The organism is Terrabacter sp. Root85 (genome assembly GCF_001429185.1).
Classification (GTDB): domain Bacteria; phylum Actinomycetota; class Actinomycetes; order Actinomycetales; family Dermatophilaceae; genus Terrabacter.
On sequence record NZ_LMIW01000008.1, the window covers coordinates 1176659 to 1232797 of the forward strand.

Sequence of the window (56139 nt, forward strand, 5' to 3'; positions counted from 1 at the left end):
GTCGGGCCACGGATCGCCCGTCGCAACGCTCGCCGCCCTGGTGACACTCGGATACCACCGGGCCGCAGGCAGATCCGGGTTGCACAGGACGAGGTGGTGCATGGCGGCGAGCCAGAGAACGGGCCGAGCCTGCCCGGGCCTGGCCGCGAGCAGCAACGACGCGGCCTCGTCGTCGTGGGCGACGTGTCGGCAGACGGTCGAGTAGAGCGGAAGAGCGGCATACTCCGTCGCGAACTCGGTGAAGCGCCGCTGGATCCTCGCCAGCCGAACGGGGTCCGGTGACGATCGCACCGGGTCAGGCACCGGTGGCACCGTCGACACGCTCACGCACGAGGTCGGCGTGGCCGTTGTGCCGGGCGTACTCACCCATGAGGTGGAGGTAGACGAAGCGCAGCGAGAAGGGGTCGCCCCCGGACTCGACGACGACCGACCGCTCGACCAGCTGCTCGCCCGTCAGGCCCGAGCACTTGGACAGCAGCGTCGAGCGGTGCCAGGCGAGCATCTCGGGCAACATCTGCGCCTCGGGCGCGACGAGGGAGCCACCCGGCCGCTCGACGTCCGGCGCCGTCCAGGGAGTCTCGGGTTCACCGGTCACGTCGACACGCCTCCTGACGCGGAATCGACTGACTGAGAACGTGATTCACGCTCGAGCAGGACGATGACCTCATGGTGCGACGTCTGGGGGAACATGTCGAAGAGACGCGCCTCGCGAGCCCGGTAGGACGGCATGCGAGCCAGGTCACGGGCCAGGCTGTCGACGTTGCAGCTCGAGTAGGTCACGTGCGTGGCGCCGGAGCCCTCGAGCCATCGGGTCAGGTCCGGGCCGATCCCGCGACGCGGCGGGTTGACGACGACCATCGTCCGGTCGGATCCCGGCAGGTCCCGGTCGAGCGCCTCGACGTCCGTGGCGTCGCCGGCACGGAACTCCAGCCGGCCGAGGTCAGGGTGTTCGGCGCGCAACCGGGACGCACTGGTCTCGGCACTGCGCACGGCCTCGGCCGAGACCTCGACGCCGATGACGTGGGAAGCGCCTGCTCGCGCGCAGTGCAGCGCGAATCCGCCCACGCCGCAGTAGAGGTCGAGGACCGTGGTGGGGTCGACGGTGCGCGTCCAGGCCTGCGCCTGGTGGTAGAGGCCGGCGGCGACCGTGGTGTTGGTCTGGAAGAAGCTGTTGGGGCGCAGGTGGAGGACCACGTCGCCGACGGGCATCGCGAGGTCATCGCTCTCGGTCAGGACGATCTCGGTGTCACCTTCGAGGACGGCCTTGTGCTCCGGCTGGAGGTTCACCGTGACGACCGACACCTCAGGCAGCCGGGTCCGGAGCGACGACAGACGAGACTCGAGCAGGGCCAGGTGACGGCGGGACCGCAGGACGAGCCGGAGCATGACGTCCCCGGTGGGGGAGAGGGTGAGGATGAGGTGCTTCAGCTCGCCGCGGCGGGCGGCCACGTCGTACGGCTCCAGGCCGATCTCGTCGACGGCGGACGCGAGCCGGGGGATGAGGCGCTGAAGCGGCGGCTCGTACAGACCGCAGCCACGCAGGTCGACGCCGTTCGCGTCGGCGTCGAGGATCCCGACGGTCACCGCGCCGGTGACGCCACCGACGACGAGCTTGGCCTTGTTGCGGAAGGCCGACTCGGCGCTGGGGAAGGGGTCGAGCCAGGCGACGTCCGGGGCCACGTCGGCGAGGGCGCGTCGGCAGCGCTCGTCCTTGTCGGCGAGCTGGACGGCATACGGCACACCCATGAGGGCACAGGAGCGGCAGCGGCCGGCGTCGAAGTAGTCGCACTGCATCACGAGCAAGGCTACGGCGCAGCAGCATGGTCCAGGACCACGGGTGGAGCGCGGTCTCCGGGGAGGGCCTTCTCCAGCCAAAGTGACATAATGTCGATTATCGGCGTTATGGGAGAAGCAGCGAGAACGCTTCGCCTTGGACCGGCACACCAAAAAGGAAGGAGCGTCGCGCGCTTCCTTCCACTTCCAACGTATAGCGCACCCGGGGTCTTGCGGCAAGACCCCCGTCGTCACCGAGAATCACTGGCCGACACCAGAAACCTCGGGACGGAGCCCACTGCGTGAACCCGCTGACGACCAGCGCCTTCGACCTTCGCGACCACCTGGCACCCAAGGCCGACCCGGCCCTCATCGCCCACGACGACCTCCACTTCGCCGCGATCGCCGAGACCCTCGACGCGACGGTCGCCGAGCTGTCCGACCGTCTCGACGCAGCCCGTCGGGCACCGGCACGCACCGGCCAGGCCGCGCTCGACCGTGACCAGGAGGTCCACCGCCTCACGGCCCGCCTGCGGACGCTGCGCCGCTACGGCATCGACCTCTGCCTCGGTCACATCGTCCCCGAGAACGATTCTCACCCTGTGTACATCGGCCGTCTCGGGCTCTCCGACACCGCCGGACGCCGGCTGCTCCTGGACTGGCGCTCCCCTGCAGCCGAACCGTTCTTCGGCGCCACCCACGGCAACCCCATGGGTCTCGCGAGCCGCCGCCGCTACCGCTGGACCCGGGGACGCGTCAGCGACTACTGGGACGAGGTGTTCACCACCGATGGTCTGCACGGACGCGTGGCCCTCGACGACGAGTCCGCCTTCATCGCCTCGCTCGGCGCGAGCCGCTCGCCGCGCATGCGGGACGTCCTGAGCACCATCGCGGCCGACCAGGACGCCATCATCCGCGCGGGCTCCCGAGGCGCGCACGTCGTCGACGGAGGCCCGGGCACGGGCAAGACGGTCGTCGCGCTCCACCGGACGGCATACCTGCTCTACTCCGACCCGCGCCTCGGCCACCGCCGGGGCGGCGTGCTCTTCGTCGGCCCGCACGAGCCCTACCTCGCCTACGTCTCCGACGTGCTGCCCAGTCTCGGCGAGGAAGGTGTGCAGACGTGCACGCTGCGCGACCTCGTTCCCGAGGGTGACGCGGCGGCCCCCGAGACCGACCCGGAGGTGGCCCGGCTCAAGGCGTCCATGGACCTCGTCCGGGCCATCGAGCCGGCCGTGGCGCTCTACGAGGAGCCGCCGACCCGCGGCATGGAGGTCGTGACGCCGTGGGCGGACGTGTGGCTCTCCCCTGCCGACTGGGCCGAGGCCTGCACCGCCGCTCTCGGCACGCCGCACAACGAGGCCCGCGACGACGTGTGGGAGGCGTTGCTGACGATCCTCGTCGAGCGGCATGACCTCGAGGACCGGATCGACGACGACGGCGCCGACGTCGAGCTCGAGGCCACCCCCGCCATGGTGCGGCGCTCGCTCGAGCAGAACCGGGAGCTGCGCACGCTGTTCGACCGGACGTGGCCGCTCCTCGATGCCGCGGACCTCGTCGGCGACCTCTGGACCGTCCCCGCCTACCTGCGTCGGTGCGCCCCCACCCTGACGGTCGAGCAGGTGCGCCGGCTGCAGCGCGCCGAGCCGGACGCGTGGACGGTGTCGGACCTCCCCCTGCTCGACGCGGCCCGGATGCGGCTCGGCGACCCGGAGGTCTCGAGACGCCGACGACAGCGTGAGGCGGCCCTCGCGGCGGTGCGCGCCGAACGCGCCACGGTCGTCGAGCACCTCATCGCCTCGGACGACTCCGACATGCACGTCATGTCGATGCTGCGAGGTGACGACCTCCGCAGCGCCCTCGACGACAACGACGGGACGACCGTCGACCCCGACCTGCTGGCCGGCCCGTTCGCCCACGTCGTCGTGGACGAGGCCCAGGAGCTGACCGACGCGGAATGGCAGATGCTCCTGTCCCGCTGCCCGTCGCGGAGTCTCACCATCGTCGGCGACCGCGCCCAGGCCCGGCACGGGTTCACGGAGACGTGGCAGGAGCGACTGAGTCGCGTGGGTCTCGACCGGGTCACGCTGTCGTCACTCACCATCAACTACCGCACTCCGGAAGAGGTCATGCTCGAGGCCGAGCCCGTCATCCGTGCCGCGCTCCCGGACGCGAACGTGCCCACCTCGATCCGCGAGAGCGGCCTGCCCGTTCAGCACGGCCTGGCCGCCGACCTCGAGGCGGTGCTCGGGACGTGGCTCGACGCGCACCCCGACGGAACGGCTTGCGTCATCGGCGCCCCCGGCCTCGAGGAGCAGCCTCGGGTCCGGTCGCTCAGCCCGACGCTGTCCAAGGGGCTCGAGTTCGACCTCGTCGTACTGGTCGATCCGGACGCCTTCGGTGACGGCATCGAAGGTGCCGTCGACCGCTACGTCGCCATGACACGCGCCACCCAGCAGCTCGTCGTCCTCACTCAGGGGTGACCTCGCCCGGGTCGGCCCGGCCGCCCGGCTCGAGCACGGCGAGCCACGCGCGCAGCAGCTCCTCCAACCCGGCGCGCTGCCGAGGTTCGAGACCGGCCAGCAGGGACTCGTCGCCGGCCATGACGTCCGCGAAGATGCCGTCGAGCCGGGCGAGTCCCTCCGGGGTGAGCTGCACGTGCACGGTGCGCCGGTCCGGCTCCTCCCGGACGCGCTCGACGAAGCCGAGCACCTCCATGGCCTGGACGCGCTGCGTCGTCGCGCCGGCCGTGACGCGGCAGCGCCGGGACAGCTCGCCCGCGGTGAGCCGGAACGGCGCGCCGCTGCGTCTCAACGTCGCGAGGACGTCGAGGTGGCTCTGCTCGAGGCCGTGGGTGGCCAGCACGTGGGCCCGGTGGTCCATGACGATCGCGGCGAGCCGCACGACCGGCGTGATGATCCCGATCGACGACACGTCCACGTCGGGCCTCTCCCGCTGCCAGGCCTGGATGATCCGCCCCACCTGGTCACCCGACGCGCTTCCCATCCCAATACTTTAGGGCTAAACGAGAGGCCCCGCTCCGATCGACGGTGGGACGATTCCGTGAGGGAAAGGAAGCCGCATGGACCTCTCCACGTTCTATGCCGTCGTCTCGGCCACGTGCTTCACGCTCGTCGGGCTCTGGTGGTCCGCCCTGGACCGCCGGCGTGAGCTGCTCGCCGGGGAGGAGACCCGTCGGCTCGTGGGCGGCGTCTACCTCACCTTCCTGCTCCCCGGCCTCATGGGCCTCTTCGCTCAAGTCGCACCCACCCAGCCCTGGCTCTGGCGCTCGACCTTCGGGCTCGTCGCCCTCGTCGGTGCCTGGTCGACCCTGCGGCTCGTCCGCGCCGACCGCGGCCCCCTCGGGTCGGACGGCTCGGGACTCCGGGGCCCCTTCCGGCGGCACCGCTGGCTGGTCGCAGTGCTCTACGCCGTCATCGTCCTGGTCGCCGCTGCGCCCGAGCTGGGCGGCGCCGTCGGTCTCAGTGGGCTGCAGACGGCCGCCCTCGCCGTCGTCTGCCTCGTCGTGCTCGCCCACGGTCTGGCGTGGGAGCTGCTGACGACGACACCCGACGTCCAGCAGCACCCCCTCCCCTCCCCTGCCACGGACTGAGCAGGGGAGGCGGAAGAGCGGGGGGCTCAGGTGGTCGCCTAGGCCGTGTCGTCGATGACGAAGGACGTCTGGGCCAGCGGGTGACGACCTCCTGACGCCCGCGAGGTCGACCGCCGAGAGGGCGTATGCCGTCCGCTGACCCCGGGCGCCCGACGCTGCGGCGTGTTTCGGCCTCTCCCCCTGCCCGCGTGCCGCCCCGTGTGGGACAGTCCTCGCATGTCCAACGCCGTCGTCAACGCCGCGCGACCGGAGACTCGGGAGCAGCGGGTCTGGTACTGGTACGACTGGGCCAACTCGGCCTACGTCACGACCACTGCGACGGTGCTCATGAGCCCGTACCTCACGTCCGTGGCGGAGCAGGCGGCCTGCCCCGGGCTGCCGGACGGCCAGGACTGCACGACCAACCTCTCGGTGCTCGGCATCCCGGTGGCGCCGGGCTCGCTGTGGTTCTTCACCGTGACCTTCACGACGATCCTGTCGGCGATCGTCCTCATCTTCATCGGCGCCATCGCCGACCGCAGTCCCCGACCGACTCGGCTCTTCGCCGGCTTCGCGTGGGCGGGCGCCCTGGCGGCGAGCCTCATGTTCTTCGTCGCCGGCACGAACTGGCAGCTGGGCGCCGTCCTCGTCGTCGTGGCCGGCATCTGCCTCGGGTCCTCGCTCGTGATCTACGACTCGATCCTGTGCCGCATCGCCAACGAGAACGAGCGCGACCGGGTCTCCTCGAAGGGCTGGGCGTTCGGCTACCTCGGCGGCGGCATCCTGCTCGCGCTCAACTTCGCCCTCGACTTCTTCCACGAGGACCTCGGGCTCGACCGAGCCCTGTCCACACGCATCAGCATCCTGTCCGCGGGTCTCTGGTGGGCCGGCTTCACGATCATCCCGTACCTCGGACTGCGCCACCTGACCGGCACGGTCGAGACCCCCGTCGAGCGTTCGGCCGGCATCGTCCGCGGCAGCATCGCGCAGCTGCGCAGCACCTTCCGCGACCTCGCCAACTACCCGCAGACGAAGCTGTTCCTCGTCGCCTACCTCTTCTTCAACGACGGCATCCAGACGGTCATCGGCAGCTCGAGCGTCTACGGGTCCAAGGAGCTCGGCTTCTCCGAGACGACCGTGCTCGGCGTGTTCCTCTTCGTGCAGTTCGTCGCGTTCCTCGGTGCGCGGCTCTTCGGCCGGGTGGCCGCCTCGATCGGGGCCTGGCGCACGATCCTCTACGGCATCGGCCTCTGGACGGTCGTCGTCGTCTTCGCCTTCCTCCTGCCGTCGAAGTCGCTCGTCATCTTCCTCGCGCTCGCCCTGCTCATCGGCCTCGTGCTCGGCGGCACGCAGGCCCTGTCGCGGTCGCTCTACAGCCAGCTCATCCCCCGCGGCCGCGAGGCGGAGTACTTCAGCCTCTACCAGGCCATGGAGCGCGGCACGAGCTGGTTCGGGACGCTCATCTTCGGCCTCGTCTACCAGTTCACCCTCAGCTACCGCTGGGCGATCATCGCGCTCATCGTCTTCTTCGCGATCGGCGGCGTGCTCCTGTCGAAGGTGCGGATGCGCGAAGGCATCGTGCAGGCCGGCAACCCGGTTCCCGCCGTCATCTGAGAAACGCCTACAATTCGCCGCCCGCCGGGGAACAAGTCAACCGTTCCGCTCGTTCAAGCGTCTGTGAGGGTAAGACACCAGCGAGGTGTCACAAGGGCATACGTCTTGGAGGGGTCCACATGGCCGATCGAGCACTACGCGGTTCCAACCTCGGCGCGAGGAGCATGGAGTCCGACGAGAACGTCGTCCCGAGTGAGCGTCAGCTCACCGTCTACGTCTGCGCCGACGGTCACCGCACCGAGCTCCCGTTCTCGATCGAGGCCGACGTGCCTCCCACGTGGGAGTGCCGCTGCGGACTCGACGCGAAGCTGCAGGGCGGCGGACCCGAGCCGGAGGCCAAGCCGGTCAAGCACCAGCGCACGCACTGGGACATGCTCCTCGAGCGTCGTTCCATCCCCGAGCTGGAGGAGCTCCTCGAGGAGCGCCTGACGCTCCTGCGTGAGTCGCGTGGCGAGAAGCCGCGACGCCGCAAGACCGCCTGACCTCCCCAGAGCGCACCACCGAGGAGCCCGCCCCGTTCGTGGAGGCGGGCTTCTCGCATGCCGCAGGCTCTGAGCCCGGCCACCACGATCGTGGAGGCGGGCTTTTCGCATGCCCGCAGGCTCTGAGCCCGGCTTCTCGCGTGCCGCAGGCCGTATGCCGTCGTCCCCGGTTCGAGATCGTGCCAGCGAGGTGCGTGGCGGGATCACCTCGAACCCGGCGACGCAGAGGGACGAGCGCGCGGGGCTCAGTCCTCGTCGTCGATGATCTCGCCCTCGACGACCTCGTCGCTCGTCGACGAGCGCTGCGGGCCATGGGGTGTCTGCTCCTGCTCCCAGGCGGGCGTCGCGGGCTGTCCGGACACCGTGGGCCCGGCGAACCGCTCGGTCTGGGCGAGCAGGCGGCGTGAGATGACCGCAGCGAGCATGCTGCGCGCGACCGGCCGCGTGAACGGGAGCACGAGGACGAGGCCGAGCACGTCGGTGACGAAACCCGGCAGGACGAGCAGGCTGCCGCCGACGAGCACGACGACGCCGTCGGCGATCTCGCGGGCCGGCATCCGGCCACTGCGCACAGCCTGCTCGAGCGCGCGCCAGGCCCGGCCGCCCTCGCGACGGATCAGCCACGCCCCGAGGAGCGAGGTCGCGACGAGCAGCAGGAACGTCGGCCAGCCGCCGATGGCCTGGCCGACGGCGACGATGACGACGATCTCGATGACCGGCAGGAGCAGCAGCGCGACGACCGCCAGACGTGTCAGGCGCACCCGCCTGACCCGTGACGGTCCGCGAGACGAGCCAGTAGGGCCGGTGGGGCCGCTCACGACCGGTCCCCGACCGGCTCGCGCCCACGCACCCGACCGGCGACGGAGCGCAGCTGGCCCACGCGGTGCTCGATGCCCCACCTCGTGACGCTGGTCAGCGCCTCGCGCACGATGTCCTGGCCCATCTTCGACACGCCGACCTCGCGCTCGACGAACGTGATCGGCACCTCGACGACGGTGAGCCCGGCGCGCACGGCACGCAGCGTCAGGTCGATCTGGAAGCAGTAGCCCTGCGACTCGACGCCCTGAAGCCCCATGGCCCGCAGCGCACTCGCGCGGTAGACGCGGTAGCCCGCCGTCGCGTCGTTGACCGTCATCCCGAGCAGCACCTTGGTGTACAGGTTCGCACCGACCGAGAGCACCTTGCGGCGAGCCGGCCAGTTGCGCACCTCTCCGCCCTTGACCCAGCGGGCACCGATGACGAGGTCTGCCTCGCCGAGCGCGGCCAGCAGCGACGGCAGCTGCTCGGGGAGGTGCGAGCCGTCGGCGTCCATCTCGACGGCGGCGTCGTAGCCGCGCTCGAGGACGATGGCGAAGCCGGCGAGGTAGGCCTTGCCGAGGCCCTCCTTGGCGGCGCGGTGCACGACGTGGACCTGCGGGTCCGCGGACGCGAGGTCGTCGGCGACCTGTCCGGTGCCGTCGGGAGATCCGTCGTCGAGCACGAAGACGTCGGCGGCGGGCACGTTCGCGCGCACCCGCGCGACGATGCCGGGCAGGTTGTCCCGCTCGTTGTACGTCGGGATGAGCACGGCCACTCGGGTCACCGGCTCACGCTGCGTCGTCGTCATCCTCTTCCTTCGTTGTCTCCGGCGCTGCCGGGCGGCCGCTGCGAAGACCCAGGGCGAGCATCGTCAGCAGTGCGGCGGCGGCGACCCACTCGGGGGCCTCCCCCACCCGGGTCGCCAGCGTCGTGGCGTCCCGCAAGGGTAGTGCTCCTCTGACCACCGCCTGTGTGAACAACGACGTCACCTGGTGGGCGGTTCCGTCGGGCGTGATCAGGGCGCTCTGGCCGACCGTCGACACGTGCACGACGGAGCGGCCGAACTCCATGGCTCGCAGTCGGCTGATGGCGAGCTGCTGGGGCGACTCGGCGGTGTAGCCGAAGGTCGCGTTGTTCGTCTGGACCACGAGGACGTTGGCGCCGGTCTGCACGGCGTCGCGCATGATGTCGTCGTAGGCCACCTCGAAGCAGATGGCGAGGCCGGCCCGGATCTGCCGGCCCGAGGCCGTCGTGACGTGGAAGACGCCGGGCGCGGGGCCCTGGACGAAGTCGCGCGTGACGAGGTCGACCTCCGTGCTGAAGTTCCGCCAGAAGGACCGGTTCGGGATGTACTCGGCGAACGGCACCGGGTGGCGCTTGACGTAGCGGTCGGTGTTGCCCTTGCCGGGCTCGAAGAGCAGGGCCACGTTGGAGACGAACCCGACGGGCTCCTCGAGCAGGCCCCCGACGATGAGGGGTCGCTTCAGCGCGTCGACGGTCTCCAGGATGAGGTCCTTGGCGTCGGCGTTGCGCAGGGGGTCGATGTCCGAGGCGTTCTCGGGCCAGACGACGAGGTCCGGGGCCGGGGCGCGCCCGGCGTCGACGTCGTCCTGGGCCTTGAGCGTCGCCGCGACGTGGTTGTCGAGGACCTGGCGGCGCTCGGCGTTGAAGTCGAGACCGGGCCGCGCCACGTTGCCCTGGACGCCGAGGAACTGGGCGGTCGGGCCGTCGGTCGGTAACGGGACCGCCAGCCCCACGAGGCCGAGCGCGAGCGCTCCCACGGCGGGCAGCACGAGGCGACGGGACGGCATACGCGATCGCGGCGTGGTGGTGGCGCCGCTCCCCCGGCGCTCGGCAGCGGCTGACAGCGCGTGCTGGGCGGCGAGCGCGAGGAGGCCACCGCTGAGCGCGATGACGAAACCGACGAACGGCGCGCCCCCGAGTGCCACGAGCCGGCCGAACGGCGAGTCGGCCTGTCCGAAGGCCAGCTTGAGCCAGGGAAAGCCACCGTAGGGGGCGCGGGCCCGGAAGCCCTCGGCCACGACCCACACGAGCGCGAACGCCAACGGGCGGACGCTCCCCCGGCGGCTCAGCCAGCCGTAGAGCCCGCCCGCCACGCCGACGAAGAGGGCCTGCAGCGTCGCGAGGGCGAGCCACGGCAGCGCGCCGACGTAGATGCCCGACCAGCTGAGCGTCGGCACGAAGAAGACGAGCCCTCCGGCGAGACCGAGCAGGAAGCCTCGACGGCCCCCGGAGCCGGCCCAGGCCCACGCCCACAACGCGAGGGCCACCGGTGCGGTCACCCAGACGTCGAAGGTCGGGAACGCGAGGCAGAGCAGTCCGCCGCCGAGCAGGGACACGAGGAGACGCCGCACGGGGTTCACCGTATGCCGTGCGGCCGGGACGTCAGCGCTCAGGGCACGACGACGACGCCACGAGCGGTCGTGGCGACGATCGGCGGGTCGAGCATCTCGGCCGCCGACTCCCCGCGCTCCTGGTTGCCGCGCCCGACGACGCGCACCTCGAAGTCCATCTCCCGGGAGCGGGTGCCGACGCGGACGATCTCGGCCGAGATCTCGATGACGTCGCCGGCCGTGATCCGCGAACGGAACTGGACGTCGCTGTAGGAGGCGAAGAGGCCCTCGTCACCGTCGGTGACGATGCACATCTCGGTGGCCACGTCGCCGAAGGCGGCCATCGAGTAGGCGCCGTCGACGAGGTTGCCGGCGTAGTGGGCGTGACCGTAGGGCACGTAACGGCGGTGCGTGATGCGCAGCCCGACCTTGGCCTTGGTCAGCGTGGCCGGCGTGGTCGTCGCAGTGGCCGGCGTCGTGGGCGCGGTGGCCGAGAGGGGCTCGGGCGCCGTGGGGTCGGTGGTGGTCTCGCTCATGGCTTCTTCCCCTTCCGGAGGCTGATCTCGTGGACCAGGTAGCTGGCGACCTCGCCCGGGGTCGTGCCCCGGCCGAAGATCCGGTCGACGCCCAGGGCCTTCTCGGAGCCGTCCTCGAAGCGCGGGCCGCCGGCGATGAGGATCGGCACCTGCCCCGCCGGGTAGGCCTCGCGGAAGGCCGCGGACATCTGGGTCGTGTTGTGGATGTGGGCGTCCTTCTGGGTGACGACCTGGCTGACGAGGACGGCGTCGGCCTTCTCGGCGCGGGCCCGGGCCACGAGCTCGGGCACGAGCACCTGGGCGCCGAGGTTGACGACCTTGATCTCGCGGTAGTACTCGAGGCCCTTCTCGCCCGCGAAGCCCTTGATGTTGAGGATCGCGTCGATGCCGACGGTGTGGGCGTCGGTGCCGATGCAGGCACCGACGACGACGAGCTTGCGGCGCAGCTGCTTCTTGATCGTCAGGTTGGCGTCCTTGGCGGACAGCAGGGGGTACTCGCGCTCGACGACGTGGACGTCGTCGAGGTTGACGAGGTGCGTCGAGCTGCCGTAGACGACGAAGAAGGTGAAGTCGGGACCCATCGCCTTCGCGTGCACGAGCAGGGCCGGGTCGAGGCCCATCTTCCGGGCGAGCTGGAGCGCGGCGCCCTCGGCCTTCTTGTCGTGCGGCAGCGGCAGGGTGAACGACATCTGCACCATGCCGTCGCCGGTCGTGTCGCCGTAGGGCCGGATGATGTTTCCCTGCGCGGCCGCGGACGCGGCTGCCTGCTCGGGCTGCTGCTTCGCGGCGCTCATCGGCCGGTCTCCTTCGCCGGCGGGGTCCACGCGTCGAGGGCGGTGGTCGCCGGGTTGTCGTAGTCGTCGGCGCGCTCGCTGACCCCGTCGAGCCCCTTGCCCCCCGTCGCCGGTCGCTTCATGAGTCCGAAGGTGCCGTCGGCGATGGCCGCGAGGAGCGGCGCGTCGCCGGCGGCGTCGGTGTCGCTGACGATGCGGTCGAGCAGGTCGACGGCCTCGGAGAGCACCTGGCGCGCGCGGGTCTGGATGTAGCCGTCGCGCGGCGGGTGGAAGTCCTCGGTCAGTCCGCTCGCGGCGTTCATGACGTAGCGGACGTTCTGCAGCGCGAGGTCGCGGTCGGAGAGGAACGGCGTCACGACGGCCTCGGTCATCATGCCGACGAGCAGGATGCCCTGACCGGTCATGGCGCCGACGAGGTTGAAGAAGCCGTCGAGCAGGTAGCCGCGGAAGACGTCGCCCGTCATGTGCTTCGTCGGCGGCATCCACTTCAGCGGTGCGTCGGGGAAGAGCTGTCGGGCGAGCATCGCGTGGGCGAGCTCCATCCGGAAGCTGTCGGGGATCTCGGGGTTGATCTCGAAGGCGTGGCCCAGGCCCAGCTGCCAGTCCTCGAGGCCGGCCTCCTTGGCGAAGCGCTCGTTGAGCAGCTGGCTCACCGTGACCGTGTGGGCGGCCTCGACCGCGTCGGCGGTCGTGAGGTAGTTGTCCTCACCGGTGTTGATGATGATCCCGGCACGGGCGTGGACCTGACGCGAGAAGCGCTGGTCGACGAAGGTGCGGATCGGGTTGATGTCGCGGAAGAGGATGCCGTACATCGAGTCGTTGAGCATCATGTCGAGACGTTCCATGCCGGCGAGGGCCGCGATCTCGGGCATGCACAGGCCCGAGGCGTAGTTCGTCAGCCGGACGTAGCGACCGAGCTCCTTGCTCACGTCGTCGAGCGCAGCACGCATGAGGCGGAAGTTCTCCTGCGTCGCGTACGTCCCGGCGAAACCTTCGCGCGTAGCACCCTCGGGCACGTAGTCGAGCAGCGACTGACCCGTGGAGCGGATGACGGCGATGATGTCGGCGCCCTCACGCGCGGCCGCCTGGGCCTGCGGGATGTCCTCGTAGATGTCGCCGGTCGCGACGATGAGGTAGATCCACGGCTTGGTCTTCGGGTCACCGTGACGCGTGATGAGACGGTCGCGCGTGGCGCGCGAGCGGTCGATGGTGCGCAGACCTGCACCGACCCCCTTCGCGGCGGCGCGGCGGGCCGCCGTGGCCTCGCGCCCGGAGGGCAGGCGGAAGGAGACGTTGCCGCTCGCCGCCTTCTGGGCGAGCGTGGTCAGGTCGGGCGCCTCGCCGCGGAGCAGGGCGTCGTAGACCGGCGTCGTGACGCCGTGCTCGAGGCCGACCTCGTCGCGGACCGCCGTCACGAGGTGGTTGACCCACGGCACGCGCTCGTGGTCCGCGCCGGCCAGACCGGCCAGGCGCAGGGTCGCGCGCTCCACCGACACCGTGGTGTGGCTGCGCGCGATCTTCACGACGGGAGCGGCGGCCTTGCGGGCGAGCGAGCGGGCCCGACGCACGACGGCCGGGTCGAGCTCGAGCATGGCGTTGGGGCGGGTCATGCGTCAGATCCTGCCTTCTCGGTGGCGAGGCGGTCCTCGAAGAGCGCCCGCACGGCCGGGACGTCCCGGAGGAGGCGCAGCGCCGTCTCGGCGTGGCCGGGGACATAGCCGTTGCCGACGAGCATCCGCACGTCGGCGGCGAGGCCCTCGGCCCCGAGGGCGGCCGCGGCGAAGTTCGTGGCCATGCTGAAGAAGATGATGGTGCCGCCCTGCGCGGTCGCGAGGATCGCGGGCTGCTCGCAGCCGGGCACGTCGACGCAGACCACGGTGACGTCGGCCGGTCCCCCGGCGGACTCGACGGCTGCCGCCAGGCCGAGAGGCGACCGCGCGTCGGCGAGGACGACGGCGTCGGCGAGGCCGCTCCCCTCGAGAACCGTGCGCTCGCGCTCGACCGGGACGACGCCGATGGTCCGGGCGGCGCCGGCGGCGCGAGCGGCCGCCAGCGACAGCGAGCCGGACTTGCCGGCCCCGCCGAGGACGGCCACCGTCGGCGCGACGCCGCGGGCGGCATACTCCCCCACGACGCGCTCGACGAGCGCCGGCGCGCCGCACACGTCCATGACCATGAGCGCCAGGTGCGGGTCGAGGTCGGTGGGGAGGGTGGCAGCGATGCTGCGGCCGAAGAGGATCGCGTGGCCTTCGGCAGGCACCTGCTCGGAGAGGCCGTCCCAGCGGGCCAGGCCGTCGGTGATGGCGAGCGGGGTCAGGGACAGCGACACGAGGGTGGCGACGCGGTCGCCGACCGCGAGACCGAGCGTGCTGTCCGGTCCGACCTCCTCGACCGTGCCGATGAGCATCCCGCCCGAGCCGGTCACGGGGTTCTGCATCTTGCCGCGCGTCGCGACGATGTCGAGGACCTCGGCGCGCACGGCTCCCCCGTCGACGGTGCCGTCGGTGCCGTGCTTCTCGGCGAGCTGCCGGTAGGACGCCGCATCGAGGTTGAGCGTCTCGACCGCGATGCGGACCTCGTCGGGCCACAGCTGCGGGCTGGCGTCGAGTCGGCGGGCCGCCTGCGGGAGGGTGATGGCGTCGCCGGTGGGCTCGAGCACACGGTGCAGGCCGACGGGCGACGACACGCGGGCGGCGTCCGTGCGATCCGGGGTGGCCGACGTCGGGTCTGACACGTTCACAAATCCTTCTGTATGTACGGACGGAAACCGAAGATCTTGCGTCAGCATAGGGGCACGTCGGCGGTATCTTCACAATTTCGTGAGCCGGACGTGTTTGAGCGAGACGGCCCCTGACGTTACTGTTCTCGGCATGAGCAAGGTTGAGCAGCCCTACGCGTACCGCCGACGAGAGCTCGTCGAGCCCGACTGGACGCGTTTCCCGGGCTGGGCGAGCATTACCCAGGCCGACTGGGACAGCGCACAGTGGCAGCGGGTCAACTGTGTCAGGAACATCAAGCAGTTGCGAGCCCTCATGGGTGACCTGCTCGACGACCGCTTCTACGACGACCTCGCCGCGGACCAGAGCGAGCGGGCGACGATGTCGATGCTCGTCCCGCCGCAGATGCTCAACACGATGGTCCCGTCGACGGACTCGCCGATGCCGTCGGCCGGGCACGACTTCACCGAGGCCTTCTACGCCGACCCGATCCGCAACTACATGCTGCCGGTCTTCTCCGACCGCCGCACCGACTGGCCGTCGCACCCGCACGCGTCGCGCGACTCGCTGCACGAGCACGACATGTGGGTCGCCGAGGGGCTGACGCACCGCTACCCCACCAAGGTTCTCGCCGAGCTGCTGCCCACGTGCCCGCAGTACTGCGGCCACTGCACCCGCATGGACCTCGTCGGCAACTCGACACCACAGGTCGCCAAGCTGAAGTTCGACCTCAAGCCGGTCGACCGCTACGCCGCGATGCTCGACTACCTCCGCACGTCGCCCGTCGTGCGTGACGTCGTCGTCTCCGGTGGCGACGTCGCCAACATGCCGTGGAAGAACCTCGAGGCGTTCATCGACCAGCTCCTCGACATCGAGAACATCCGCGACATCCGACTCGCGACGAAGGCCCTCATGGGTCTGCCGCAGCACTGGTTCGCCGAGGACGTCGTCGAGGGCGTGGCCCGCGTCTCGGCCAAGGCCCGCTCGCGCGGCGTCTCGCTCGCGATCCACACGCACGTCAACAACGCCCAGTCGCTGACCCCGTCCGTCGCCCGCGCCTCGAAGGCCATGCTCGACGCCGGCGTCCGCGACGTGCGCAACCAGGGTGTGCTGATGCGCGGCGTCAACGACACGACCGAGCAGCTGCTCGACCTGTGCTTCGGCCTCGCCGACGGCGCCCAGATCACGCCGTACTACTTCTACATGTGCGACATGATCCCCTTCGCCGAGCACTGGCGGCTCTCGCTCGCCGAGGCCCAGCACCTCCAGCACTCGATGATGGGCTACCTCCCCGGCTTCTCGACCCCGCGCATCGTCTGTGACGTGCCCTTCGTCGGCAAGCGCTGGGTGCACCAGGTCGAGGAGTACGACACCGAGCGCGGCATCTCCTACTGGCGCAAGAACTACCGCACGTCGATCGAGGGCGACGACACCGAGGCGATGTCGCGCGAGTACGTCTACTACGACCCGATCTACACGCTGCCCGAGGCCGGCCAGCAGTGGTGGCACCAGTCGGTCGACCACGAGTCGGTTCTCGCCGAGGCGACCGAACAGGCTGCGACGAGCCGCGCCGCCGCAGAGTCGCAGCTGCTCGTCTGACACCGCGCACGAGCACGTATGCCGTGTGGCTCGGGACCGTCGCGGTCCCGGGCCACACGTCGTCCCGGGCCCGGGTCCGGACGTAGAACTGCGTTGTCAGCCTGACCCATCGCCACCTAGCGTGGCTCCCGTCCACGTGCATCGACCGAGCGGAGACGAGCGCCCGATGACCAGCAACCTCATCGAGCTCTGCATCGACGCGGACGACCCGGTGCGCCTCGCGGCCTTCTGGGCAGGGCTAGTGGGCCGGGAGACCGATGCCCACGACGTCGTGCTCGCGGGTGAGGAACCGGAAATCACGATCCGGTTCCTGTCGGGGCGTGAGCGCAGGACCGGGCCCAACCAGATCCATCTGCACCTGACCAGCACCACGCCCGAGCAGCAGCAGTCGACGGTCGACCGGGCCCTGCGGCTCGGGGCCCGACACCTCGACGTCGGCCAGACACCGGAGGAAGGGCACATCGTGCTCGCTGACCCGGAGGGCAACGAGCTCTGCGTCATCGAGGCGGGCAACACCTTCCTCGCCGACACCGCGTTCCTCGGGGAGCTCGCCTGCGACGGGACCCGCGAGGTCGGCCTCTTCTGGAGCCTGGCCCTGGACTGGCCGCTCGTCTGGGACCACGACGCGGAGACGGCCATCCAGTCGCCCCGCGGCGGCGCGAAGATCGCCTGGGGAGGGCCGCCCGTGCGTCCGAGGTCGGGGCGCAACGTCATGCACCTCCATGTGAGCCCGACGACACGCGACGACCTCGACGCCGAGGTCGAGCGCCTCCTCTCGCTCGGGGCCACGCGGCTCGACGCCGGCCACGGGGACGCCTGCGGGGTCCCCCTCGCCGACCCCGACGGCAACGAGTTCTGTGTCATGGAGCCCCGCGAGGGCACCCGTAGACTGCGCCGGTGACTTCCCGCTCCCCCGGCACCCGCGTCCGCATGCCTCGCGCCGAGCGGGAGGCGCAGATGCTGGCGGTGGCCGAGCAGGTCTTCTCGGCCCGCGGCATCCAGGCCGCCACGATGGACGAGATCGCCGAGCTCGTCGGCGTCACCAAGCCCCTCATCTACGACTACTTCGGGTCGAAGGAGGGCCTGTTGGCGGCGACGATCGAGCGGGCCCGCGGGCAGCTGCTCGCTGCCCTCATCGACTCGTGGGTGGCCCAGCCGGCCGCACCGGCCCGCGACCGGGTGCGCGGTGTCGTGCACGCGTTCTTCTCCTTCATCGACGAGCACGACCAGGCGTTCGCGCTGCTGCGCACCGAGGGAGCCCTCATCGGCGAGGCCTCGGCGTCCGTCGAACGCATCCGCCAGCAGACCGCCAAGGCGTTCGCCGAGGGCCTGCGGACGCTGCCGGCGTTCGAGGCCCTCGAGTCGCGCCGGGTCACCGTCATGGCCGAGATCCTCATCGGCGGGTGCGAGCGCCTCGCGGTCTGGCGCAGCACCCACCCGGGCACGACGGCCGACGAGGCCACCGACCTCGTCGTCACGACGATCTGGGACGGGCTCGCGTCCGTCGGCGACGCCTGATGGCCAAGCAGCGCGCAGCCGACGGTCCCTCGACCCCGGCCACCGTCGCCCTCGACCGCGCAGGCGTCCCGTACACCCGCCACCCCTACGAGCACGACCCCGCGGCGGCGAGCTACGGCCTCGAGGCGGCGGCCGCGCTCGGCGTCGAGCCCTCTCGCGTCTTCAAGACCCTGCTCGTCGACACCGGCGCGACGCTGGCGGTGGGCATCGTGCCGGTGGACGGCCAGCTCGACCTCAAGGCCGTGGCCGCGGCCATCGGCGTCAAGAGCGTGACGATGGCCGATGCCGCAGCGGCCGAGCGCAGCACCGGCTACGTCGTCGGCGGCATCTCCCCCGTCGGGCAGAGGCGCGCGCTGCCCACGGTCCTCGACGAGACGGCATACGGCTTCGGGACGGTCTACGTCTCCGGCGGCCGACGCGGCTTCGACATCGGCCTGGCGCCCGAGGACCTTGCGTCGGTCACCCGAGCCCGTCGTGCCCGTATCGGTCGCGCATGACGCTGACCCACGTGGCGTCCCGCGACGCGCCGGCGCGAGCGCGCGTGCCGCAGCTGCAGCTCGTCCTCGTCCTCGCGGCGCTGACGATGGTCGGGCCGTTCACGATCGACGCGATCTTCCCGGCGTTCGAGGTGATGACCCACGACCTCGGCGTCGACAAGGTCGCGATGCAGCAGACCGTCAGCGTCTACCTCGTCGCCTTCGCGGTCGCGAGCCTCTTCCACGGGTCACTGTCCGATGCCCTCGGTCGTCGTCCCGTCATCCTCGCGGGCTGCGCGCTGTATGCCGTCACCAGCGCCTTGTGCGCGCTGGCACCGAGCATGCCGCTCCTGCTGGGCGCCCGCGGCGCCCAGGGCCTCGTCGCCGGCGCCGGGATGATCGTCGGGCGCACGGTGGTGCGCGACCTCTTCGACGGCGCGCACGCCCAGCGGTTCATGAGCCACATCTCGATGATCTTCGCCATCGCCCCGGCGCTCGCGCCGATCGTCGGCGGCGCCATCCTCGGCTGGGGGTCGTGGCGCACGATCTTCTGGGTGCTCGCGGCCTACGGAGTGCTCCTCGTCGTGGTGACGCTGACGTCGCTGCCCGAGACGCACCCGGCCGCTGAGCGGGTCCCGTTCCGGCCGCGGCCGTTGCTCACGTCGTTCACGTCCGCCGCGGGCGACGGCGCGGTGCTGCGCCTCAGCGCCGCCATCGCCCTCAACTTCGGCGCCCTCTTCCTCTACATCTCCTCGGCGCCCGCGATCGTCGTCGACCACCTGGGGCTCGGCGAGCGCGACTTCGGCGTGCTCTTCGTCCCGCTCGTCGTCACCATGATGATCGGCTCGTTCCTCACGGGGCGCCTGGCCGGTCGCGTGCGACAGGGGGCCTTCGTCCTCGCCGGCTTCCTCGTTGCCCTCGCCGGCGGCGTGTTCGCGGTCGCCTACCAGGCGCTCGTCGACGTGCCCACGCTGCCGTGGACCGTCGTTCCCGTGGCCGCCGCCTCGCTCGGCGTGTCCCTCGTCTTCCCCATCCTCACGATCGCGCTGCTCGACCTGCGGCCGCGGGAGCGTGGCGCCGTCTCCTCGTTCCAGTCCTTCCTCAGCACGTGCGTCAACGCGCTCGTGGCCGGGGCGGTCTCACCGCTCGTGAGCGGCTCGCTGACGACCCTCGCCGTCGTGGCGGGGTCGATGACGCTCTCCGCGCTCCTGCTCTGGGCCTGGCACCGACGGCGTATGCGTGCCCGAGCCGGCGCTGCCCACGCACCGGTCGACGTCGTGGTGCCGTCACCCGCTCCCGAGCCGATCGAGCAGCTCTGAGGGGTCCCGGCCGACTCGTCGGGCGAGGGCCGGCGCTCGTCGAGGCAGTCGTCAGGGGGTCTCGCGCGGCATGGCCGACGCGCTGCGGGCCTCCCAGGGCGTCGACAGCACGACGGTGGTGCGCGTCGCGACGTTGGCCGCCGAGCGGATGCGCGCGAGGAGGTCCTCGAGGTTGCCCGGCGTGGCGACCCGCACCTTGAGGATGTAGCTCTCGATGCCGGCGACCGAGTGGCAGTCCTCGATCTCGGTGATGTGCCGCAGCCGCTCGGGCACGTCGTCAGGCGCGCTCGGGTCGAAGGGCGTGACCGAGATCAACGCCGTGAGCGGCAGTCCGAGCGACTCCGGCGACACCTGAGCCGTGTAGCCCGTCACGACGCCACGCTCCTCGAGCCGCCGGACGCGCTGGTGCACCGCGGACGTCGACAGGCCAGTGGCCTTGCCGAGGTCCGTGTAGCTCATCCGTCCGTCCGCGAGCAGCAGGCCGACGAGGCGACGGTCGAGATCTTCCATGGCCGAAGGGTAGACCAGGGGTTACCCGGAGGGTGGTCCATTCCTCATGCCGGTACGCCCACCCGGGACGGGGCGGGCGAACCGGCGAGACGAGGGAGGCTCAGGGGAACGACGTGACGGTGCTCGGCACCCCGACGGAGGCCGAGCTGACCGGCGCCCCGGTGTCGTTGACGACGTGGTCGAGCGTCCCCGCGCCCAGCTGGACGGTGAGCAGGGAGTGCAGGCGCACACCCGGGGTGACGGGCACCTCGAAGCCCCGCGTCGCGTGGATCGTCGGGTCGACGTTCGTGAAGATGTAGCTGCCGCCGCCCCACAGCTCGTGGGTGCGCACCGAGTCGGCGACCTTGTAGCCGGCCCACCCGAGGACACCGTCGTGCTGCCACGCCGCCTGGTTCGGCGCGTCGTAGGGCAGCTCGTTCTGGTAGAACACCGTGCGGCCGCGCTCGCCGTTCCACACGGTGTTGTAGGCCCGGAAGTGCTCGGAGAAGAGGCCTGTGGCGGTGACGTCGTCGCCGTTGACGACGACGCCGTTCTCCGCAGGGTTGACGGTCCACCCGACGCCCTGGCCGTGGTCGGCGCGCCAGGCCCAGATGTCGTCGAGCAGGGAGTGGTCGCTGTTGACCTCGAGGCCCACGGTGGCGCGCCCCGCGAAGGGGCCACCGACGCGGAGGAAGACGTCGAGCAGGGTCGTGGGGTTGCCGGCGTCCGACCGGGTCGCCGCGCGCCCGGTGCCGACCCGGACGAGCGCCGGCGAGTTCACCGGGCCGGCGTCGACCATGAGGCCGGCCACGACGACACCGGGCACGTCACCGATGACGAGCGGCACCGCTCCCCCGCGGGCCGTGAGGCTGGCGAGTCCCATGGCGATGACGACGGTGTCGGCGCGGCGCACCGTGATGCTGCGGTCGACGTCGTAGACACCGGGCGTCAGCAGGAGGTGCTTGCCCCGGGCCAGCTGGCTGTTGATCGTCGTCACCGAGTCGGAGGGGCGGGCGACGTAGAAGTCGGAGAGCGGGACCGAGCGCCCCGGGGTCTGGCCGTTCGCCCACGACACCCCGGACGAGTCAGCCGTGGCCGAGGGGACCCGCACCTGCCACGTGCCCGCGTCGTCGACGTAGAGGAAGGGACGCTCGCGGCTGACCGGAGTCGCGTCGAGCGTCGTGTAGGGCGGGCTGGGGTACGACGTCGCCGGCGCACCCTGGACCCCGGAGAAGACCTGGTTCCAGACGCCGTTGGACCAGCCACCGATCTGGCTGTTGCGCACGAGGTACTGCTGCTGCGAGCCGTTGACGACGAAGCCGGTGCGTGAGTCGGCGATGAACCCGCCGCTGGCGAACTGCGGTCCCGCCGTGCAGTAGTCCATGAGTGTCAGGTTGCCGCCGACGATGTTGACCCGGCGCATGGGCGACGCCTGCGAGGCGGCCCAGAAGTTGCCCGAGGACCGGCAGTCCGTGAGGCCCACGACGTTGATCGTCAGGTTGGACAGCGATCGCCAGAAGTTGTCGAGGGCGATGCAGTTGTCGGGCGCCAGGCAGCGGTTGTAGACGTCGACGTGGCCGTTGATGACGACGTCGGTGGGCAGGGCGCCGAGTCCCGCGACCTCGGTGTAGTAGCCGACGCGCACGATGAGCGGGTCGGCGGCCGTGCCGTAGGTGCCGGGCTTGAAGAGCAGCGTGTAGCGCGAGGCGCCCATCTCGTTGTCGACCTGCCGGGCGTAGACGGCGTCGACGCTCGCGCGGATGTCGGCCACCGACATGCTCGGGTCGTAGATGCGCACGTTCGGGCCCAGGTCCGGCCCGGGTGGCGGTGGTGGTGCCGCCGACGCGCTGCCGGGACCCACGAGGGCGACCGCCGCGGCGATCGCGACGAGGACGGCCGAGGCGCGACGCGCCCAGCCTCCGCGGGTGGGTGTGGACAGGGGGCCAGCACTGCGAGACGTCATCGTCGTCGACTCTCCACGATGGGCTGCGCTCCGGGTGGTCGCGCTCTCACGCCATCATCGTGGGCCGACCGGGCGGCGGCAAGGTGCGCTCTCGTCGCGGGCCGGTACCCTCTCGCGTATGCCGTCCCGAGCCCCCAGGATGCTCCTGCTCGACTCCGCGTCGCTCTACTTCCGCGCCTTCTTCGGCGTGCCCGAGGTGATCGGGCCGAGCGGCGTGCCGACCAACGCGGTCCGCGGGCTGCTCGACATGATCGCCTCGCTCGTCGAGCGGGGTCGCCCGACGCACCTCGTCGCGTGCTGGGACAACGACTGGCGCCCGGCGTTCCGGGTCGAGGCCATCCCGTCGTACAAGGCCCACCGGGTCGCCGAGCCCGGGCCCGACGAGCTCGCCGGCGAGACCGTTCCGGAGGCCCTCGGCGTCCAGGTGCCGATCATCGTCGACGCGCTGACGGCGCTCGGCATCGCCCGGGTCGGCGTCGACGGCTACGAGGCCGACGACGTCATCGGCACGCTGGCCACCGCGTTCAGCGGCCGGATGCCCGTCGACATCGTCACCGGCGACCGCGACCTCTTCCAGCTCGTCGACGACACGAACCACGTGCGCGTCGTCTACACGGCCCGCGGCGGTGTGCGCTCCCCCGACCTCGTCGACGAGGCGTTCCTGGCGGAGAAGTACGGCGTGGCCACCGGACCCGCGTACGGCGACATGGCGGTCCTGCGGGGTGACACGAGCGACGGGCTGCCCGGCGTGGCGGGCATCGGCGAGAAGACCGCGGCCAAGCTCATCACGACCTACGGCACCCTCGAGGCCGTCCGGGCCGCCATCGCTGACGGCGACCCCGCCATCAAGGGCGCCCAGCGTGCCCGGCTCGAGGCTGCCAGCGACTACCTCGACGCCGCCCCACGCGTCGTGGCCGTGGCCAAGGACGCCGCCGTTCCCGACATCGACCTTGCCGCACCAACGGCCGTCGCCGACCCTGCCCTGATGTCACGCCTGGCCGTCGAGCACGGCCTGACGTCGTCCTTCGACCGGGTCATCTCCGCCCTCGGGATCGACTGACCCTGAGCACCGGGAACGGACCGTCCGACCGGTCACGGTACGGTCACCTTTCGGTCGGCCCGACGCACGCCTGAGCGTCCGAGGACTACCCGCGGGTCACCACCAGGCCCCGGAAAGGCGCATACTGAAGGGTGCCCACCCATGGAACGCCCGACCGCCGTCGCCACCTCTCCAGCAGCCCGTTCAGGCCGGCCCCTGCGCCGGACATCGAGGAGTTCTCGGTCGGAGACCGGGTCTCACACCTGCGTCACGGACTCGGTGTCGTCGTCTCGTGCAGCCCCGCCACGGTGACCCTGAAGTTCGAGTCCGGCGTGGTCCGCGTCAACAGCCCGTTCGAGCGTGTGACCCGGCTCTGAGCACCACCTGAGCGCGACGCTCACCCCCACGTTCGGCCGCCACACCGGCGTGGCCCTCGGGCCCAGCTCGGGTGATCGGGGCGTGTCGGGGTCCTCGGAGGCGCCCGGCAGGCACGGCACGACTCGAACCCGGCATGACGAAAGGCCGGTCCCCGAGGGGACCGGCCTTCGTCGTGCGGACTGTGGGTCCGACGAGATCAGCGAGCGATCAGAGAGCGCGGACGCGCATCGCCTGCGGGCCCTTCGGGCCCTGCTCGACGTCGAACTCGACGGCCTGGTTCTCCTCGAGGCTGCGGTAGCCGTTGCCCGTGATCTCCGAGTAGTGGACGAAGACGTCGGGACCCTCGGTCGGGGCGATGAAGCCGAAGCCCTTCTCCGAGTTGAACCACTTGACGGTTCCCTGTGCCATGTTTTTCTCCTTTGGGTGGAAGTGAGTCGTTGCTTGTCAGCGACCCCCGGTCGGCAGAGACGCGACCACTTTCCAGAAACCCTGAAGAAACAGTTGCGCTCGCAATGGCGTTCCTTGCGAGCGTGTGAAGACACGAGCACCAAAAACGTCGACCGGTGCCCCAACCATAGCCGACCCGGTGCTCGCGACGACAATCGTCAGGCTGGGCCGCAGGCCCGGTCGACGCACCGGCCGGTCAGTCCAGACGGTCAGCGGCGACGACGCCGCGCAGCACGCCGTCACTCGCGCGACGTGCCGTCGCCGCCAGGTCCGGGTCCGCCGCGTCGGTCAGCTGGCCCAGCAGGTCGATGACCTGCTTGCACCGGCGGACGAAGTCACCGGCGGCGAGGTCGGTGCCCCGCAGCACGTCCTCGAGACGCTGCCCGCTCGCCCACCGGTGCATGGCCCACGCGAGGCCACCGTCCGGCATACCCGTGCGCGGCAGCGCCAGGGCGCCCTCGGCGTCCTCGAGGTCGGACCAGATCCTGATCATCCGGTCGTACGCCTCGCGCACGTCGTCGTTGGGCCAGCGGGGGGTGAGCCCGGTCTCCTCCCGTCGCGGCTCGTGCACGAGCGTCGAGACGATGGCGGCCAGCGACGGTGGGTCGAGACGGCGCCAGACCCCCTCGCGCAGCGACTCGGCGGCGAGCAGGTCCTTCTCGGTGTAGAGCTGGCGCAGGCGGTCGCCGTCAGCGGTGACCGTCTGACCGCCGACGCCGAGGTAGCCCATCTCGACGAGCAGCTCGCAGATGCGGTCGAACGTCTTGGCGACGGAGTTGGTGCGGCCGTCGATCTTGCGCTGGATGCCGTCGGTCTCACGCCGGAGGCGCCACCAGCGCTCAGCCCAACGGGCGTGGTTCTCGCGGTCCGGGCAGCGATGGCACGGGTGCGCCTTCATCTGCCGACGCAGCTCGTCGACGCGGTCGTCCGACGGGTCGACGTCGGCCTGACGGCGACGCGGCGGCGGGTCGTGCGGCATCGTCGCGCGCAGGGTCGCCGCCAGGTCACGACGGGCCTTGGGGTTGCGGGCGTTGAACTGCTTGGGCACGCGCATCGAGCCGAGCGGCTCCAGGGGCGTCGGGACGTCGTGCAGGGTCAGCCGGCGCAGCTGGTGGTCCTCGGTGACGACGGCCGGCGAGGCCGACTCCCCCTTGCCACCGCGGTTGGGCATGACGACGACGGCCAGACCGCTGTGGCGTCCGGCGGGGATGCGCACGATGTCGCCGATCTTCAGCGACTCCAAGGAGATCGCGGCGGCCGTGCGCATCGACGCGGACCGGGCCTTGACCCCCTCCTTCTCGACGTCGCGGATCTCGTTGCGGATCGCGGCGTACTCGGAGAAGTCGCCGAGGTGGCACGTCATCTGCTCGGCGTAGCCGGCGAGGGCCTCCTCGTTCCGGCGCACCGTGCGGACGAAGCCGACGACGGCACGGTCGGCCTGGAACTGCGCGAAGGACGTCTCGAGGATCTCGCGGGCGCTCTCGCGGCCGAACTGACGCACGAGGTTGACGGCCATGTTGTAGGTCGGCCGGAAGCTCGAGCGCAGCGGGTACGTGCGCGTCGACGCGAGGCCCGCGACCGCCGCGGGGTCGAGGCCACGGTTCCAGAGGACGACGGCATGACCCTCGATGTCGATGCCGCGGCGACCGGCGCGCCCGGTGAGCTGGGTGTACTCAGCGGCCGAGATGTCGACGTGGTTCTCGCCGTTGAACTTCACGAGCTTCTCGAGAACGACGGTCCGCGCCGGCATGTTGATGCCCAGGGCCAGGGTCTCCGTCGCGAAGACGGCCCTGACCCGGCCGGCGGTGAAGAGCTCCTCCACGATCTCGCGGAACGTCGGCAGCATGCCGGCGTGGTGGGCGGCGAACCCACGGGAGAGACCGTCGACGAAGTCCCAGTAGCCGAGCACCGACAGGTCCTCCTCGGCCAGGCCCTGGATGCGCTCCTCGACGAGCCGGCGGTTGGCCTCACCCTCGGACTCGGGGATCAGGCGCATGCCACTCGAGAGCAGCTGCCCGACGGCGCCGTCGCAGCCCGCGCGGCTGAAGATGAAGGTGATGGCAGGCAGCAGGCCCTCGCGCTCGAGGCGCTCGATGACCTCGGCGCGGGTGGCCCCGCCACCGGGTCGACCACCGCGGGCGAAGCCTCGGCCACCATCGCCGCCTCCGGGCCCACGGCCTGCGGGTGCGTCAGTGCCGCGCCGACCCCACCCGGCCCAGTCGTCCCGTCCACCGCGGCGGCCGCCCCCGGACCCACCGCGCGCACCCTTGCCACGCGGACGACCCTTGTCGCGACCGCCGCGCGAGCTGACCCAGTGGGAGTCCCACGCCCCACGACCCTCGGTGCCTCGGATGGCGTGCACGAGGTCGGGGTTGACGCTCACCGAGTAGCGCCCCGGTGCGGCCACGAAGTGCTCGTCGTCCTCGCGGCCGTCGCGCTCCTCGACGAAGAGGTCGAAGAGGGTCTGGCCGACCATCATGTGCTGCCACAGCGGCACCGGACGGTGCTCCGAGACGATGACCTCGGTGTCGCCGCGGACCTCCCCGAGCCAGGCCCCGAACTCCTCGGCGTTGCTCACCGTCGCCGACAGCGACACGACGCTGACGTCCGGGGGCAGGTGGATGATGACCTCCTCCCACACCGCCCCGCGGAAACGATCGGCGAGGTAGTGGACCTCGTCCATGACGACCCAGCCCAGCCCGCGCAGGGTCGTCGACCCGGCATACATCATGTTGCGCAGGACCTCGGTCGTCATGACGACGATGGGGGCCTCGCCGTTGATCGAGGCGTCACCGGTCAGCAGGCCGACGCGATCGGCGCCGTGGACGCGCACGAGGTCGGCGTACTTCTGGTTGGACAGCGCCTTGATCGGCGTCGTGTAGAACGCCTTGCGTCCGGTCGCGAGGGCCAGGTGCACGGCGAACTCGCCGACGATCGTCTTGCCGGCACCGGTGGGTGCCGCCACGAGGACGCCACGGCCCTCCTCGACCGCCCGGCAGGCCTCGGTCTGGAAGTCGTCGAGGGGGAAGTCGAGACGGGCGGCGAACTCGGCGAACCTCGGCCACGTGGCGATCACGCGGGCACCTCCATCGGGGTCACGACGTGCAGGGCACCGGGCACGACCTCGGCGTCGATCGGTAGGTCGGCGAACGTCTCGCCATCGGCCTGTGAGTGGATACCGCTCGCCTCCAAGCGAACTCGCCGGGCGCGATGGATCTCGACGGCCGGGTGGGTGGTGTGGGTTCCGGAGTAGACCTTGGGGAAGACCCGGAGGAACGACGGGATCGACAGCGCGTGGACGATCATGACGTCGAAGAGGCCGTCGGTGACGTCGGCATCGGGACACACGCGCATGCCCCCACCGAAGGACGTCGTGTTGGCGACGGCCACGAGCATCGCCCGCGTCTCGAGGCGGTGACCGTCGAGCTCGACGGCATACGGGATCGGTCGGAAGACCGGGAGCTCACGCAGGACCGCGAGGTTGTAGCGCATCTGCCCCCGCGGCCACGTCATGCGCTGGGCGCGGGCGTTGACGACGGCGTCGAACCCGGCGCCGAGGACGCCACCGAACCACGTCTCGCCGGCCACGCCGTGGGTGACCCGACCGAGGTCGATGTCGCGCGTGCGCCCCTCGGTGAGCAGCGCGACCGCCGACCGGGCGTCACGCACCGGCAGGCCGAGGTTGCGGGCGAAGTCGTTGCCCGTGCCGGCCGCCACGACGGCGAGACGCGACGTCGTGCCGGCACAGAGGTTGACGCCGAGATGGACCATGCCGTCGCCCCCGACGACGACCACCGTGTCGACGCCGTCGACGACGGCCTCGCGGGCCCGCGTGCGGGCCTGCTGGTAGTCGCTGCCCGACACGTCGACGACGTCATGACCGGCCTCGTGGAGCAGCCTGCGCGTCTCCTCGCCCAGCTGTCGGCCGACGCCCTTTCCCGAGGTGGGGTTGACGATCAGGGCGACACGCTGGGACACACCCGAACGCTACAGGGCAGAGGCCTGGTCGTCGGGGACGTCCAACCAGTCGGGCTTGTGCTCCTGCTTGCGCCGGTCGAGCAGGAAGGCGATCCCGACGGAGGCGAAGTAGAGCAGCACCATGGGACTGGCGAGGAAGAGCATGGTGTAGGCGTCGGGCGTGGGCGTCATGATCGCCGCGAAGACGAGGATGATCATGACGGCCGGCCGCCAGCCCTTGAGCATCGCCTGCGCCGGTAGGACGCCCACGACGTTGAGCGCCACGAGGAAGACCGGGAGCAGGAACGCACAGCCGAAGGCGACGATGAACTTCAGGACGAAGTTGAGGTACTGCGACCCGTCCTGGAGGTTGTAGGCGCCCTCGGGCGTGAAGCCGAGCAGGACCGCGACGGCCTTGGGCACCATGATGAAGGCGAAGAAGCACCCCGCGAGGAAGAGCGGCACCGCGGCGACGACGAAGAGCCGCGCGATGAGCTTCTCCTTCTTCGTCAGGCCGGGGACGATGAAGCCCCAGATCTGGAAGAGCCACACCGGCGACGCGAGGATGAGCCCGACGAAGAGTGACGTCGTCAGCTGGAGCGCGAAGGCGTCCGTCATGCCGGCGAAGTTGATGTTGACGACGCCCTCGCGACCGACCTGCAGCTCACGCAGGGGCTTGGTCAGGGCGTTGATGACCTGGTCGTAGTAGATCCAGCCGAGGACCCCGCCGATGATGATGGCGATGGCGCTGATGGTGATGCGGTTGCGCAGCTCACGGAGGTGATCGCCGAGCGACATCCGCCCCTCGGGGTCGCGCTGGCGTCGCAGTGACGGCATTCAGGGAGCTCCGTGTGATGGGGTCGGGATCCGACCCACTCAGAACGTCGTGTCGCGACGGATGTCGTCGGCGCCCGACGTCGGCGTCGTCGTCGGGCTCGGGGTCGCGGCACGGAGGCGGTCGGCCTCGGCGCGGGCCTCGGCGGCCCGGCGCTCGGCGTCGGCGAGACGGGCCTCGGTGGCGCGGCGCTCGACATCGGCGTCCACGACGTCACCCGGCACGGTCGTCTGCGATGCGTCGCTCGGGACGGGCTTGCCGTCCTTCTTCAGCTCGTCCACCTCGGACTTGAAGACCCGGGCGGAACGGCCGAGGCTGCGGGCCATGTCGGGGAGCTTCTTCCAGCCGAACAGGGCGATGAGCACGACCGCGATGATGATGAGTTCGGGGGCACCCAGGTTGGGCATGGTTACGTCTCCTCGTCGAAAGCCGGTCCGGATCCGAACCGTCATGGTGCAGCCTCGGTGCTGCAGGTGTCCAGCATACGTGCGCCCGGTGAACCTGGACCGTGCGGCGCCCGTGAGAACGGCCAACTGACCGCTATGTGGGCACCCGTGGTCACCTGATGGACACAGGTTCCCCGGCCTCGACACCGTCGGCGCGTCCGGTGCTCAGCCGTTCGGGCCGTAGGCCGCCAGCGCGGACCGGGCCTCGACGGCGACGGCATCGACGAGCTCGGGCGGCTCGAGCACGCGCGCCTCTCCCCCGAGACGCAGCACGAGCCGACGCACGAGCGCGGGGTCGGCCACCTTGAGCGTGACCCGCAGCGACCCGTCCGGCCCGCGCTCCACGCCCTCGTTGGGGTAGTAGTCGGCGATCCACGCCGCCCACCGGCTGGCCTCGATGACGACGGTGACGTCGTTCTCGCCGGGGACGAAGACGTCGTCGAGGTCGCGCGGACGGGCGTCGGCGGGCGGCGTGCCGTCGAGGTCGAGCACCGACGCGTCCTCGATGCGGTCGAGCCGGAAGAGCCGGACGTCCTCGGCGCGGTGGCAGTAGCCCTCGACGTACCACTGCGCGTCGAGGTTGAGGATCCGCATGATGTCGACGTCACGCTCGGTCGACTCGTCACGCGTCGCGACGTAGTAGCGCAGGTGGACCCGACGACCGCGGGCGAAGGCGCCCTTGAGGGTCGCCATGGCCGTGTGCTGGCTCCCGTCGTCGAGGTCGAGGTCGATGCGGCCCGTGGGCTCGCCGACGGTCGTCGCGGCCGCGGCGCGGATCTTCCCGAGGGTGCGCTCGGCGACGTCGGAGCCGACGAGCGTCGACCCCAGGGCCTGCAGTCCGGCGGTCAGGGTGACGGCCTCGTCACGCGTCAGGCGCATCGGGGCCGCGATGTCGTCGGCGTTGTCGAGGTAGATGTGGCCGCTGTCCCACTGCGCGTCGATGAGCTCGGCATGGCCGTAGCCGGGGGTCCCGCAGACGAAGAGCAGCTCGAGGTCCTCGACGACCTGGTGCTCGTCGACCCCGAACTCCTGCGCCGCCTCGGCGATCGACACGCCCCGGTGCTGGAGGAGCCACGGGACCATGTCGAGCAGCCGACCGAGGCGCTGCGTGGCGGTCTCGGGCACGCGGCGTGCCGCCGTGCGTCGTGTGGCGCTCATGCGTGCTCCCCCGTCCGGACCGGAACGTCGTCGGGCCGGCCACCCTGCCCCGCCGGCACCGTCTGTGCGTCCAGCACGGCCCGGAGCGCGGACCTCACCCCGTCGACGAGCTCGGGCGGCGAGACGGCGACGGCGTGCGTGCCGAGGGCGACGACGTCGCGCTCGGTCGTGCCGCGGCGGTAGGGCACCTCGATCTCGGCCCACCGCTCGTCGACCTCGGTCGTGCGCTGGGCGTACCGGCGCAGGGTGTGGCCCCTCCCGTGCCGCACCCGCACGACAGCGGTGCCCTCGGGCTCGGGCAGCTGCGCCTCGAGGGCCACCTCGGGCACGTGGTCGGACGGGACGGCATACGAACCCGGACGTCCCTTGCGACGGACGGTGCCCTCGAAGCGGCTCAGACGGAAGGCGCGCTCGTCGCCACGGTCGACGTCGAAGCCGGTGAGGTACCAGCGTCCGTGCCAGTTCTTCAGCGCCCACGGCTGAACGTGACGGGTCGTCAGCTCCCCGTCGTTCTTGCGGTAGTCGAAGGTGATCGGCTGCAGGGCCGACACCGCGGCGTGGACGGCCTCGAAGGCCGGCTCCTTGGTGCGGATGCGCGGCTCGGCACCCGCGGCCACGGACTCGTCGATCTCGACGCCCGAGAGGCGCAGCTTGCGCAGGCCCGCGGACGCGGCACCCGAGATGCTCGCCGTCGACCACGCGCGGGCGGCCAGCGCCAGGACGGCGACCTCGTCGGCCTCGAAGCTGATCGCCGGCAGCGTGGTCTCGCTCGCGTCGATGCGGTAGCCGACCTCGTCGTCGAAGAGGACGTCGAGGACCGTCGTCGTGATGGGGATGCCCATCTCGCGCAGCTCGTCCTTGTCCCGCTCGAACATCCGGTCGAAGGCCTCGTCGGAGGTCGCGGCGGCGTAGGCCGGCAGCGACTCGCGGATCTTCTGCTTCGACACCGGTCGCCGCGCGGACTTCAGCGCGAGGATGAGGTTGAGCAGCCGTTCGGTCTTGTCGGCCGAGGCAGACGCAGGGCTCATCGAGACCTTCCTGAAGGGGCGCGGCGCGTGGGGGGCAGTCCGACGCTACCCGAACATGCGATCGAATAGGGTCACCCCATGATCCAGTGGCGCCGGGGTGTCGTGGTCGAGGTGCGGTCCCGCTGGGCGGGCGCGGTCGAGTATGCCGTCCGGCTTCCGCCCGGTGACGTCGTCCGGGCGCTCGGCTACGTCGACGTCGTCGGCGACCTCACCCCCGGGACCGCCGTGCTGCTCAACACGACCGCCCTCGAGCGAGGGCTGGGCACCGGCGGACTGGCCATCGTCGTCGCCGCCCCCGACGCGCTCCCCCGTCCCGTCGCCGACGTCACGGCCGTGCCGGGCCACGTCGTCAAGGCGCGCTACACGCCCTCCCAGACGATGGTCCTCGGCGTCGACGAGCAGGACAGCGAGCACCACGCCGTGCTGGCCGACGCCGACGACGTCGACGGTCTTCCGGTCGTCGTGGCCGACCTCCACTCGGCCCTGCCGGCGGTGCTCGCGGGCGTGCGTGACTCCCAGCCGTCCCTGCGGGTCGCCTACGTCATGACCGACGGTGGCGCGTTGCCCATCGACTTCTCCCGAACCGTGGCCGGCCTGCGCGAGGCCGGCTGGCTCGAGGCGGCGATCACGGTCGGGCAGGCCTTCGGAGGCGACCTCGAGGCGGTGAACGTCCACACCGGCCTGCTGGCCGCGCACCATGTCGTCGGCGCCGACGTCGTCGTCGTGTCGCAGGGGCCGGGCAACCTCGGCACGGGCACGCGGTGGGGCTTCTCCGGCACGTCGTCGGGCGAGGCCGTCAACGCCGCGGGGACCCTCGGCGGCCGCCCTGTCTGCTCCCTGCGGATCTCGGAGGCCGACCCGCGCGAGCGGCACCGCGGGGTCTCGCACCACAGCCTGACGGCATACGGCCGCGTGTCGCTCGTGCCCGGCGACGTGCCCGTGCCCCTGCTACCCGGCGAGGTGGGCGTGCGGGTGCTCGAGCAGGCCCGGGCCCTGTGCGCCTCGAGCCGGGGACGGCTGACGCTCCACGAGGTGGCGACCGACGGGCTCGACGCGGCGCTGCGCGACACACCGGTGCCGCTGCGCACGATGGGGCGCGGATACGACGACGACCGCGCCGGATTTCTCGGCGCGGCCGTCGCGGGGCGGTATGCCGCCGGGCTGGTTCGGCGCGCGTCCCGCCTGGACTGACGAGCGATGCGAGCGCAGCGAGCGAGTCGGGGAGGGAAGGCGTGACGTCAGGCGCGCCGAGCCCGGCGAGCGAAGCGAGCCAGTCCTATCTGACGTCGTCGAGGTCGACGACGAAGATCAGCGTCTCACCGGGCTTGATGGCAGCGCCCGCGCCACGCTCGCCGTAGGCGAGGTGGGCCGGGATCGTCAGCTTGCGCCGACCGCCGACCTTCATGCCCTCGATGCCCTTGTCCCAGCCGGGGATGACCATGCCGACGCCGAGACGGAAGTCGAGGGCGCTGCCGCGGTTCCAGGACGAGTCGAACTCCTCGCCCGTCGAGTGCGCGACGCCGACGTAGTGCGCGCTGACCGTGTCACCGGCCTTCGCCTCGCGGCCGTCACCCTCGATGAGGTCCTCGACGACGAGGTCGGCGGGCGCGTCACCCTCCGGGAAGTCGATCTCGGGCTTCGTGCGGTTCGGGTCGAGTGCCATGCTGCGTGTTCCCTTTCGTCGGTGAACTCGGTCGGTGGTGCGGTGGGTACCGCGGTCAGTACGCGTCGAGGATGTCGACGACGAAGACGAGCGTGTCGGTGCCGGAGATCTTGGGCGCGCTGCCCGCCTTGCCGTACCCGTCCGCCGGCGGGATGACGAGCAGCACGCGGCTACCCACCTTCTTGCCCACGAGCGTCTTGTCCCAACCGGGGATGACGCCGCCGACGCCGATCGGGAAGTCCGCGGCCGCGCCACGCTGCCACGAGGAGTCGAAGACGCTGCCGTCCTTCCAGAGGACGCCGTGGTACTGGGCGCTGATGGTCTGGCCCTTCTGGACCGTCGCGCCGGTGCCCTGGACGAGCGTGGCCTGCTGCGTCGTCGTCGGGGCCGTCGTCTTGGGCACCGTGACGGTGGGCTCCTTGGTCGGGCCGTTCTTGAACTCGACGGTGGGCAGGCCCGCGGGTGCGGCCGTCTGGGTGCCGTCGACCTGCGTCAGGGGCGTGTGGACGTCCTGGATGTCGGCGACGACGACGATGGTGTCGGTGCCCTTGACGCCGAGCTGGTCGTTGCCTGCGGTGCCGAAGCCCTTCTCGGGCGGGATCGTGAAGGCGATGCGGCCGCCCTTGGTGGCACCGACGAGACCCTCGGTGAAGCCGGCGACGATGTCGGTGCGGCCGAGGCGGTAGGCCTCCGCGGACCGGCCGGCGGCGTAGCCGTCGTCGATGAGCTTGCCGCTCGTGCCGTTGTAGATCTGGGCGCGCAGGCGCACGGTGTCGGCCTTGGTCGCGGCCTTGCCGGTGCCCGGGGTCAGCACCTTGTGCTCGACGGCCTTCGAGCTGATCGGCGTCGCACCGAGGGCGACCTTCGGGGCCGTCTTGAGGTCGACGGCGCCGGTGGCGGTGACGCCCTTGAGGGCAGCCGAGGCCGCGACGGTCGTCGTGGCGGAGCCGGAGGAGCCGGACGAGCTGGACCCGCAGGCGGCGAGGGTGGTCAGGCCGAGGGCAGCGATCAGGGCAACGGCCGTGCGAGCGGCCGGACGGTTGGGGCGCACAGGGGAAGACTTTCGGTCGGGGCGGGCGGGCGTGGAGGTCCCGCAGGGCAAATCCCAGCCACTGTAACGCTCACCCTTGTGCGCGCTTCACAGCGCACTGACAGGTCCGCACAGGTCCGGTCGGCACCCGTGGGTCAGAGCGGTCGCTGGATCGTGGGCGACCGGTCGATGGTCTCCATGAGGCGCTCGACCCGCTCGTCCACCGAGCGGAACGGGTCCTTGCACAGCACGGTGCGCTGCGCCTGGTCGTTGAGCTTGAGGTGCACCCAGTCGACCGTGAAGTCCCGGCCGTGGGCCTGCGCGGCACGGATGAAGTCGCCGCGCAGCTTGGCCCGCGTCGTCTGCGGCGGGCGCACCTTCGCCTCGAAGATCTCGACGTCGGAGGAGACGCGGGCCGTCCGCCCGTGGCGCTGGAGCAGGTAGAAGAGGCCGCGTCGCCGGTTGATGTCGTGGTAGGCGAGGTCGATCTGCTGGATCCGCGCGTCGGTGAGCGCGAGCCCGTGCTTGGCGCGGTAGCGCTCGATGAGGCGGTACTTGATGACCCAGTCGATCTCGGTGTCGATCGCGGCGAGGTCACCCGACCCGATGGCGTCGAGGGCCCGGCCCCACAGGTCGATGACCTGCTTCGTGTCGGGGCTGTCCATGCCCTCGCGGTCGACGAACTCGATGGCCTTGTCGAGGTACTCGCGCTGCATGTCGAGGGCCGACAGCTCGCGGCCGTTGGCGAGCCGGACGGTGGCCCGTCCCGTCGGGTCGTGGCTCATCGTCCGGATCGCGCGGATGGGGTTCTCCATGGAGAGATCGCGCATGACGACGCCCGACTCGATCATCCGCAGGACGAGGTCGGCACTGCCCACCTTGAGCAGGTTGGTCGTCTCGGACATGTTGGAGTCGCCGACGATGACGTGCAGGCGGCGGTACTTCTCGGCATCGGCGTGCGGCTCGTCCCGGGTGTTGATGATGGGCCGGCTCCGGGTCGTGGCCGACGACACGCCCTCCCAGATGTGGTCGGCGCGCTGGCTCACGGCGAAGCTCGCCCCGTGCGCGGTGGCGACGACCTTGCCGGCGCCGCACGTGATCTGACGGCTGATGAGGAACGGGATGAACATGTCGGAGACGCGCTGGAAGTCGCCCGACCGGCCGTAGCAGTAGTTCTCGTGGCAGCCGTAGGAGTTGCCGGCGGAGTCGGTGTTGTTCTTGAAGACGAAGATCTCGCCCTCGACGCCGTCGTCACGCAGCCTGCCCTGGGCGTCCTCGACGAGGCCCTCGAGGATGCGCTCCCCCGCCTTGTCCTGGATGACGAGCTCGCGCACCGAGTCGCACTCGGCGGTGGCGTACTCCGGGTGGGACCCCACGTCGAGGTAGAGCCGGGCGCCGTTGCCGAGGAAGACGTTGCTCGACCGGCCCCAGGCGACGACGCGGCGGAAGAGGTAGCGGGCGACCTCGTCCGGAGTCAGCCGACGCTGGCCCTGCGTGGTGCAGGTGACGCCGTACTCGTTCTCGATCCCGAAGATCCGCCGCTCCATGAACCAACTCTAGGCGGCGGGTCCCGCGGCCGTCGGGCACGACCACCCGTCGGCGCGGCTGCTCGCGCCCATCCGGGCGCGAGCAGACCTGCCGAGCCACCCGCCCGAGGCGCCGGCACGACCCTCCCAGGGGGTTCCGACGGGCGCGGGGCCGGTCCGTGTCTCGGTGTCGCGACGATCGTTCCGGCACGGTGTCCCACAGGCCGACGTCTGTGATAGTCAGTCTGGTGTGGCTGTCACAATGGCCGCTGTCCCCTCTTGCCGTACCCCTCCACGATCCCCTGCATTGGACGGAAATGATCGACAGACCGCACTTCAAGTTCTCCCGCCGCGGCTACGAGCCCGAAGAGGTTGACTCCTTCATCGAGTCGCAGAACCGCACCCTGCAGGCGGCCAAGAAGGATGCCGCCGAGCGGAGCGTCGAGCTGACCAAGCTCAACGCCGCCCTCACCGACCTCCGGGGACAGCTGGGTCAGCAGTCGCGGGTCATGGCCGACCTCAAGAAGAACAGCTCGCCCGCCCCGGCCCAGACGTTCGCCGACCTCGGTGAGCGCATCGCCCAGATCCTGGCGCTCGCCGACCAGGAGGCCGGCGAGATGCGCACCCGGGCCAACGGCGAGGCCGACGAGATCCGCGAGCGCGCCAACCGGGCCGCCTCCGAGCTCAAGGCGACGACCGCGACCTACGCCGAGCAGGCTCGCGCCCGCGCCGACGAGGAGGCCGTCCGCATCATCGCGCAGGCCAACCGCGAGGCTCAGGCCATCGTTGCCGAGGCCCAGAGCGTCACCGCGGCCCAGCGGCAGGAGGCCGCGGCGGAGTACGAGTCGCACCGCCTCAAGGCCTCCACCGCGTCCGCCGAGCTCGAGGTCAAGCTCGCTGCGCGCCGTGAGTCGGCCGACGCCGAGTTCGAGGCTCGTCGCCAGCAGCAGGAGGCCGCGCTCAACGAGAGCGAGTCCCGCCTGCGTCAGCTGACCGAGCGTGCCGAGCACGACGCGCACGAGATGCGCGCCAGGGCCGAGCGCCTGCTCGAGAACGCCCAGGCCCAGTCCGACCAGATCGTGTCCGAGGCGCGCGACCACGCCTCACGCCTGCGTGAGGAGTCCGACCGCGAGCTCGCCGCCGCGACGGCCCAGCGCGACAGCATCACCGCGCAGCTCGGCAACGTCCGTCAGATGCTCGCCACCCTCGGCGGCGGTGCCCTCATGGACACGCTCGGCGCCCCGGACAAGCCGGCGCAGCCGCCGCAGGTGGCCGACGTCCAGCAGCCCGTCCCGGCCGTCCAGCAGGCCTCGGATGCCGACGACGAGAGCGCCGAGCAGACCTCCCCCGAGGCTGTCTCGTCCGACGCCGAGAAGGCCGAGCAGGCCGACGAGGACGCTCAGCCCGCGGCCGACGCCGACGCCGAGCAGGGCGACGAGGAGCAGGACGACGCAGCGGGCGAGGGCTCGTCGTACGGCTCGGACCAGTCGTCGTACTACCAGCGCAGCGCCTCGAGCGACCGGGTCGGCGCGCAGCGCCGCTGACGCACCGTCGTGGCCCCAGAGCCGGGGTCACTGCACACCGCGCGACACGAAGGCCGCCCACCATCTCGGTGGGCGGCCTTCGTCGTGTGCACCTCGGTGCGATTGCCGGCTCGTCAGGAAGGCGGTGTCGGGGATCCGGGACCGTCCGCGGGGCTCGCTGAGCTCGCCGAACCACCCTCTCCCGCAACGGTCTCCGTCGACCCCGGACCGGCGGTGACCTCGGCGGCCCCAGGCGCCTCGACGAGCAACCGCGTCAGCAGCGGACCGACGATGCGCCGGAACGAGCGCCGGGGACGGTCGCGGTCGAGCACCGCCACCTCGAGCTGGCCCTCGTCGAGGGCGCGGCGCTCGCCGTTCTCGCCGGCACCGAGCACGTCGACGGCCAGTCGCAGGACCTCGGCCAGGGTCATGCCCGGCCGCCAGCCCGTGCCGAGACGCTCCTCGGCGGCGTCGCTGGCGCCGCCCATCGCCACGAAGCCCTGCTCGTCGGCGACCGACCCGTCGTAGGTGAGCCGGAAGATCTGGTCGGTGTCGCTGTCGACCCCGACCTCGGCCACGACGATCTCGATCTCGAACGGCTTGGACTCCTGGGTGAACACTGCCCCGAGCGTCTGGGCGTACGTGTTGGCGAGGGCCCGAGCCGTGACGTCGGTGCGGTCGTAGGAGTAGCCGCGCAGGTCGGCATAGCGGATGCCGGCGACCCGCAGGCTCTCGAACTCGTTGTACCGACCGACCGCGGCGAAGGCGATGCGGTCGTAGATCTCCGACACCTTGTGCAGGGCTCGCGAGGGGTTCTCGGCGACGAACGCGATGCCGCGGTCGTAGCCGACGACGATGACCGAGCGTCCACGCGCGATCCCCTTGCGCGCGAAGTCGGCCCGGTCCTTCATGACCTGCTCGGGCGGGACGTAGAACGGCATGCTCATCGGGCGCCTCCCGGGTTGTCGCGACGGGCGGCCACGACGCGCTGCACGTGTCCCTCGAGGACGTCGGACGCGACGAACCGGGCGCCGGAGTGGTCCACCACGGCGACGGTCGGCCAGATCTGGCGGCCGAGGTCGGGGCCACCGGTGGCGGAGTCGTCGTCGGCGGCGTCGTAGAGCGCCTCGATGGCGACCGACACCGCCTGCTGCTCCTCGAGACCCGGCCGCCACAGCTTCTTGAGGGCGCCGCGGGCGAAGACGGATCCCGAGCCGGTCGAGTGGTGACCACCCTCGATGTAGCAGCCGCCCGTGACGTCGTAGGAGTAGATCCGCCCGGTGGCCGACTCGAGGTCGAAGCCGGCATAGGTCGGGACCACGGTGAGGCCCTGCATGGCGAGGGAGAGGTTGCCCCGGATCATCGAGGCGAGGCGGTTGGCCTTGCCCTCGAGCGACATGATGGCGCCCTCGATCTTCTCGTAGTGCTCGAGCTCGACCTGGTAGAGCCGGACGAGCTCGATCGCGATCCCGGCCGTGCCGGCGATCCCGACGACGCTGTAGTCGTCGGCGGCGAAGACCTTCTCCATGTCCCGGTTGGCGATGACGTTGCCCATCGTGGCGCGGCGGTCGCCGGCCATGACGACTCCCCCGTCGAAGAGCAGCGAGACGATGGTCGTGCCGTGCGGCGCCTCGATGCTCGCCCCGGACGGCAGGCGCCGACCCGAAGGCAGCAGCTCAGGACGGTAGGCGGAGACGAACTCGCTGAACGACGAGGACCCCGCGCTGAGGAAGGCGTCGTCGAGCCGCCGAGGCCGCCCCGGGGACCACTGGGTCACTGGCCGCCCTTCTGCACGAAACCGCGGACGAACTCCTCGGCGTTCGACTCGAGGACACCGTCGATCTCGTCGAGGACGCTGTCGATGTCGTCGGACAGGCCCTCCTTGACGGCAGCCCCGGCGGGCGCGGTCGGCGGCGCCTCCGGTGTCTCCGGCGGCTCCTCGTCACGACGCTGCGGCTTGACGTGCTCCTGACCCGGCATGGCTACCTCCCAGACGTGAACGACCTCGTCCCCCGACCCTAACCCGTGTGCGCCCCGCGGTCCGAGCACCCACCGCCGACGGTGGACGCGCCTCTCCCCCGGCGCTGCTCACGACGGCGCCCGGGAACCGACGGCCACCGGCGGACGGCGCCGACCGACACGGTCGGCAACCGCTCGGCGAGATGTCTCCAGGACACACGGGGTGGGCCCGGACGAGATCGGACTGGCACCGCCCCTTTGAGGGGCTGAGACTGCGGGCGGTCGTGCTGCTCGGGACCGCGCCGTGGAGGCGCTCGTGCACGCTGGGGTGCGCAGGGCCGAGGAGGCCGTGGCGTTGCCTACTCGGGCGTGGCCAGGCCGCGGAGCAGCTCGCCCACGTCGGCGCTCTGCTCGAGCAGCGTGCCGACCTGCGCCCGGGTGCCGCGCTCCGGCTCGAGGATGGGGACCCGCTGCAGACTGGCCCGACCCGGCACGTCGAAGACGACCGAGTCCCAGCTGGCCGAGAAGACCTGGCCGGTGAAGCGGCGGACGCACTCGCCACGGAACCACGCGCGGGTGTCCTCCGGTGGCGTCGTCTGGGCCGCCTTGACCTCCTCGGGCGTCACGAGGTCACGGAGCAGCCCGCGGTCACGCAGCCGGTGCACGAGCCCCTTCTCGGGGCGCACGTCAGCCCACTGGATGTCGATGGCCGCGAGTCGGTGGTCGTCCCAGGCGAGGCCGTCACGGGCCCGGTAGCCCTCGAGGAGCTGCAGCTTGGCGACCCAGTCGAGCAGGGGTGCACACGACATGACGTCGCGCCCGAGACCGGTGAGGACCTCCTCCCACAGGCCCATGACCTCGGCGGTCGCCTCGGCCTCGGGGTCGTCGCCGCGCCGGTCGAGCCAGACGCGGGCGGCCTCGAGGTACATCCACTGGAGGTCGAGCGCCGTGACGCTGCGTCCGTCGACGAGCTCGACGGTCGCGGTGAGCGTCGGGTCGTGCGAGACGGTCTGGAGTGCGGCGACCGGTCGGCGGACCGACCAGTCCTCGGTGAGGTGGCCGTCCTCGATCATCCCGAGCACGAGCGACGTCGTGCCGGTCTTGAGCAGGGTCGCGACGTCGAGGTGGTTCGCGTCGCCGATGATGACGTGGAGGCGCCGGTAGCGGTCGGCCACGGCGTGGGGCTCGTCGCGGGTGTTGATGATCGGGCGCTTGAGGGTCGTCTCGAGGCCGACCTCGGTCTCGAAGAAGTCGGCGCGCTGGGAGATCTGGTAGCCCGCTCCCCTGCTGTCGACGCCGATCCCGACCCGGCCGGCACCGCAGACGACCTGACGCGTCACGAAGAACGGGATGAGGTGCCGCACGATGTCGGGGAACGCGGTGCGCCGTGGCATGAGGTAGTTCTCGTGCGTGCCGTAGGACTGGCCCTTGCCGTCGGCGTTGTTCTTGTAGAGGTTGACCGGCGGCTGCCCCGGACGACCGGCGAGCAGGCGCACCGACTCGAGCGCGATCGCGTCACCCGCCCGGTCCCAGGTCACGGCGTCGCGCGGCAGGGTGACCTCGGGAGAGCTGTACTCGGGGTGGGCGTGGTCGACGTAGTAGCGGGCGCCGTTGGTCAGCACGACGTTGGCCAGCGTCGGGTCCTCGATGTCGGTCAGCTGGCTCGGGTCGGCGGTCTGCCGGTCGAGCTGCCAGCCGCGCGCGTCGCGCAGCGGGTCCTCGAAGGCGTAGTCCCAGCTCGACTGGTTGGACCGGATCCCCTGCGCGGCGGCGTAGACGCTGATGACCTGGCCCGACAGGAACATCGGGTTGGCCATCGGGTCGCCGGGCACGGAGATGCCGTACTCGGTCTCGAGCCCCATGATCCGCCGCACCGTCATGGCCCGACGATAACCGTCCCGACCGCGCGCGCCGCGTCCGGTCTCGTCCGGACCGAGGGCGTATGCCGTCCGACCCGGCTAGATGGCCCCGACCTTCTGCAGCCGGTTGAGCGAGAACCACCCGAACGGGATCGGCAGCCAGTAGGTCGCGAGCCGGTAGAGCAGGACGGACGAGACGGCGGTGCCGCTGTCGACGCCGATGGAGATGAGCCCGAACGACATCGCGGCCTCGATGCCGCCGAGGCCACCGGGCGTCGGGACGGCCGAGCCGACGATGGCGCCGGCGAAGTAGACGACCGCGATCGATGCGACGGGCGCATCGGCACCGAAGGCCCTCGTGGCGCACACGAGCGCGGCGACGAACGACATGTCGAGCAGGAGCGCCCCGGCGAGCAGCTGGGTGAGCTTGGCTGGATGCTGGAGGACGGCGAGGACCTGCGGGACGGCCGACTTGACCTGCGGGAGCACGCGGTCGGTGAGCAGGGCCCGGACCTTGGGCAGCGCGAGCAGCCCGAGGGCGAGGATGACGACGACGAGGATCGCCGCGACGAGCACCGGGGACGGGCTGAACGAGACCGCCGGGCCGGTGCCGGCCAGGACACCGGAGATGACGAGCAGGACGAAGTACGAGCAGAACTGGGCCACCTGCGCGACGCCGACGCTGGCACCGGCGATCGTCGGGGACAGGCCGGAGGTCTGCAGGTAGCGGGTGTTGAGCGCGATGTTGCCGACGGCCGCCGGGGCGACGAGGCCGCTGAACGCCACGGCGAGCTGCGTCATGTAGGTCCGGATGAACCTGAGGTGGATCTGGACGGCGCCGGCGAGCGCGATGGAGGCACCGGCGAAGGTGGCGGCCGCGAAGAGCAGCAGCAGGGCGGCCCAGCGCCAGTCGGCCGTGCTGACGACCTGGCCGATGTCGACCTGGGCCAGCTGCGTCAGGAGCAGGTAGCCGGCGATGCCCCCACCGAGCAGGGTGACGACGCCGCGCGCCGAGATGCGACGCAGCTGGACGGGCTCGACGGCCTCTGCCTTGGGGCGCAGCGCGACCAGCCGCTCGCGCAGCTCCCCCATGACCGACTTGGACTCCTTGAGCGCCACCCGCGCGTCGGGACTCAGGGCGACCGGCTGGAGCACCGGAACGGCCCGAAGGACGGCGTCCTCGCCGAGGGCTGCGACGGCCGAGTCCACGGTCCGCTCGGGGCCGACGGCCAGTGCCACGGTCGTGAGCAGCTGGGCGAGGTCGATGCGCAGGCTGATGTCGTCGGCCGCGACGTCCCCGCTGCCCAGCCGGGACAGGGCGACCCGCCCGTGGTCGTCGACGAGTATCGTCGACGGTCCGAGCTGCCGGTGCACGAGGCGACGTCGGTGCAAGGTGGCGGCCAACCGCCAGATCGCGGCGAGCCGGGCGTCGTCGAGGTCCCCGTCGACCTCGGTCAGCGGGGTGCCCCGCGGTTCGTCGTAGGCGATGACGGCCGAGAAGGGACCGACCTCGGACACGGCGACCGGCCGAGGGGCACGGATGCCGGCGTCGTGCAGGGCCAGACCCATCAGGGTCCGGTGCTCGATCTCGGAGCGCAGCGTCAGCGCCGGCGGTCGAGTGAAGCCGCTCCGCAGCCGCAGCACGCGCAGCAGGCGTCGACCCGAGGCGAGCCCGAAGGTGTCGCGGTCGATGACGTGGACGTCGAGCGTCCCGTCGTGGGTGGTCCCGATGTAGCGGCGGTCACCGGCGTCGTTGGCGTCGATGAGCTCGAGGCGGGTCAGGGGCACACCGCCCGCGACGAGCACCGCGGCGACCTCCACCCCGGGTGGACGGGTGGAGGTCACGCCGAAGGCGAGGCGGAAGGCGAGGCCGACGATCCAGCCGAGCAGGAGCGAGCTGACGAGGGCCGCGAGGGTCATGGCCCCCGAGAGCAGGGTCGTGACGAGCGTCGCGATGACGACGACCGTCGCGATCGGCGAGATCCACTTGCGGCCGGAGATGTCGGCGACGGTGAGCAGCGCGACCATCGAGACGATGACGATGTCGAGCGGACCGGTGCGGCCCGTCGGGGTGGGTCGGGTCAGCACGTCGGTGACGAAACCGCCGTTGCCCGAGTGGACGAGCACGGCGAGGACGATGACGAGGACACCGCCGACGACAGCGGCACCGAGCGCCTGGATGAGCTGCATGGGGCGACGGCGCACGAGCAGATCCGCGCCCACGCCGATCGGCAGGAGCAGGACGCCGATGCCGCTCATCCAGCCGAGCAGCGTGAGCAGCAGCCGGGGAAGCCCGCTCGTCGCATCGGTGAGGTCCTGCTCGACCGCACCGCGCGTGCCCGAGGCGACGTCGGCCGCGACGAGACCGAGCACGAGCAGGACGACGGCAGCGGCCAGACGGACGCCGTCGGCGGGACGGCGCACCCGTTCGGGGATGGGCGGCTCGATGACCTCGACTCCGGGCAGCCCGTCGTCTCCGGCTGTGGCTCCGGCCCCGGTTCCGGCCTCGGTTCCGGCCTCGGTTCCGGCCTCGGTTCCGGCCTCGGCGACCGGCTCCCCCGCCGTCGCGTCGGCGCGCTCCTCACGCTCCCCGGTCTGGTCCTGCACGTGCTCCGCCGTCCGGCGCATGGTCTCCCCCGTGGTGTCGTCCGATGCCTCGGCGGGTCCGGAGACGGCCCCGTCCGTGGGGGGCTGCGTCCTCTCCGAGTCGCCGGGCATGGGCCAATCCTGCCTGAGGCGCGGCCCGAATGGCCGCAGCGTCGCCGCGCGGGCGTGCAGGCGCCCGGTGCGCCGACCATCAGGAAGCGGTGCGAGACTGACGCCGTGACGGTCACCGACTCGTGGGACATGCCCCTGCGCACCAAGCTGCTCGCCCGCGTGCTGAGCCGCACCCGCGACGGTTCCCGGATGCTCTCCGGTGACGAGATCGCCCGCAGCAGAGCGTGGTTCGCCCCTGCGCGGCTGCCCTTCACGTGGGTCACGGGTCCGGTACCGTCCGGGGTCGAGATCGCGGAGACGACCTTCGCCGCCCGGGACGGCCACCCCGTCGCCGTCCGCACCTACCGTCCGAAGGACGCCGCGGGTGAGGCCCTTCCCGCACTGCTGTGGTTCCACGGAGGTGGCTGGGTGCTCGGCAACACGAGGGGTTACGACCCGATCTGCGCCTGGATCGCCGACCGCACCCGGGTGGCCGTGCTCAACGTGGACTACCGCCTCGCCCCGGAGCACCGGGCACCCCAGGCCGCCCACGACTGCATCGACGCCACCCGCTGGGCCGCCTCCGACGCCGCCGGTGACGGCGTCCGGCACACCGGTCTCGGTCTCGCGGGCGACTCGGCCGGCGGCAACCTCGCGGCCGTGGCCGCCCAGGTGCTCCGTTCCGAGGGTGGTGCCGACGTCGCTTACGAGGCCCTCGTCTACCCGGCTGTCGACGCGACGATGAGCTCGCCGTCCGTGGCCCAGCACTCGGCCGCACCGATCCTCACCCGCAGCGACATGGACGCGTTCCTCGCGCACTACCTCGGCGACGGCGACGACGCCCTCGACCCGCTCGACCCCCTCGTCTCACCGCTGCACGCCGACGACCTCACCGGACTGCCCGCCACGCTCGTCCAGACGGCCGACCTCGACCCGCTCCGCGACGAGGGGACGGCCTACGCCGAGGCCCTCCGCGCAGCAGGCGTCGAGGTGCAGCACACCAACTACCCTCGGGTCCCGCACGGCTTCATGAGCTTTCCCGGGGCCACCCGGGTCGGCGGCGCCGCTCGCGCGGAGCTCGCCCAGTGGGTCGCCCGGCACGCGCGACCGGGAACGGTCGGATAGTCTGCGAACGCACGCGAGTCTCGTGAGGGATGGTCTCGAAGTGAACGATGTCGTCGTGTTCAGCGGCTCGGCGCACCCCGCCCTGGCCGACCGGATCTGCTCGCATCTCGGGGTGACCCGGTCCCCCGTCGACATCAAACGGTTCAGCAACGACTGCCTGCAGGCACAGCTGCTCGCCAACTGCCGCCAGCGCGACGTCTACATCGTCCAGCCGCTCGTGCCGCCGACGCAGGAGCACCTCATGGAGCTGCTCCTCATGATCGACGCGGCGCGTGGCGCCTCGGCGGCTCAGATCACCGCGGTCATGCCGCACTACGCCTACGCCCGCTCCGACAAGAAGGACGCCTCGCGCATCTCCCTCGGCGGACGGCTCGTGGCCGACATGATCTCGACGGCCGGCTGCCACCGGGTCCTGACCATGGCCCTCCACGCTCCCCAGGTGCACGGCTTCTTCTCGACGCCTGTCGACCACCTGACGGCGATCGGGGTCCTCGCGGACCACTTCCGCGACAACGACCTCGACAACTCGATCGTCGTCAGCCCCGACCTCGGCAACGCCAAGGTCGCGACCCAGTTCGCCCGCCTGCTCGGGCTGCCCGTCGCGGCCGGCTCGAAACAGCGGGTGGCCGACGACCGCGTCGTCATCGACTCGATCGTCGGCGACGTCTCGGGTCGCCGGGCGATCATCCTCGACGACGAGATCGCGACGGGCGGCTCGATGCTCGAGCTGATGGACCGCCTCAAGGACGCCGGCGCGACCGAGGCCGCGATCGTCTGCACCCACGGCCTCTTCGCCGGCAAGGCCGTCGAGCGGCTGCGTGACCACCCCTTCGTCACCGAGGTCGTCACGACCGACACCGTCCCGGCGCCGGACGGCTGGCCCGAGCTCAAGGTGCGGTCGGTGTCGGCCCTCTTCGCCGAGGCGATCAGCCGCATCCACCACGGCCGCTCGGTCAGCTCGCTCTTCGAGGGCGTCGACCCCACCCACGCACCGCCGCAGGCCAAGCTCCCCTTCGACACGCCCTCATGAACCGACCCGTCTGGTGGCGCCGCCCCGCGGTCGCGCTGCTCCTCGACGTCGTGCTCGTCCTCGTCTTCGCCGCGGTCGGTCGCGCGAGCCACGACGAGTCGAGCCCGGTGCTCGGCGTCCTGTCGACGGCCTGGCCCTTCCTCGTCGGGACCGGCCTCGGCTGGCTCGTCGTGCGGGTCGTGCGCCGGTCATGGCCGCTCGACGTCGCCCCCGGCGTGACCGTGTGGTTCGCGACCGTCCTCGTCGGCATGCTGCTGCGGCACGCGGTCGGGTCGGGCACGGCCGTCAGCTTCGTCGTGGTCGCCTCGGTCGTGCTGGCGCTCTTCCTGCTCGGCTGGCGTGCCCTCGGGGCGTATGCCGTCCGCCGCGCCCGCTCGTCACCGCGCCGCGCCTGACCCCACCCGGCCCAGACCCGTCGAGAGGCCTCGTGTGGCCGGGACGCGTCCCGGCCACACGGCACACGCCTCGGGTCAGAGGTACTGGCCGGTGTTGGCCGTCGCGATGGACCGGCCCGGCTCGGTGCCGTCCTTGCCCTTGAGCAGCGTGCGGATGTAGACGATGCGCTCGCCCTTCTTGCCGCTGATCCGCGCCCAGTCGTCGGGGTTGGTCGTGTTGGGCAGGTCCTCGTTCTCCTTGAACTCGTCGACGCAGCTGTTGAGCAGGTGCTCGACGCGGATGCCCTTCTGGCCGGTCGTCAGGAAGTCCTTGATCGCGAGCTTCTTGGCCCGGTCGACGATGTTCTGGATCATCGCGCCCGAGTTGAAGTCCTTGAAGTAGAGGATCTCCTTGTCGCCGCCCTGGTAGGTCACCTCGAGGAAGCGGTTCTCCTCCATCTCGGAGTACATTCGCTCGACGGCGGCCGTGATCATCGCCTCGACGGTCGCGTCGCGGTCACCGCCGTTGACGGCGAGGTCGTGCTCGTGGAGTGGCAGCGACTCGGTGAGGTACTTGCTGAAGATGTCACGCGCGCTCTCGGCGTCGGGGCGCTCGATCTTGATCTTGGCGTCGAGACGGCCCGGTCGCAGGATGGCGGGGTCGATCATGTCCTCGCGGTTGGAGGCGCCGATGACGATGACGTTGTCGAGGCGCTCGACGCCGTCGATCTCGGCGAGCAGCTGCGGCACGATCGTCGTCTCGACGTCGCTGGAGACGCCCGATCCGCGGGTGCGGAAGAGCGAGTCCATCTCGTCGAAGAAGACGACCACGGGCGTGCCGTCGGAGGCCTTCTCACGGGCCCGCTGGAAGATGAGCCGGATGTGCCGCTCGGTCTCGCCGACGTACTTGTTGAGCAGCTCGGGGCCCTTGATGTTGAGGAAGTAGCTCTTCTCGGTCTGCTTGCCCGTGCGAGCGGCGACCTGGCGGGCGAGGGACGCGGCGACCGCCTTGGCGATGAGCGTCTTGCCACAGCCGGGAGGACCGTAGAGCAGCACGCCCTTCGGCGGCTTGAGCGCGTGCTCCTTGTAGAGCTCGGGGTGCAGGAAGGGCAGCTCGACGGCGTCCCGGATCGCCTCGATCTGGCCGGCGAGGCCACCGATGTCCTCGTACTCGACGTCGGGCACCTCCTCGAGGACGAGCTCCTCGACCTCGAGCTTGGGCACGACCTCGTGGACGAAGTTGGACCTCGGGTCGAGGGTGAGGGAGTCGCCGACGCGGAAGTGCTCGCCGAGCAGGGGCGTCGCGATGCGGCACACGCGCTCCTCGTCGCCGTGCGTCACGACGACGACGCGGTCGTCGTCGAGACGCTCCTTGACCGTGACGACCTCGCCCACGCGCTCGTAGCCGTGGACGGAGACGACGTTGAGGGCCTCGTTGAGCATGACCTCACGGCCGAGGCCGAGCTCCAGCTGGTCGACCGACGGGCTGATGGCGACGCGCATCTTCCGGCCACCGGTGATGATGTCGATCGAGCCGTCCTCGGGCGGGTCGACGACGAGGCCGTAGGTGCTCGGCGGCTGCGCGAGACGGTCGACCTCCTTCTTCAGCGTGACGATCTGCTCGCGCGCGTCCTTGAGCGTGTGCACGAGGCGCTCGTTCTGGGACGACAGCGTCGACAGGCTCGTCTGGACGTGGGCCAGCCGCGCCTCGAGCTCACGGGTGCGCTGGGGCGAGTGTCGCGCCACCTGGCGCAGCGACTCGACCTCGGCGCGCAGGGCTGCGAGCTCGCGGTCCCCCGCTCCGGGGACTCCGGCGCCGGCGGCACCTTCGGGGTCTGGGTTGCGGACGTCATCAGACATCTCGGCCTCCTCAATCCGTCACTCGCACATAGTGACGATTCGACCCTAACCCCGTGTCAGCCGATGTCGTCGGACGTTTCAGCCAGTGATCGGCGGACGCGTCGGATCGTCTTGTCGCTCTTGATGCGTTCGCCGAGCGCCTCGGGTGTCCACGCGTCCGCAGGGATGTCCGTCGAGGCCGTCGAGCCGGCGACGGGCGTGGGGGCACCCGCCGGGGCGTCCGGGCCGTCGACGGACGTCGTGCCGGCGTCACCCGAGTCGCCGTAGGCGCCCTTGGCCGGACGACGCTTGCGCTCGGGCGGGACGACGCCGGGAGCGAGCCGACGCGTCGTGATGAGGAAGCCGGTGTGCCCGTGCATCCGGTGCTGGGGACGCACGGCGAGCCCCTCGAGGTGCCAACCGCGCACGAGCGACTCCCAGGCGGAGGGCTCGGTGAAGCCGCCGTGGGCGCGGATGCCCTCGGCCACGCGGCTCAGCTGGGTCGTCGTGGCGACGTAGCAGATGAGCACGCCGCCGGGGATGAGCGCGTCGGAGACGGCGTCGAGGCACTCCCAGGGCGCGAGCATGTCGAGCACGACCCGGTCGACGGTCCCGGCCTCGGCGACGGACGGGAGCGACTCGACGAGGTCACCGACCGTGACGGTCCAGGCCGGGTGGTCACCGCCGAAGAACGCGCGGCCGTTGCCGCGGGCGATCTCCGCGAAGTCCTCGCGACGCTCGAACGACAGCAGGCGGCCGCGCTCACCGATGGCGCGCAGCAGCGACATCGACAGCGCACCGCTGCCGACGCCGGCCTCGACGACCGTCGCCCCCGGGAAGATGTCGGCCATCTGCACGATCTGGCCCGAGTCCTTCGGGTAGACGACCGCCGCGCCGCGGGGCATCGACATGACGTAGTCGCTGAGCAGCGGCCGCAGGGCGAGGTACTCGACCCCGGCGGTGTTCGTCACGACGGAGCCGTCGTGGGAGCCGATGAGGTCGTCGTGGCGCAGGAAGCCGCGGTGCGTGTGGAACTCGCGCCCGGGCTCGAGCGTGATCGTGTGCAGACGACCCTTCGGGTCGGTCAGCTGGATGCGCTCCCCCACCTCGAAGACGCCACGGCGGTCGTGCGCGCCCGGGACGTCGGACCGCTCCGGACCCCCGCTCGTGTCGGGCTCGGCGTCGGGCTCGGCGTCGGGCCTGGCGTGCTCGGCGTCGGGCTGCTCGGCGTCGGTCGTGGGAGCGGTCATGGGAGCACAGTCTAGGTGCCGGCGCGACCTCCTCCGGACACCCTGCGGAGGGCCGTCGCCTCGACCTCGTAGCGGCTCTGGCGACCTGCCGCCCCGCCGAAGAACCGCCGACGGAGCGCGCCCTCGACCTCGACGACGTCGCCCCCGCGCAGACGGAGCGCGCTCCGACGGGTTGCCGCCGTCCAGCACACGACGTCGATGGTGTCGACCGTCGCCCGCCTGGGCTCGTCGGCGGTCGCGCGGCGGCGCCCGGGCGGCGGCTCGCGAGGCACGACGACGCGCAGCGTCGCGATGCGGTCACCGCTCGGCAGCTCGCGCTCCTCCGCCTCGGCGCCGAGCCGCCCGCTCAGGACGACCTCGTTGCGCCCCGGCACCGACGCGGCGTCCGGCGTCGCCTCGTCGGCGGTCCCCTCGGGCGCACGTCGACGTGGGCTCCTCGCGGACCGGGACGCGACCGCGCCAGTGCCCGTCGTCGTCTCGCTCCGGCTCGTCCTCATGGTGCCTCCCTCCGGCCCGCTCGTCGGGCCCTGCGCCAACGGTGACGCGTCCGTGCCGGGCTCGCTGCCGAGCGCGCCACCCCTGTGGACGACCGGCCGAGCCGACGAGGGGGTGTGGACGGCGGACGGCATCGAGGCGCTCGCCGGGAAGACGAGCGTCACGGGACATGCCTCGGGAACCGCGCCCGACGGCATACGCCCTCGGCACCGGCATCCAGCGGCGACTTCGTGGACGCGCGTCAGCGACGACCGCGACGGGCCAGCTCGGCGCCGACGACCGCGTTGATGCGCTCCGCGCTCGCCAGCCCGCGGATGTCGCGGGTGGCCTCGTCGACGACGACGGCGAGCGAGAGCTCGCGATCGCTCATGACCCGGATGAGGTCGGTGAGCACGGCCTCCGGCGGCAGGGCGACGACCCACGACGCCGGCTGGGCCAGCGTGACCGACGCGATCGCCGTGCGCGCCCGGCTGTCGACAGGCACGCCGGCCGCGGAGTCGGCGTCGACGACACCGAGCGGCCACCCCGTCGGGTCCGCTGCAGCCACCCACGCCCCGGAGGCCACCGCGGTCTCGACCTCGGCCACGGTCGCCGTGCCCGCGACGAGGGACAGCGGCTCGAGCACGTCGGTCGCGCGCCCGGCGGTCGCCTCGTGGATGTGACCGGCCCGGATCGCCCCCGTCGCGCCCTGCCAGAGGAAGAAGGCGATGGCGAACGGCCAGACGAGGTCGAAGATCTCGGGCGCCCGGCCCTCGGCGAGGGGACGCAGGGCGAACCACGCGACGGTCAGCACCGCGACGACGCGTCCGAGCCACCCCGCCGTGACGAGGCCGCGCCCCTTGCTCCCCGTGGCGCGCCACACGAGGGCGCTGACGATCTGGCCGCCGTCGAGGGGCAGGCCCGGGAGGAGGTTGAAGACGCCGACGAGGACGTTGGCGAAGGCGACGATGCCGAGGAGGGTCAGGGCGGTCTCGTTCGTCGTCAGAGCCCGCAGGCCCCAGACGACCCCGGCGAGCGCGAGGTTGGACAGCGGCCCGACGACGGCGACGATGGCCGTCGTGCTCGGCGAGGTGCGGGTCGCGTCGTAGACGGTGTGACCGCCCCAGACGTCGGCGACGATCCGGCTGACCGGGTGTCCTCGCCACCGGGCCGCGAAGGCGTGGGCAGCCTCGTGCACGAGCACCGAGACGAGCAGCAGCACGGCGTAGGCCGCGGCGAGCAGGTAGCCGTAGGACGCACCGCGGTCGGACCTCGACAGGTTGGGCCCGAAGACGACGACGATGAGCACGGCGATGACCGGCCAGGACCGACCGAGGTAGACCGGGGTCCCCGCTAGGCTGCCGATCCGCCACCCGTGGGAGGTGTCCGGGCGGGCGGGAGTGCTCATGGGCTCGACCCTATGCCCTGCCTGACCCGCCTCCCTGTGCCGGTCCCGTGCGTGGGCTGTGGGTGCCGGCCGTGCGGTGTCGGCCCCGCGGCATACAGTCGCCCCATGGTTGCAGCGCTGTCCCCCAGTCGGGCCTCCGACTTCATGTCGTGCCCGATGCTCTATCGCTTCCGGGTCATCGACAAGCTCCCGTCGGCGCCCACGCAGGCGACGGCCCGGGGCACGCTCGTCCACGCCGTCCTCGAGCGGCTCTTCGACCTCCCCGCGACCGAGCGCACCATCGACGCCGCGGTGGGGCTCGTCCCCCAGGAGTGGGAGCGCCTCGCCGAGGAGGAGCCGGCGATGCTCGACCTGCTCGCCGAGCACGGCGGTCGCACCGACGAGTGGTTCGCCGGCGCAGCGACGCTGCTCCAGACGTGGTTCGGTCTCGAGGACCCGACGCGGCTCGAGCCGGCCGAGCGCGAGCTCTACGTCGAGACCGAGGTCGACGGGCTCGTCCTGCGCGGCTACGTCGACCGGCTCGACGTGGCCCCGGGCGGAGCGATGCGCGTCGTCGACTACAAGACGGGCCGCTCGCCTTCCGAGCACTTCGAGGCCAAGGCCCTCTTCCAGATGAAGTTCTACGCGCTCGTGCTCTGGCGCCAGCGCGGCGTCATCCCCAAGCGCCTCCAGCTCGTCTACCTCGGCAACGGCGAGATCGTCGCCTACGAGCCCGACGAGCAGGACCTGCTCGGCACCGAGCGCAAGGTCAAGGCGCTCTGGCAGGCCATCGAGCGAGCCGCGTCGACGGGTGACTGGCGTCCCAGCCCGAGCCGGCTGTGCGACTGGTGCGACCACCGCGCGCTGTGCCCGGCGTGGGGTGGCACTCCCCCGCCGCTGCCCGTCGACGCCGCCCAGCGCGCCGTCGACCCGTCCGTCACCGGGCTCGTCGAGCTCGACGCCTGACCCCACTCGACGACCGAGCACGTATGCCGCCGGGCGGGCCCGGCGGCATACGTGCGCCCTTGGCGTCGGCTGGAGGCGAGAGCCTTCAGACGGTGAACTCGTCGGCGACGTCGAGCGCCTCGTCGAGCACTGCCAGCCCCTCTTCGGCCTCCGCCGGGGTCGTCGTGCACGGGGGCACGACGTGGGTGCGGTTGAAGTGGGTGAACGGCCAGAGCCCGCGCTCCTTGCAGGCCGCGGCGAAGGCCGCCATCGGCGCGGCCGCCTCACCCGAGGCGTTGTAGGGCACGAGCGGCTCACGCGTCTCGCGGTCGCGCACGAGCTCCACGGCCCAGAAGACGCCCAGGCCGCGGACGTCGCCGACACTGGGGTGCTTCGCCGCGATCTCGCGCAGGCGCGGGCCGATGACGTCGGTGCCGAGGCTCCGGGCGTTCTCGATGATGCCCTCCTCGCGGAACGCGTTGATCGAGGCGACGGCCGAGGCGCAGGCGAGCGGGTGACCCGAGTAGGTCAGTCCGCCCGGGAAGGCGCGCTGGTCGAAGGTCGCCCGGATCTCGTCCGAGATGACGACGCCCCCGAGCGGGACGTAGCCGGAGTTGACGCCCTTGGCGAAGGTGATGAGGTCGGGGCGGATGCCCCAGTGGTCGACGGCGAACCACTCGCCGCACCGCCCGAAGCCGGCCATGACCTCGTCGGCGATGAGGATGATCCCGTGCTCGTCGCAGAGGTCACGGACGCCCTGGAGGTAGCCGTCCGGCGGGACGAGGATGCCGTTGGTGCCCACCACGGTCTCGAGGATGATCGCGGCGATCGTGTGCCCACCCTCGACCATGATCGTGTCGCGCAGGTGCGACAACGCACGGTCGCGCTCCTGCTCCTCGGACTCGGAGTGGAAGGCCGAACGATAGGTGTAGGGGCCCCAGCAGTGGACGATCCCCGACAGGCCGGGCTCCGAGGGCCAGCGCCGCGGGTCGCCGGTCAGGGTGATCGAGCCGCCCGTGGCGCCGTGGTAGCTGCGGTATGTCGCGAGCACCTTGTGCCGGCCCGTGTGCAGCCGGGCCATCCGGATCGCGTTCTCGTTGGCCTCGGCCCCACCGTTGGTGAAGAAGACCGCGGACAGCCCGTCGGGCGCGACCTCGGTGATGAGCCGGGCGGCCTCGCTGCGGGCGTCGTTGGCGAAGGACGGCGCGATCGTCGCGAGACGGGCCGCCTGCTCCTGGATCGCGGCGACGACCTTCGGGTGGTTGTAGCCGATGTTGACGTTGACGAGCTGGCTGCTGAAGTCGAGGTAGCGCTTGTCGTCGTAGTCCCAGAAGTAGGAGCCCTGGGCCCGGGCGATGGGCAGCGGGTCGATGAGTCCCTGGGCCGACCACGAGTGGAAGACGTGGTCGCGGTCGAGGGTGCGCACCTGCTGCTCCGTCATCCCGTCGAGGAGGTCGGCGATGACGCTGCGCTGGTCGAGGTCGGTCATGGGTGGGTCCTTCTCTCTCAGCGGGTGCGCGGGAAGCCGAGGTCGACGGTCGAGGTGGCCGGGTCGGGCCACCGCTGCGTCACGACCTTGCCGCGCGTGTAGAAGTTGATGCCCTCGGGTCCGTACATGTGGGTGTCGCCGAAGAGCGAGTCCTTCCAGCCGCCGAAGGAGTAGTAGGCGACCGGGACGGGGATCGGCACGTTGATCCCGACCATGCCGACCTCGACCTCGTTCTGGAAGCGGCGCGCGGCGCCACCGTCGCGGGTGAAGATCGCGGTGCCGTTGGCGTACGGGTTGCGGTTGATGAGCGCCAGACCCTCGTCGTAGGTGGCGACGCGCACGACCGACAGGACCGGCCCGAAGATCTCGTCGCGGTAGACGGTCATGTCCGGCGTCACGTCGTCGAGCAGGGTCATGCCGAGGAAGAAGCCGTCCTCGGGGACGTCCTGCTCGCGTCCGTCGACGACGACCGTGGCCCCGGCCTCCGCTCCGGCCGCCACGTAGCCGGCCACCTTGTCGCGGTGCTCGCGGGTGATGAGCGGACCCATGTCGGTGCCCTCAGCCGAGCCCGGCCCGACGGTGAGCTTCGGCAGGCGGCTGGAGATCGCGGAGACGAGGTCGTCACCGACGTCACCGACGGCGACCGCGACGGACAGGGCCATGCACCGCTCCCCCGCGGCGCCGTACGCGGCGGAGACGATGGCGTCGGCCGCCATGTCGATGTCGGCGTCGGGCAGCACGAGCGCGTGGTTCTTCGCGCCGCCGAGAGCCTGGACCCGCTTGCCGTTGGCGGTGCCGCGCTCGTAGATGTACTTCGCGATGGGGGTCGAGCCGACGAAGCTGACCGCCGCGATGTCGTCGTGGTCGAGGAGCGCGTCGACGGCCTCCTTGTCGCCGTGGACGACGGTGAAGACGCCGTCGGGAAGGCCGGCCTCCTTCCAGAGCTCGGCGAGGAAGAGCGCGGCCGAGGGGTCCTTCTCGCTGGGCTTGAGCACGAAGCTGTTGCCGCAGGCGATGGCGTTGGCGCACATCCAGAGCGGCACCATGACGGGGAAGTTGAAGGGCGTGACGCCGGCGACGACGCCGAGCGGCTGGCGGATGCTGTAGACGTCGACACCGCTCGCGGCCTGTTCCGAGAAGCCGCCCTTGAGCAGCTGCGGTACACCGGTGGCGAACTCGACGTTCTCGAGGCCGCGGGCGATCTCGCCGACCGCGTCGGAGAGTACCTTGCCGTGCTCTGCGGTGACGATCGCGGCCAGCTCGTCGGTGCGCGTGTGCAGCAGCTCGCGGAAGGCGAAGAGGACGGCAGCCCTCCGCGACAGGGAGCTGGTGCGCCAGTCGCGTCCGGCGGCGACCGCGGTCTTGACGGCGTCGTCCACCTCGGAGGTGGAGGCGAGCGGCACCTCGCCGGTCTGGCGGCCGGTCGCCGGGTCGTGCACCGGGGCGGTGCGCCCGGAGGTGCCGGGCACGCGGGCGCCGGAGATCCAGTGGTCGATGGACGTCACGGTAGGGGTCGTCATGCACCTCACGTTACGTGCCACTCTGACCCCATACAAAGCATCGATTGCTATGTTACGAACATGCGTGCCGTCATCTCCTCGATCGAGGAGCGCCTCGACGCCCCGACCGCCAAGGGCCTCGCGCAGGCCGTTTCCCGGGCGATCCGCGACGCCACCCTCGTGCCGGGCGACCAGCTGCCCCCGATCCGCCGGGTCGCCGAGGAGCTGATGATGTCGCCGACGACCGTGAGCGCGGCCTGGCAGCTGCTCGCCCGCTCGGGGACCATCCGGTCGGACGGCCGCCGGGGCACGACCGTGGCGCCCACGGCCCGAGGCGGCGAGCGCTACACGCGGGCGCTGCGGCACGAGTCGCCGGTGAGCCTCGACCTGTCGACCGGCATCCCCGACAGCGCCCTGCTGCCCCCGCTCGTGCCGGTGCTGTCCGCACTGACCGACCCGACGACGCCGAGCAGCTATCTCGACGACCCCGTGCTCGACGAGCTACGGCAGGAGCTCGTGCGCGACTGGCCGTATGCCGCCGACGACCTCCTCGTCGTCGACGGCGCGATGGACGCGCTGGACCTGCTCACCCGGGCACTGCTGCGCCCGGGTGACCTCGTGCTCGTCGAGAACCCGGGGTTCCCTCCCCTGCTCGACCTGCTCGAGGACCGGGGGGTCGCGGTCGTCGGCGTGCCGCTCGACGAGACGGGCCTCGACCTTGACGCCGTCGAGTCCCTGCTGCCGCGCCGACCCGCAGCGGTGGTCATCCAGCCTCGAGGACAGAACCCGACCGGCGTGTCCATGTCGCCGACCCGGGCGCGACGACTCGCTGCGCTGCTCGAGGGCCGTGACTGCATCGTCATCGAGGACGACTCGAGCGGCCCGATCTCGACGTCGGCCGCGACCAGCCTCGGTCGGTGGATCCCCGACCAGGTGCTGCACATCCGCAGCTTCAGCAAGTCGCACGGTCCAGACCTGCGGATCGCCGCGCTGAGCGGCCCGGACGCGCTGCTCGCCCCGGTGCGGCACGCGCGGGCCATCGGGCAGGGCTGGACGAGCCGGCTGCTCCAGCGGGTCCTCGCCGGCCTGCTCCGCGACGAGGTCTGCGCGCGCGGGATCGCATCGGCCGGTGCCGAGTACGCCCGTCGTCGGGAGCTC

The 56139-nt window shown here is 71.5% G+C and carries 52 protein-coding genes (2 of these 52 only partly in view); 18 read left to right on the forward strand and 34 right to left on the reverse strand.

Features of this window, described 5'->3' with window-relative positions:
- The 3 genes in view from ASE25_RS11905 to ASE25_RS11915 are tightly spaced (each overlapping or abutting the next) and all read right to left on the reverse strand, a layout consistent with a single transcriptional unit that may run on beyond the window.
- Window positions 1-303, reverse strand: partial view of a DUF2332 domain-containing protein gene (locus ASE25_RS11905; RefSeq protein ID WP_056825551.1) — the beginning only. 849 nt of this gene lie to the left of the window's left edge; 303 of the gene's 1152 nt are visible here — the first part of the coding sequence; its start codon is at window positions 301-303; its stop codon lies off the left edge, out of view.
- The gene (locus ASE25_RS11910) at window positions 296-595 is read right to left on the reverse strand and encodes a DUF664 domain-containing protein (protein ID WP_056825553.1); all 300 of its coding nucleotides are present in this window, start codon (window positions 593-595) and stop codon (window positions 296-298) included. The genes ASE25_RS11905 and ASE25_RS11910 overlap by 8 nt, the downstream gene beginning before the upstream one ends.
- Window positions 592-1794, reverse strand: a complete 1203-nt coding sequence (locus ASE25_RS11915; protein WP_056825780.1) for a methyltransferase domain-containing protein — start codon at window positions 1792-1794, stop codon at window positions 592-594. Before ASE25_RS11915 ends, ASE25_RS11910 begins: the two co-directional genes overlap by 4 nt.
- A 281-nt stretch (window positions 1795-2075) precedes the next feature.
- On the opposite strand from ASE25_RS11915, the gene helR reads away from it, so the two are divergent.
- Window positions 2076-4256, forward strand: a complete 2181-nt coding sequence (gene helR, locus ASE25_RS11920) for an RNA polymerase recycling motor ATPase HelR (RefSeq protein ID WP_056825554.1) — start codon at window positions 2076-2078, stop codon at window positions 4254-4256.
- Here the strand turns inward: helR and ASE25_RS11925 are convergent.
- Window positions 4243-4779: a MarR family winged helix-turn-helix transcriptional regulator gene (locus ASE25_RS11925; RefSeq protein WP_056777090.1), complete on the reverse strand. Its 537-nt coding sequence runs from the start codon at window positions 4777-4779 to the stop codon at window positions 4243-4245. The genes helR and ASE25_RS11925 overlap by 14 nt on opposite strands.
- A gap of 76 nt (window positions 4780-4855) precedes the next feature.
- On the opposite strand from ASE25_RS11925, the gene ASE25_RS11930 reads away from it, so the two are divergent.
- From ASE25_RS11930 to ASE25_RS11940, 3 genes are all read left to right on the forward strand, one after another.
- Window positions 4856-5386 (forward strand): hypothetical protein, encoded by a 531-nt coding sequence (locus ASE25_RS11930; RefSeq protein ID WP_056777087.1) that lies wholly within the window; start codon window positions 4856-4858, stop codon window positions 5384-5386.
- Window positions 5387-5602: 216 nt separating this feature from the next.
- Window positions 5603-6979, forward strand: coding sequence for an MFS transporter (locus ASE25_RS11935; protein ID WP_056825556.1), 1377 nt, complete (start codon window positions 5603-5605; stop codon window positions 6977-6979).
- Window positions 6980-7098: 119 nt separating this feature from the next.
- Complete coding sequence (locus ASE25_RS11940) at window positions 7099-7461, forward strand: RNA polymerase-binding protein RbpA (protein ID WP_028785601.1); 363 nt, start codon at window positions 7099-7101, stop codon at window positions 7459-7461.
- A gap of 245 nt (window positions 7462-7706) precedes the next feature.
- Here ASE25_RS11940 and ASE25_RS11945 read toward each other — a convergent pair whose 3' ends face one another.
- Genes ASE25_RS11945 through ASE25_RS11975 form a run of 7 tightly spaced genes read right to left on the reverse strand, consistent with a single transcriptional unit; the run spans window position 7707 to window position 14677 of the window.
- Window positions 7707-8222, reverse strand: coding sequence for an FxsA family protein (locus tag ASE25_RS11945; protein ID WP_056777081.1), 516 nt, complete (start codon window positions 8220-8222; stop codon window positions 7707-7709).
- Window positions 8223-8275: 53 nt separating this feature from the next.
- Window positions 8276-9067: a polyprenol monophosphomannose synthase gene (locus ASE25_RS11950; protein WP_056825558.1), complete on the reverse strand. Its 792-nt coding sequence runs from the start codon at window positions 9065-9067 to the stop codon at window positions 8276-8278.
- Window positions 9048-10634 (reverse strand): apolipoprotein N-acyltransferase, encoded by a 1587-nt coding sequence (gene lnt / locus ASE25_RS11955; protein WP_235508648.1) that lies wholly within the window; start codon window positions 10632-10634, stop codon window positions 9048-9050. The genes ASE25_RS11950 and lnt overlap by 20 nt, the downstream gene beginning before the upstream one ends.
- Window positions 10635-10672: 38 nt before the next feature.
- A complete protein-coding gene (locus ASE25_RS11960) occupies window positions 10673-11149 on the reverse strand; it encodes a hotdog domain-containing protein (RefSeq protein WP_235508649.1) in 477 nt (158 codons plus the stop codon).
- Window positions 11146-11943, reverse strand: a complete 798-nt coding sequence (locus ASE25_RS11965; protein ID WP_056825782.1) for an OAM dimerization domain-containing protein — start codon at window positions 11941-11943, stop codon at window positions 11146-11148. The genes ASE25_RS11960 and ASE25_RS11965 overlap by 4 nt, the downstream gene beginning before the upstream one ends.
- Window positions 11940-13553 carry a lysine 5,6-aminomutase subunit alpha gene (locus tag ASE25_RS11970; protein ID WP_056825563.1) on the reverse strand — a complete coding sequence of 538 codons (1614 nt, stop codon included), beginning with the start codon at window positions 13551-13553 and terminating at the stop codon, window positions 11940-11942. Before ASE25_RS11970 ends, ASE25_RS11965 begins: the two co-directional genes overlap by 4 nt.
- Window positions 13550-14677, reverse strand: a complete 1128-nt coding sequence (locus tag ASE25_RS11975; protein WP_235508650.1) for an L-erythro-3,5-diaminohexanoate dehydrogenase — start codon at window positions 14675-14677, stop codon at window positions 13550-13552. Before ASE25_RS11975 ends, ASE25_RS11970 begins: the two co-directional genes overlap by 4 nt.
- A gap of 136 nt (window positions 14678-14813) precedes the next feature.
- On the opposite strand from ASE25_RS11975, the gene ASE25_RS11980 reads away from it, so the two are divergent.
- The 5 genes from ASE25_RS11980 to ASE25_RS12000 all read left to right on the forward strand — a co-directional run bounded on the left by ASE25_RS11980 (window position 14814) and on the right by ASE25_RS12000 (window position 19572).
- Window positions 14814-16259 (forward strand): KamA family radical SAM protein, encoded by a 1446-nt coding sequence (locus ASE25_RS11980; protein WP_056825564.1) that lies wholly within the window; start codon window positions 14814-14816, stop codon window positions 16257-16259.
- 166 nt (window positions 16260-16425) lie between these two features.
- The gene (locus ASE25_RS11985) at window positions 16426-17160 is read left to right on the forward strand and encodes a VOC family protein (protein WP_056825566.1); all 735 of its coding nucleotides are present in this window, start codon (window positions 16426-16428) and stop codon (window positions 17158-17160) included.
- Window positions 17157-17777: a TetR/AcrR family transcriptional regulator gene (locus ASE25_RS11990; protein WP_056777064.1), complete on the forward strand. Its 621-nt coding sequence runs from the start codon at window positions 17157-17159 to the stop codon at window positions 17775-17777. Before ASE25_RS11985 ends, ASE25_RS11990 begins: the two co-directional genes overlap by 4 nt.
- Entirely contained in the window at window positions 17777-18274 is a 498-nt protein-coding gene (gene ybaK / locus ASE25_RS11995; RefSeq protein ID WP_056825568.1) for a Cys-tRNA(Pro) deacylase, read from the forward strand. Before ASE25_RS11990 ends, ybaK begins: the two co-directional genes overlap by 1 nt.
- Window positions 18271-19572, forward strand: a complete 1302-nt coding sequence (locus tag ASE25_RS12000) for a multidrug effflux MFS transporter (protein ID WP_056825571.1) — start codon at window positions 18271-18273, stop codon at window positions 19570-19572. The genes ybaK and ASE25_RS12000 overlap by 4 nt, the downstream gene beginning before the upstream one ends.
- 51 nt (window positions 19573-19623) lie before the next feature.
- On the opposite strand, the gene ASE25_RS12005 is transcribed toward ASE25_RS12000, so the two are convergent.
- A complete protein-coding gene (locus ASE25_RS12005; protein WP_056777054.1) occupies window positions 19624-20082 on the reverse strand; it encodes an Lrp/AsnC family transcriptional regulator in 459 nt (152 codons plus the stop codon).
- A gap of 100 nt (window positions 20083-20182) precedes the next feature.
- Window positions 20183-22024: a hypothetical protein gene (locus ASE25_RS12010; protein ID WP_056825573.1), complete on the reverse strand. Its 1842-nt coding sequence runs from the start codon at window positions 22022-22024 to the stop codon at window positions 20183-20185.
- A 118-nt stretch (window positions 22025-22142) separates the two neighbouring features.
- Between ASE25_RS12010 and ASE25_RS12015 the strand changes: the two genes are divergently transcribed.
- Both ASE25_RS12015 and ASE25_RS12020 read left to right on the forward strand, forming a co-directional pair.
- The gene (locus ASE25_RS12015; RefSeq protein ID WP_056825575.1) at window positions 22143-23084 is read left to right on the forward strand and encodes a 5'-3' exonuclease; all 942 of its coding nucleotides are present in this window, start codon (window positions 22143-22145) and stop codon (window positions 23082-23084) included.
- A 131-nt stretch (window positions 23085-23215) separates the two neighbouring features.
- A complete protein-coding gene (locus tag ASE25_RS12020) occupies window positions 23216-23440 on the forward strand; it encodes a hypothetical protein (protein ID WP_056777046.1) in 225 nt (74 codons plus the stop codon).
- Window positions 23441-23648: 208 nt separating this feature from the next.
- Here ASE25_RS12020 and ASE25_RS12025 read toward each other — a convergent pair whose 3' ends face one another.
- From ASE25_RS12025 to ASE25_RS12055, 7 genes are all read right to left on the reverse strand, one after another.
- Window positions 23649-23849 carry a cold-shock protein gene (locus ASE25_RS12025; protein ID WP_020144233.1) on the reverse strand — a complete coding sequence of 67 codons (201 nt, stop codon included), beginning with the start codon at window positions 23847-23849 and terminating at the stop codon, window positions 23649-23651.
- A gap of 235 nt (window positions 23850-24084) precedes the next feature.
- Window positions 24085-26964, reverse strand: coding sequence for an RNA helicase (locus tag ASE25_RS12030; RefSeq protein WP_056825576.1), 2880 nt, complete (start codon window positions 26962-26964; stop codon window positions 24085-24087).
- Entirely contained in the window at window positions 26961-27866 is a 906-nt protein-coding gene (locus ASE25_RS12035; RefSeq protein WP_056825577.1) for a diacylglycerol kinase, read from the reverse strand. Before ASE25_RS12035 ends, ASE25_RS12030 begins: the two co-directional genes overlap by 4 nt.
- Window positions 27867-27875: 9 nt before the next feature.
- Window positions 27876-28682: a twin-arginine translocase subunit TatC gene (gene tatC / locus ASE25_RS12040; protein WP_235508651.1), complete on the reverse strand. Its 807-nt coding sequence runs from the start codon at window positions 28680-28682 to the stop codon at window positions 27876-27878.
- A gap of 39 nt (window positions 28683-28721) precedes the next feature.
- Window positions 28722-29087, reverse strand: coding sequence for a Sec-independent protein translocase subunit TatA (gene tatA / locus ASE25_RS12045; RefSeq protein WP_056777035.1), 366 nt, complete (start codon window positions 29085-29087; stop codon window positions 28722-28724).
- 204 nt (window positions 29088-29291) lie between these two features.
- On the reverse strand, window positions 29292-30284 hold the full coding sequence (locus ASE25_RS12050; RefSeq protein WP_056777031.1) for a YafY family protein: 993 nt from the start codon (window positions 30282-30284) through the stop codon (window positions 29292-29294).
- Window positions 30281-31312: a YafY family protein gene (locus tag ASE25_RS12055; protein ID WP_056825579.1), complete on the reverse strand. Its 1032-nt coding sequence runs from the start codon at window positions 31310-31312 to the stop codon at window positions 30281-30283. The genes ASE25_RS12050 and ASE25_RS12055 overlap by 4 nt, the downstream gene beginning before the upstream one ends.
- A gap of 78 nt (window positions 31313-31390) precedes the next feature.
- Here ASE25_RS12055 and ASE25_RS12060 point away from each other — a divergent pair, with 78 nt between their 5' ends.
- Entirely contained in the window at window positions 31391-32503 is a 1113-nt protein-coding gene (locus tag ASE25_RS12060) for a DUF3866 family protein (protein WP_056825581.1), read from the forward strand.
- 85 nt (window positions 32504-32588) lie between these two features.
- Here ASE25_RS12060 and ASE25_RS12065 read toward each other — a convergent pair whose 3' ends face one another.
- The 3 genes from ASE25_RS12065 to pafA form a co-directional block, all read right to left on the reverse strand.
- Window positions 32589-32975, reverse strand: coding sequence for an FKBP-type peptidyl-prolyl cis-trans isomerase (locus ASE25_RS12065; protein ID WP_020144225.1), 387 nt, complete (start codon window positions 32973-32975; stop codon window positions 32589-32591).
- 55 nt (window positions 32976-33030) lie between these two features.
- Window positions 33031-34026, reverse strand: coding sequence for an FKBP-type peptidyl-prolyl cis-trans isomerase (locus ASE25_RS12070; RefSeq protein WP_056825583.1), 996 nt, complete (start codon window positions 34024-34026; stop codon window positions 33031-33033).
- A gap of 134 nt (window positions 34027-34160) precedes the next feature.
- Window positions 34161-35552, reverse strand: a complete 1392-nt coding sequence (pafA, locus tag ASE25_RS12075) for a Pup--protein ligase (protein WP_056777019.1) — start codon at window positions 35550-35552, stop codon at window positions 34161-34163.
- Window positions 35553-35848: 296 nt separating this feature from the next.
- Between pafA and ASE25_RS12080 the strand changes: the two genes are divergently transcribed.
- Complete coding sequence (locus ASE25_RS12080; protein ID WP_056825585.1) at window positions 35849-37075, forward strand: hypothetical protein; 1227 nt, start codon at window positions 35849-35851, stop codon at window positions 37073-37075.
- Window positions 37076-37188: 113 nt separating this feature from the next.
- Here ASE25_RS12080 and prcA read toward each other — a convergent pair whose 3' ends face one another.
- The 5 genes from prcA to ASE25_RS12105 form a co-directional block, all read right to left on the reverse strand.
- Window positions 37189-38001, reverse strand: a complete 813-nt coding sequence (gene prcA / locus ASE25_RS12085) for a proteasome subunit alpha (RefSeq protein ID WP_056825586.1) — start codon at window positions 37999-38001, stop codon at window positions 37189-37191.
- Window positions 37998-38831 (reverse strand): proteasome subunit beta, encoded by an 834-nt coding sequence (gene prcB / locus ASE25_RS12090; RefSeq protein WP_056777011.1) that lies wholly within the window; start codon window positions 38829-38831, stop codon window positions 37998-38000. Before prcB ends, prcA begins: the two co-directional genes overlap by 4 nt.
- Window positions 38828-39034: a ubiquitin-like protein Pup gene (locus ASE25_RS12095; protein WP_056756869.1), complete on the reverse strand. Its 207-nt coding sequence runs from the start codon at window positions 39032-39034 to the stop codon at window positions 38828-38830. The genes prcB and ASE25_RS12095 overlap by 4 nt, the downstream gene beginning before the upstream one ends.
- Before the next feature lie 338 nt (window positions 39035-39372).
- Window positions 39373-40893, reverse strand: a complete 1521-nt coding sequence (gene dop / locus ASE25_RS12100) for a depupylase/deamidase Dop (RefSeq protein ID WP_304437917.1) — start codon at window positions 40891-40893, stop codon at window positions 39373-39375.
- 78 nt (window positions 40894-40971) lie between these two features.
- The gene (locus tag ASE25_RS12105; protein ID WP_235508652.1) at window positions 40972-43500 is read right to left on the reverse strand and encodes a lysylphosphatidylglycerol synthase domain-containing protein; all 2529 of its coding nucleotides are present in this window, start codon (window positions 43498-43500) and stop codon (window positions 40972-40974) included.
- Between the two features lie 195 nt (window positions 43501-43695).
- On the opposite strand from ASE25_RS12105, the gene ASE25_RS12110 reads away from it, so the two are divergent.
- From ASE25_RS12110 to ASE25_RS12120, 3 genes are read left to right on the forward strand one after another with little or no spacing between them, the layout of a single operon-like run.
- Window positions 43696-44694, forward strand: coding sequence for an alpha/beta hydrolase (locus ASE25_RS12110; protein WP_056825590.1), 999 nt, complete (start codon window positions 43696-43698; stop codon window positions 44692-44694).
- A 40-nt stretch (window positions 44695-44734) separates the two neighbouring features.
- Window positions 44735-45724 carry a ribose-phosphate pyrophosphokinase gene (locus tag ASE25_RS12115; RefSeq protein ID WP_056777002.1) on the forward strand — a complete coding sequence of 330 codons (990 nt, stop codon included), beginning with the start codon at window positions 44735-44737 and terminating at the stop codon, window positions 45722-45724.
- On the forward strand, window positions 45721-46119 hold the full coding sequence (locus ASE25_RS12120; protein ID WP_056776999.1) for a DUF3054 domain-containing protein: 399 nt from the start codon (window positions 45721-45723) through the stop codon (window positions 46117-46119). The genes ASE25_RS12115 and ASE25_RS12120 overlap by 4 nt, the downstream gene beginning before the upstream one ends.
- A gap of 75 nt (window positions 46120-46194) precedes the next feature.
- On the opposite strand, the gene arc is transcribed toward ASE25_RS12120, so the two are convergent.
- The 4 genes from arc to ASE25_RS12145 all read right to left on the reverse strand — a co-directional run bounded on the left by arc (window position 46195) and on the right by ASE25_RS12145 (window position 51069).
- Window positions 46195-47958, reverse strand: coding sequence for a proteasome ATPase (gene arc, locus ASE25_RS12125; protein WP_056825591.1), 1764 nt, complete (start codon window positions 47956-47958; stop codon window positions 46195-46197).
- A gap of 56 nt (window positions 47959-48014) precedes the next feature.
- Window positions 48015-49187 (reverse strand): tRNA (adenine-N1)-methyltransferase, encoded by a 1173-nt coding sequence (locus tag ASE25_RS12130; RefSeq protein WP_082619849.1) that lies wholly within the window; start codon window positions 49185-49187, stop codon window positions 48015-48017.
- 11 nt (window positions 49188-49198) lie between these two features.
- Window positions 49199-49684, reverse strand: a complete 486-nt coding sequence (locus tag ASE25_RS12135; RefSeq protein WP_082619898.1) for a single-stranded DNA-binding protein — start codon at window positions 49682-49684, stop codon at window positions 49199-49201.
- Window positions 49685-49923: 239 nt separating this feature from the next.
- Window positions 49924-51069 (reverse strand): site-2 protease family protein, encoded by a 1146-nt coding sequence (locus ASE25_RS12145; RefSeq protein ID WP_056776994.1) that lies wholly within the window; start codon window positions 51067-51069, stop codon window positions 49924-49926.
- Between the two features lie 105 nt (window positions 51070-51174).
- Here ASE25_RS12145 and ASE25_RS12150 point away from each other — a divergent pair, with 105 nt between their 5' ends.
- Entirely contained in the window at window positions 51175-52014 is an 840-nt protein-coding gene (locus ASE25_RS12150) for a PD-(D/E)XK nuclease family protein (RefSeq protein WP_056776992.1), read from the forward strand.
- Window positions 52015-52099: 85 nt separating this feature from the next.
- On the opposite strand, the gene ASE25_RS12155 is transcribed toward ASE25_RS12150, so the two are convergent.
- A complete protein-coding gene (locus tag ASE25_RS12155) occupies window positions 52100-53482 on the reverse strand; it encodes an aspartate aminotransferase family protein (RefSeq protein WP_200959069.1) in 1383 nt (460 codons plus the stop codon).
- Between the two features lie 17 nt (window positions 53483-53499).
- Window positions 53500-55002: a CoA-acylating methylmalonate-semialdehyde dehydrogenase gene (locus ASE25_RS12160; RefSeq protein ID WP_056825593.1), complete on the reverse strand. Its 1503-nt coding sequence runs from the start codon at window positions 55000-55002 to the stop codon at window positions 53500-53502.
- 60 nt (window positions 55003-55062) lie between these two features.
- On the opposite strand from ASE25_RS12160, the gene ASE25_RS12165 reads away from it, so the two are divergent.
- On the forward strand, window positions 55063-56139 hold the 5' portion of the coding sequence (locus ASE25_RS12165; RefSeq protein ID WP_056776986.1) for a PLP-dependent aminotransferase family protein. 276 nt of this gene lie beyond the right edge of the window; only the first 1077 of its 1353 coding nucleotides appear in the window; the start codon lies at window positions 55063-55065; the stop codon falls past the right edge of the window.

What these genes read in the sequence shown, in the direction of transcription:
- ASE25_RS11915 (WP_056825780.1), bottom strand. Translation starts at nt 1,794, where the DNA reads ATGCAGTGCGACTACTTCGACGCCGGCCGCTGCCGCTCCTGTGCCCTC.
- ASE25_RS11925 (WP_056777090.1), bottom strand. Translation starts at nt 4,779, where the DNA reads ATGGGAAGCGCGTCGGGTGACCAGGTGGGGCGGATCATCCAGGCCTGG.
- ASE25_RS11930 (WP_056777087.1), top strand. Translation starts at nt 4,856, where the DNA reads ATGGACCTCTCCACGTTCTATGCCGTCGTCTCGGCCACGTGCTTCACG.
- ASE25_RS11935 (WP_056825556.1), top strand. Translation starts at nt 5,603, where the DNA reads ATGTCCAACGCCGTCGTCAACGCCGCGCGACCGGAGACTCGGGAGCAG.
- ASE25_RS11940 (WP_028785601.1), top strand. Translation starts at nt 7,099, where the DNA reads ATGGCCGATCGAGCACTACGCGGTTCCAACCTCGGCGCGAGGAGCATG.
- ASE25_RS11950 (WP_056825558.1), bottom strand. Translation starts at nt 9,067, where the DNA reads ATGACGACGACGCAGCGTGAGCCGGTGACCCGAGTGGCCGTGCTCATC.
- ASE25_RS11960 (WP_235508649.1), bottom strand. Translation starts at nt 11,149, where the DNA reads ATGAGCGAGACCACCACCGACCCCACGGCGCCCGAGCCCCTCTCGGCC.
- ASE25_RS11965 (WP_056825782.1), bottom strand. Translation starts at nt 11,943, where the DNA reads ATGAGCGCCGCGAAGCAGCAGCCCGAGCAGGCAGCCGCGTCCGCGGCC.
- ASE25_RS11970 (WP_056825563.1), bottom strand. Translation starts at nt 13,553, where the DNA reads ATGACCCGCCCCAACGCCATGCTCGAGCTCGACCCGGCCGTCGTGCGT.
- ASE25_RS11980 (WP_056825564.1), top strand. Translation starts at nt 14,814, where the DNA reads ATGAGCAAGGTTGAGCAGCCCTACGCGTACCGCCGACGAGAGCTCGTC.
- ASE25_RS11985 (WP_056825566.1), top strand. Translation starts at nt 16,426, where the DNA reads ATGACCAGCAACCTCATCGAGCTCTGCATCGACGCGGACGACCCGGTG.
- ybaK (WP_056825568.1), top strand. Translation starts at nt 17,777, where the DNA reads ATGGCCAAGCAGCGCGCAGCCGACGGTCCCTCGACCCCGGCCACCGTC.
- ASE25_RS12000 (WP_056825571.1), top strand. Translation starts at nt 18,271, where the DNA reads ATGACGCTGACCCACGTGGCGTCCCGCGACGCGCCGGCGCGAGCGCGC.
- ASE25_RS12005 (WP_056777054.1), bottom strand. Translation starts at nt 20,082, where the DNA reads ATGGAAGATCTCGACCGTCGCCTCGTCGGCCTGCTGCTCGCGGACGGA.
- ASE25_RS12010 (WP_056825573.1), bottom strand. Translation starts at nt 22,024, where the DNA reads ATGACGTCTCGCAGTGCTGGCCCCCTGTCCACACCCACCCGCGGAGGC.
- ASE25_RS12015 (WP_056825575.1), top strand. Translation starts at nt 22,143, where the DNA reads ATGCCGTCCCGAGCCCCCAGGATGCTCCTGCTCGACTCCGCGTCGCTC.
- ASE25_RS12025 (WP_020144233.1), bottom strand. Translation starts at nt 23,849, where the DNA reads ATGGCACAGGGAACCGTCAAGTGGTTCAACTCGGAGAAGGGCTTCGGC.
- tatC (WP_235508651.1), bottom strand. Translation starts at nt 28,682, where the DNA reads ATGCCGTCACTGCGACGCCAGCGCGACCCCGAGGGGCGGATGTCGCTC.
- tatA (WP_056777035.1), bottom strand. Translation starts at nt 29,087, where the DNA reads ATGCCCAACCTGGGTGCCCCCGAACTCATCATCATCGCGGTCGTGCTC.
- ASE25_RS12050 (WP_056777031.1), bottom strand. Translation starts at nt 30,284, where the DNA reads ATGAGCGCCACACGACGCACGGCGGCACGCCGCGTGCCCGAGACCGCC.
- ASE25_RS12055 (WP_056825579.1), bottom strand. Translation starts at nt 31,312, where the DNA reads ATGAGCCCTGCGTCTGCCTCGGCCGACAAGACCGAACGGCTGCTCAAC.
- ASE25_RS12060 (WP_056825581.1), top strand. Translation starts at nt 31,391, where the DNA reads ATGATCCAGTGGCGCCGGGGTGTCGTGGTCGAGGTGCGGTCCCGCTGG.
- ASE25_RS12065 (WP_020144225.1), bottom strand. Translation starts at nt 32,975, where the DNA reads ATGGCACTCGACCCGAACCGCACGAAGCCCGAGATCGACTTCCCGGAG.
- pafA (WP_056777019.1), bottom strand. Translation starts at nt 35,552, where the DNA reads ATGGAGCGGCGGATCTTCGGGATCGAGAACGAGTACGGCGTCACCTGC.
- ASE25_RS12080 (WP_056825585.1), top strand. Translation starts at nt 35,849, where the DNA reads ATGATCGACAGACCGCACTTCAAGTTCTCCCGCCGCGGCTACGAGCCC.
- prcA (WP_056825586.1), bottom strand. Translation starts at nt 38,001, where the DNA reads ATGAGCATGCCGTTCTACGTCCCGCCCGAGCAGGTCATGAAGGACCGG.
- ASE25_RS12095 (WP_056756869.1), bottom strand. Translation starts at nt 39,034, where the DNA reads ATGCCGGGTCAGGAGCACGTCAAGCCGCAGCGTCGTGACGAGGAGCCG.
- dop (WP_304437917.1), bottom strand. Translation starts at nt 40,893, where the DNA reads ATGACGGTGCGGCGGATCATGGGGCTCGAGACCGAGTACGGCATCTCC.
- ASE25_RS12105 (WP_235508652.1), bottom strand. Translation starts at nt 43,500, where the DNA reads ATGCGCCGGACGGCGGAGCACGTGCAGGACCAGACCGGGGAGCGTGAG.
- ASE25_RS12120 (WP_056776999.1), top strand. Translation starts at nt 45,721, where the DNA reads ATGAACCGACCCGTCTGGTGGCGCCGCCCCGCGGTCGCGCTGCTCCTC.
- arc (WP_056825591.1), bottom strand. Translation starts at nt 47,958, where the DNA reads ATGTCTGATGACGTCCGCAACCCAGACCCCGAAGGTGCCGCCGGCGCC.
- ASE25_RS12130 (WP_082619849.1), bottom strand. Translation starts at nt 49,187, where the DNA reads ATGACCGCTCCCACGACCGACGCCGAGCAGCCCGACGCCGAGCACGCC.
- ASE25_RS12135 (WP_082619898.1), bottom strand. Translation starts at nt 49,684, where the DNA reads ATGAGGACGAGCCGGAGCGAGACGACGACGGGCACTGGCGCGGTCGCG.
- ASE25_RS12145 (WP_056776994.1), bottom strand. Translation starts at nt 51,069, where the DNA reads ATGAGCACTCCCGCCCGCCCGGACACCTCCCACGGGTGGCGGATCGGC.
- ASE25_RS12150 (WP_056776992.1), top strand. Translation starts at nt 51,175, where the DNA reads ATGGTTGCAGCGCTGTCCCCCAGTCGGGCCTCCGACTTCATGTCGTGC.
- ASE25_RS12155 (WP_200959069.1), bottom strand. Translation starts at nt 53,482, where the DNA reads ATGACCGACCTCGACCAGCGCAGCGTCATCGCCGACCTCCTCGACGGG.
- ASE25_RS12160 (WP_056825593.1), bottom strand. Translation starts at nt 55,002, where the DNA reads ATGACGACCCCTACCGTGACGTCCATCGACCACTGGATCTCCGGCGCC.